Source organism: Ruminococcus sp. XPD3002, from assembly GCA_900119535.1.
In the GTDB taxonomy this organism is placed as follows: domain Bacteria; phylum Bacillota; class Clostridia; order Oscillospirales; family Ruminococcaceae; genus Ruminococcus; species Ruminococcus flavefaciens_H.
In genome coordinates, this window is record FPJT01000013.1 from 40,673 (window position 1) to 84,549 (window position 43,877).

The 43,877-nt window shown below is 45.3% G+C and carries 34 protein-coding genes and 1 pseudogene; 16 read left to right on the top strand and 19 right to left on the bottom strand.

Annotated features, from left to right (window positions below; translation table 11 throughout):
* A pseudogene (locus tag BT127_RS11930) lies at nt 1-378 on the top strand (dockerin type I domain-containing protein); the annotation flags it as partial.
* 137 nt (nt 379-515) lie between these two features.
* Here the strand turns inward: BT127_RS11930 and BT127_RS11935 are convergent.
* The 4 genes from BT127_RS11935 to BT127_RS11950 are packed head-to-tail and all read right to left on the bottom strand — an operon-like array spanning nt 516 to nt 5,011.
* Complete coding sequence (locus BT127_RS11935; RefSeq protein WP_075425221.1) at nt 516-1,379, bottom strand: alpha/beta hydrolase; 864 nt, start codon at nt 1,377-1,379, stop codon at nt 516-518.
* A complete protein-coding gene (locus tag BT127_RS11940; protein ID WP_075425222.1) occupies nt 1,354-3,087 on the bottom strand; it encodes a MutS-related protein in 1,734 nt (577 codons plus the stop codon). Before BT127_RS11940 ends, BT127_RS11935 begins: the two co-directional genes overlap by 26 nt.
* A gap of 18 nt (nt 3,088-3,105) precedes the next feature.
* Nucleotides 3,106-3,840 (bottom strand): purine nucleoside phosphorylase YfiH/LACC1 family protein, encoded by a 735-nt coding sequence (locus tag BT127_RS11945; protein ID WP_075425223.1) that lies wholly within the window; start codon nt 3,838-3,840, stop codon nt 3,106-3,108.
* A 34-nt stretch (nt 3,841-3,874) separates the two neighbouring features.
* Nucleotides 3,875-5,011: a glycerate kinase family protein gene (locus BT127_RS11950; protein WP_075425224.1), complete on the bottom strand. Its 1,137-nt coding sequence runs from the start codon at nt 5,009-5,011 to the stop codon at nt 3,875-3,877.
* Nucleotides 5,012-5,243: 232 nt separating this feature from the next.
* Here BT127_RS11950 and BT127_RS11955 point away from each other — a divergent pair, with 232 nt between their 5' ends.
* The 5 genes from BT127_RS11955 (at nt 5,244) to BT127_RS11975 (ending at nt 12,451) form a co-directional block, all read left to right on the top strand.
* Nucleotides 5,244-5,693: a YaiI/YqxD family protein gene (locus BT127_RS11955; RefSeq protein ID WP_075425225.1), complete on the top strand. Its 450-nt coding sequence runs from the start codon at nt 5,244-5,246 to the stop codon at nt 5,691-5,693.
* The gene (locus tag BT127_RS11960) at nt 5,680-6,480 is read left to right on the top strand and encodes a TetR/AcrR family transcriptional regulator (protein ID WP_318257234.1); all 801 of its coding nucleotides are present in this window, start codon (nt 5,680-5,682) and stop codon (nt 6,478-6,480) included. The genes BT127_RS11955 and BT127_RS11960 overlap by 14 nt, the downstream gene beginning before the upstream one ends.
* 55 nt (nt 6,481-6,535) lie before the next feature.
* Nucleotides 6,536-7,237 (top strand): ABC transporter ATP-binding protein, encoded by a 702-nt coding sequence (locus BT127_RS11965; RefSeq protein WP_075425226.1) that lies wholly within the window; start codon nt 6,536-6,538, stop codon nt 7,235-7,237.
* The gene (locus tag BT127_RS11970) at nt 7,237-9,948 is read left to right on the top strand and encodes an ABC transporter permease (RefSeq protein ID WP_075425227.1); all 2,712 of its coding nucleotides are present in this window, start codon (nt 7,237-7,239) and stop codon (nt 9,946-9,948) included. The genes BT127_RS11965 and BT127_RS11970 overlap by 1 nt, the downstream gene beginning before the upstream one ends.
* A gap of 223 nt (nt 9,949-10,171) precedes the next feature.
* Nucleotides 10,172-12,451 (top strand): glycoside hydrolase family 11 protein, encoded by a 2,280-nt coding sequence (locus tag BT127_RS11975; protein WP_075425228.1) that lies wholly within the window; start codon nt 10,172-10,174, stop codon nt 12,449-12,451.
* Nucleotides 12,452-12,538: 87 nt separating this feature from the next.
* Here BT127_RS11975 and BT127_RS17225 read toward each other — a convergent pair whose 3' ends face one another.
* The 5 genes from BT127_RS17225 to BT127_RS12000 form a co-directional block, all read right to left on the bottom strand.
* Complete coding sequence (locus tag BT127_RS17225) at nt 12,539-14,794, bottom strand: dockerin type I repeat-containing protein (protein ID WP_075425229.1); 2,256 nt, start codon at nt 14,792-14,794, stop codon at nt 12,539-12,541.
* Nucleotides 14,795-14,931: 137 nt separating this feature from the next.
* Complete coding sequence (locus BT127_RS11985; protein ID WP_075425230.1) at nt 14,932-15,381, bottom strand: DUF3021 family protein; 450 nt, start codon at nt 15,379-15,381, stop codon at nt 14,932-14,934.
* Nucleotides 15,381-15,830, bottom strand: a complete 450-nt coding sequence (locus BT127_RS11990) for a LytTR family DNA-binding domain-containing protein (RefSeq protein ID WP_075425231.1) — start codon at nt 15,828-15,830, stop codon at nt 15,381-15,383. The genes BT127_RS11985 and BT127_RS11990 overlap by 1 nt, the downstream gene beginning before the upstream one ends.
* 25 nt (nt 15,831-15,855) lie before the next feature.
* The gene (locus BT127_RS11995) at nt 15,856-16,632 is read right to left on the bottom strand and encodes an MBL fold metallo-hydrolase (protein WP_075425232.1); all 777 of its coding nucleotides are present in this window, start codon (nt 16,630-16,632) and stop codon (nt 15,856-15,858) included.
* Between the two features lie 69 nt (nt 16,633-16,701).
* Nucleotides 16,702-17,421, bottom strand: coding sequence for a hypothetical protein (locus tag BT127_RS12000; protein WP_075425233.1), 720 nt, complete (start codon nt 17,419-17,421; stop codon nt 16,702-16,704).
* A gap of 221 nt (nt 17,422-17,642) precedes the next feature.
* Here BT127_RS12000 and BT127_RS12005 point away from each other — a divergent pair, with 221 nt between their 5' ends.
* Entirely contained in the window at nt 17,643-18,143 is a 501-nt protein-coding gene (locus BT127_RS12005; protein ID WP_075425234.1) for a hypothetical protein, read from the top strand.
* Nucleotides 18,144-18,355: 212 nt separating this feature from the next.
* On the top strand, nt 18,356-19,204 hold the full coding sequence (locus BT127_RS12010; protein ID WP_075425235.1) for a DUF3737 family protein: 849 nt from the start codon (nt 18,356-18,358) through the stop codon (nt 19,202-19,204).
* Nucleotides 19,205-19,290: 86 nt separating this feature from the next.
* Here the strand turns inward: BT127_RS12010 and BT127_RS12015 are convergent, their stop codons facing one another.
* The 8 genes from BT127_RS12015 to BT127_RS12050 form a co-directional block, all read right to left on the bottom strand.
* The gene (locus BT127_RS12015) at nt 19,291-20,496 is read right to left on the bottom strand and encodes a hypothetical protein (RefSeq protein ID WP_075425236.1); all 1,206 of its coding nucleotides are present in this window, start codon (nt 20,494-20,496) and stop codon (nt 19,291-19,293) included.
* 13 nt (nt 20,497-20,509) lie between these two features.
* Complete coding sequence (locus tag BT127_RS12020) at nt 20,510-21,061, bottom strand: RNA polymerase sigma factor (RefSeq protein ID WP_075425237.1); 552 nt, start codon at nt 21,059-21,061, stop codon at nt 20,510-20,512.
* A gap of 455 nt (nt 21,062-21,516) precedes the next feature.
* Nucleotides 21,517-21,900 carry an aspartate 1-decarboxylase gene (gene panD, locus BT127_RS12025; protein WP_075425238.1) on the bottom strand — a complete coding sequence of 128 codons (384 nt, stop codon included), beginning with the start codon at nt 21,898-21,900 and terminating at the stop codon, nt 21,517-21,519.
* 10 nt (nt 21,901-21,910) lie between these two features.
* On the bottom strand, nt 21,911-22,759 hold the full coding sequence (gene panC / locus BT127_RS12030; RefSeq protein ID WP_075425239.1) for a pantoate--beta-alanine ligase: 849 nt from the start codon (nt 22,757-22,759) through the stop codon (nt 21,911-21,913).
* 1 nt (nt 22,760) lies between these two features.
* Nucleotides 22,761-23,600, bottom strand: a complete 840-nt coding sequence (gene panB / locus BT127_RS12035; RefSeq protein WP_075425240.1) for a 3-methyl-2-oxobutanoate hydroxymethyltransferase — start codon at nt 23,598-23,600, stop codon at nt 22,761-22,763.
* A gap of 102 nt (nt 23,601-23,702) precedes the next feature.
* Entirely contained in the window at nt 23,703-24,542 is an 840-nt protein-coding gene (locus BT127_RS12040) for a Rossmann-like and DUF2520 domain-containing protein (protein ID WP_075425241.1), read from the bottom strand.
* A 141-nt stretch (nt 24,543-24,683) separates the two neighbouring features.
* Nucleotides 24,684-26,231, bottom strand: a complete 1,548-nt coding sequence (locus BT127_RS12045; RefSeq protein ID WP_075425242.1) for a right-handed parallel beta-helix repeat-containing protein — start codon at nt 26,229-26,231, stop codon at nt 24,684-24,686.
* Between the two features lie 61 nt (nt 26,232-26,292).
* A complete protein-coding gene (locus BT127_RS12050) occupies nt 26,293-29,376 on the bottom strand; it encodes a glycoside hydrolase family 11 protein (RefSeq protein ID WP_075425243.1) in 3,084 nt (1,027 codons plus the stop codon).
* A gap of 486 nt (nt 29,377-29,862) precedes the next feature.
* On the opposite strand from BT127_RS12050, the gene BT127_RS12055 reads away from it, so the two are divergent.
* The 8 genes from BT127_RS12055 to BT127_RS12080 all read left to right on the top strand — a co-directional run bounded on the left by BT127_RS12055 (nt 29,863) and on the right by BT127_RS12080 (nt 41,565).
* On the top strand, nt 29,863-30,429 hold the full coding sequence (locus BT127_RS12055) for an RNA polymerase sigma factor (protein WP_075425244.1): 567 nt from the start codon (nt 29,863-29,865) through the stop codon (nt 30,427-30,429).
* Nucleotides 30,430-30,446: 17 nt separating this feature from the next.
* Entirely contained in the window at nt 30,447-32,018 is a 1,572-nt protein-coding gene (locus BT127_RS12060; RefSeq protein WP_075425245.1) for a hypothetical protein, read from the top strand.
* A gap of 289 nt (nt 32,019-32,307) precedes the next feature.
* Nucleotides 32,308-32,445 carry a hypothetical protein gene (locus tag BT127_RS16325; RefSeq protein ID WP_318257235.1) on the top strand — a complete coding sequence of 46 codons (138 nt, stop codon included), beginning with the start codon at nt 32,308-32,310 and terminating at the stop codon, nt 32,443-32,445.
* Nucleotides 32,446-32,570: 125 nt separating this feature from the next.
* Nucleotides 32,571-32,693: a hypothetical protein gene (locus BT127_RS17230; RefSeq protein ID WP_318257236.1), complete on the top strand. Its 123-nt coding sequence runs from the start codon at nt 32,571-32,573 to the stop codon at nt 32,691-32,693.
* Nucleotides 32,694-32,699: 6 nt separating this feature from the next.
* Nucleotides 32,700-34,811, top strand: coding sequence for an RNA polymerase sigma factor (locus BT127_RS12065; protein ID WP_075425246.1), 2,112 nt, complete (start codon nt 32,700-32,702; stop codon nt 34,809-34,811).
* 3 nt (nt 34,812-34,814) lie between these two features.
* On the top strand, nt 34,815-35,711 hold the full coding sequence (locus BT127_RS12070; RefSeq protein ID WP_075425247.1) for a hypothetical protein: 897 nt from the start codon (nt 34,815-34,817) through the stop codon (nt 35,709-35,711).
* Nucleotides 35,712-36,167: 456 nt separating this feature from the next.
* Complete coding sequence (locus BT127_RS12075) at nt 36,168-39,575, top strand: toll/interleukin-1 receptor domain-containing protein (protein ID WP_075425248.1); 3,408 nt, start codon at nt 36,168-36,170, stop codon at nt 39,573-39,575.
* Between the two features lie 13 nt (nt 39,576-39,588).
* On the top strand, nt 39,589-41,565 hold the full coding sequence (locus tag BT127_RS12080; RefSeq protein ID WP_075425249.1) for a hypothetical protein: 1,977 nt from the start codon (nt 39,589-39,591) through the stop codon (nt 41,563-41,565).
* 790 nt (nt 41,566-42,355) lie between these two features.
* On the opposite strand, the gene BT127_RS12085 is transcribed toward BT127_RS12080, so the two are convergent.
* Both BT127_RS12085 and BT127_RS12090 read right to left on the bottom strand, forming a co-directional pair.
* On the bottom strand, nt 42,356-43,435 hold the full coding sequence (locus BT127_RS12085) for an alpha/beta fold hydrolase (protein WP_075425250.1): 1,080 nt from the start codon (nt 43,433-43,435) through the stop codon (nt 42,356-42,358).
* A gap of 50 nt (nt 43,436-43,485) precedes the next feature.
* Nucleotides 43,486-43,728 carry an L-2-amino-thiazoline-4-carboxylic acid hydrolase gene (locus BT127_RS12090; protein ID WP_175541965.1) on the bottom strand — a complete coding sequence of 81 codons (243 nt, stop codon included), beginning with the start codon at nt 43,726-43,728 and terminating at the stop codon, nt 43,486-43,488.
* Nucleotides 43,729-43,877: the final 149 nt, after the last annotated feature.

The window sequence follows — 43,877 nt, forward strand, 5'->3', positions numbered from 1 at the left end:
GAAGCTGTTCAGTCCTATGAAGAAGAGGAATGGGAAACACCTGAATATCCTGTAACAACTATCCCTCCTTTAGCAGGTACCATGGTTGCATCACCGCCAACACCTGCTGATACTGAAACAGAGCCTTTTATTATACCTCAACTTTCTGATGCGGTAGATGTTCCCAACGGCGATGTTAATTCAGACGGAGAAACAACTCTTGCAGATGCTCTGGCAATACTCCAGTATATATCTAATCCAAGCAAATATGAGCTCAGTGAGGATGAACTTTTACAAGCAGACGTATTTAATCCCGGCGACGGAATAACACCTATGGACGCACTTGTAATACAGAAGCTTGATGCAGGCTTGTATGATTCACTGCCTGTAATAGAGTAATAATGTATTTTAATTAATAATAATTCAAGGACTCTTTGGGTAATGTCATTAACCTAAGATAATCCGTCAGAAATGCAATATAAAACAGGACAGGGAGACTTCTCCTTGTCCTGTTGCTGTTTATGCATAAGATACGGTTATTTCAGAACGCTGCGGAAAAAATCCAGCTGCTCCTGATTGGCTTTTACAGCGTTTTCGTCCCTGATATTACAGTGGAAAACGTGACCGAGCCTGTTATTGTCATCGCCGTAAATCTTTGAAATGTACCTGACTCCCATTGCTTTCAGGGCATCCTCCATAGGCTTCATGTCGTTCTTCATGAAGTCGTTGTTAGCGGTCAAAAGGAAGCAGGGCGGATAATCCGCTGTAACATGGGCGGTAAGGTGAAGAAGTCCAAGAACCTTTTCCCTGTTCTCTTTCGGAAGAATATCGACGTAGAAATCAGCCTTGTCCAGAGCTGTGTAGCATCCGCAGTTCAGTCCAAGCGCGCGGAGTTTCAGTCCCTTTGGAGCTTTTACGGGAAATTCCGATGCATACTTGTCATTTGTCAGTATACCTGCATATACAGCGATGCCCGAAGCACCTGCGGAGTCGCCTATGCCGAACAGCGAATCTGTATCCAGTCCGTACTTCTCAGCATTCTTCAGTACAAAGCGGAACACCTCGTTTATATCTTCAAATGCAGCAGGAAAGCGGTTTTTCGGTGCAAGACGATAGCTGGGGTTGACTACCGCAAAGCCTTTTTCAGCCAGTGACATGCAGTAATAGCGGTAGGTCTCTTTGGTGCCGTATACCCATCCGCCGCCGTGGAAGTTAACTATAGTCGGCAAAGGAACGCTTTTTCCTTTGGGACGGTAGATATCAAGAAGTCCATACTTCTTATCCCTGCCGTAAGTGATATCAAAGAAACACTCGATACCATCGGGGACGGTCAGTCCCTTATCCCTTGCATCGTCGCTTCGCTTGCACATCATTTTAAATATCATTGTTTGCAGTGACATGGCTATTCTCCTTTAAATCGAGATTTCCCATAAGCTGCTCGAAGGTTATCCCGAAACGATAGGCTATTTCGTGAGCGTAGCTTTTGCCGTCTGGTTTCTTGTAGCTTACCTTGTATGAACGTTTTCCGTTATCGCTTTCCATGACCAGACTTACCGCCTTACAGACTGCATTTTCAGTTTTACCGTAGGAATCGGCTTTTTCCGCAAGCTCGTGCATATGGGTGTTGAATACGGTACGTGCCCCGAGACAGCAGAGGTACTTTATGGCGTCCTCGGCGATGTACAGCGACTCAGTGTGGCTTGTGGTAGCAAAGGATTCGTTAAGAAGAACAAGGCTTCCGCTGTCGGCATTTTTGCTTATCTCGCAGAATCGTGAAGCTTCTTCGCCAAGGCGTCCGAGGGAGACGGTGTGTTCTTCCTCCACAGGGAAATGAGTGAATATACCCGTACACAGTCTCACTGCCGCAGAGGATGCAGGCACAAAGACACCGCTCTGATACAGAAGGAAAGCAAGTCCTATACCCTGAGTGAGTATGGTCTTTCCGCCGCGGTTGGGACCTGTAAGCAGCTGAACGGTCTTATCGTTGGTGAACTCGATATCATTGCACACTATCTCGTCGCTGACAGTACCGATAAGGCGGCATATAGCCAGTTTTACGTTATAAAATCCGCTGAATCGTGTATCGTCCTCTGAGCTTTCTCCCATACAGCAGGGAAGTCCGTCGGCAGTCAGCTTGCGTTCAAGCTCGATAAACCGCAGATAGAAAAGCACTTCATCCGCAAGTTCGCCGAGAGCCTTTCCGCTGATATCCACGTATTTGTTCAGTGTCTTTTTCAGCTTGTCCGTCATTGAAGGGAGCATACGCTCGATTATCTTGTTAAGGTTGTTCATAAGGGGACTGTCCGATGCGGTGTAGTCGGCAACAGAGGCAGCCAATCCGTCTTTTTGTGCGATAAGGAACCTGAATTTCTTCACGGACTTGTTAAGGCTGTCCCCGTGAGTTTCTATGGAGAAGGGCATCAGTTCCTTATCGTTTATCCTGTCTTTCCTCTGGTACTTTATGAAGTTTTTCAGTGCGCTCTGTTCAGTGAACCAGAAGGAGTTCAGGGAGATTATGCCTGTCTCTACGGGGTAAAAATCGTTGTTGAGATTGACACCGATAGTCAGACTTTTTACGTTGCTTATCTCATCGGAAATGATACCGATATCCTTTGTGAGCTCCTCAAATCCGCTGTTGTTATAGATACGTGTCACCATTTCCGCAAAGCGTTTCATTCCTTCCGAGCGGAATTCCACACCGTCCACAACTTCTTTCAGCATGTAGATGGAACGGATGTAGCTTTCGAGTGATTTCAGTCTTGTTAGGAGGTCATAGATAGTGGAACCCTCGTCGATGCGGTTATTGCGGTCACGAACGTAAAAACGCATGGAATCGAAGATATCATACATGCGCTCACAGACATCGTAATGCTCTCTCAGGTCGGAATAGACCTTTCTGCGGTATCCCACAACTTTCATATCGCAAGGCATATCAAGAAGTATATTTGCTATGACTTTCTGTTCGGCACCGTTAGACGATAGATTTTTGGCAATGAAATCGATATCAAGATCGTTTGCGGTACATTTGCCGAGTCGGAAGCATGCTTTTGAATCATCGGGAAAAAGAAGACTGAGATCAAGACTATAGGTATTCATACTATCTTTCATATATGTACTCCTTTAGAATTATTTCATCATGATAAATGCAAGATCTTGCCTGCCCCTGTCGCCGCGCCTGTAAGAGTAAAAATCCGTGTCGTGAAAAGTACATTCCTGAGAGGCTGATATGTTTTCCACGGGAATGTGTTCTTTCATCGCCTTTAAGCGTATAGTCCGTGAGAGGTCGAGATACAGGCTTTTCTCACGGTAAGCAAAGAGTGCTTCGAGTTCATTTTCCGTAAAGTTATCCGCAAATGACCTCCTGACTTCTTCTCCGACTTCATAGCATCCCGAACAGATATGCGGTCCGATGATGACATGTATTTTTTCGGGTGAAGCGCCGAGCCACTGCATTTTAGCCACAGCGTTATGAACGATGAAGCCTGCCGCTGAACGCCAACCGCAGTGCAGAAGTCCGATGACGCCTGCGCTTTCATCCGCCAGATATACAGGTACGCAGTCGGCGGCGATTATACTGAGGACGAGTCCCTTTTCGGCAGTTATGAGACCGTCCACCTTTTTCAGCTCGTTGTCCTTTATAACCCCCGAGCCGCCGTGTTCAGCGCATACTATCTCTGTTTTATCACCGCCTGCCTGATAGGGACGGACTATATTTGTCAGTGGGATACCGAGTCTGCCGCTAAGTGAGATGTAGTCGCATGTAGGCGGATCGAAAGGCTCGTTTCTCGTCCATATACCTTCATTTCCCGAAGTGAATCCGCCGTATGCGAAGCTGTTGTTAATAAGTGTTATTTCTTTCATGATAGCTCCATAGGTCCGACAGGTGAAATGCAGTTCACCTGAAAAGTTTTATTGTTCTGAATACCTGTTCGGCAGTATCTGCAAGGGAAGCGTATGCCGCGGAAGTGTCCATAGCCTGTTCGAGAGTGCATACGTTCCGCAGAACAGGAAAGAAAGCATCGATACACTGTTCGTTGCAAAGCTCCGCGCCTTTACGGACTGCACCGCTGAAGGCTATAACAGGCTTGCTGTACTTTTTTGCAATGGCGGCTATCCTGACGGGAGCCTTACCCATTGCGGTCTGACTGTCGAGGCATCCTTCCCCCGTTATAACTATGTCCGCAGTACTTATTTCGCTTTCGAGACTTGTTTCACGTATAATGAGGTCCGCACCCGAACGCAGTTCCGCATCAAGGCAGTACATCAGTGCAAATCCGAGACCTCCTGCCGCACCTGCACCTGCCGTATCGGGTGAAGCGGACTTGTTGAAGGTCTTCATCAGTTCGGCATAGCGGCGGAGATATCCGTCCATCCGGACAATCATTTCGGAGTCCGCGCCCTTCTGTGGAGCGAATACCGCACTGCATCCATTTTCGCCGCAAAGGGGATTGGTAACGTCGCATGCAACATTGAACCGACACTCTTTCAGCTCATCAGCGGCATCCGAATCGGTAATGCGTACAAGCTGCGAGAGACCTTCCGCACCGTGACCGACCTGCTGTCCGTTTTTATCGAGCATCCCGAAACCGAGCGCCTGTAAGCAGCCGATACCGCCGTCATTAGTGGCACTTCCGCCGATACCGATGATGAAATTACGGCATCCGCGTTTAACGGCGTCCATTATCAGTTCGCCCGTGCCGTAAGTTGTGGTGTGCATGGGATCACGTTCGGCTTCTGAGATCAGAGTAAGTCCCGAAGCCGCAGCCATTTCGATAACTGCCGTATTATCGGGAAGAATACCGTATCCTGCGGTGACGGGCTTTCCCAGCGGACCTGTGACCTCTGTACGTATCGTCTTTCCGCCGAGACCTGACACAAGTGCTTCAACAGTACCTTCACCGCCGTCCGCCACAGGTCTGATGACCGTATCGGCTTCAGGGAATACACGGCTGATACCTTCTGCTGCGGCCTTTCCTGCATCAAGGGAAGAAAGACTGCCTTTGAAAGAATCTGTTGCAATAACTATTTTCATAACATTGTCACCTCTTAACTATAAAATCATTATAACATTATTCGTTACTATTGTAAACAGTTTTTATTTATGGTATAATGAATGCAAATGCATTCATTATACTTTATCCGAATTCCCTTGCAGATACGCAAATCTATGATTTGCTCCCTGCAATCGGGAAATTATACCATATGCGCTTCGCTTATATGGCATAACGCTATTCAGTAGATCAACATTACAACAGGAGAAACTTATGAGGATATTTATTGATGCGGACGGCTGTCCCGTAGTTGACATCACGGTACGTCTGGCGAAAAAGTACGGTATAGGCTGCACCATAATATGTGATACCGCCCATTCGATACAGCGGGACGGTGCAGATACGATAATAGTGGATAAAGGTGCGGACAGCGCAGATTTTCGCCTTGTCAACCTTGTTTGTGCGGGAGATATCGCTGTAACTCAGGACTATGGACTTGCGGCGATGTGTCTCGGGAAACGTGCGATAGTCCTCAATCAGGACGGCAGACAATATACAGAGGACAATATCTCGGGACTCCTTGAATTCCGTGCGGTATCCGCAAAGATACGCCGAAGCGGCGGCCGTACAAGGGGACTTTCCAAGCGCACTCCGCAGCAGGACAGGGACTTTGAAGGTGCCCTTACTGAACTTATGACGGCAGAAAAATATGAAGGTCCTTAACGGACGTCCGTTCTTCTACAGAAACGTAGAGAACGGACGTTTTTATATATGCGGTTATGTGGAAAATGACGAAAAAACAGTCGGACGATTGACAAATCAGAGGATGCATGATAGAATAACAGTGTTACGTAACACTGTTATCAACGGAGGCGAGCCTATGGATCATGAAAATGAAAACCGTGAAAAGCTTATCTTATGCGCTAAAAAGGAATTTATGGAGAAGGGCTTCGAGAAAGCCTCGCTTCGTGCTATAAGTTCCGCAGCAGGTCTTACGACCGGTGCGGTATACTTCTTCTTCAAGGACAAAAACGGACTTTTCGGCGCTGTAGTCGATGAACCCCTTCAAAGGATAATCAATGCGATAAAACTGCATTTTTCCGAGGATCTGGAGACCGATGTTTCGGACTATGAGCATACGTCTGGCGACCATGACGAGTTTGCCGAGACAATGATATCGGTTCTTTATGCGGACAGAGAAGCAATGATGATCCTGCTTGACAAGGCAACGGGTTCACGCTATGAAGGTATAGTCGACCGCTTTGTGGAAATGATAGAACAGCATAATATCGCTCTTGCTGAGACCTATGCGGCTGCTTTTCCCGATAAGCGAATCAACGAGTATATGCTGCACTGGTTTTCACATGTGCAGATTAATGCATTTGTTCATCTGCTTATCCATGTAGATGACAAGGAACAGGCTGTAAGGAAAATAAAGCCTGTCATGGATATGCTTGTTGACACATGGCTGAAATATATTTTTGAGAATAATGATACGGTCGGGGAGTGAAAGCTCCTTGACTGATGCACATGAGTTAGCGTGTGCTTACTAAGGAGGAATATGAATGTATCTTGAAGTAAAGGATGTAAAAAAGAGTTACGGAAGCGATACCAGCTATATACAGGTTCTCAAAGGCATCAGTACGGGACTTGAAAGAGGTAAGATGTGCGTTATACAGGGCACCAGCGGTTCGGGAAAATCAACTCTCCTTAACTGCATCGGCGGTCTGGACACTATGGACTCGGGTTCGATAACTGTGGACGGCACTGAGATATTCGGCATGAAGCCTGCACAGCTTTCCGATTACCGGCGGGACAATCTGGGATTCATCTTTCAGTTCTATAACCTTGTACCCAATCTCACCGTAAGGGAAAATATACAGATATGTCAGTATATCGCTGAAAAGCCCCTTGATATAGACGAGCTTCTCGAAGTTCTCGGACTTACCGAGCATCAGAACAAGTTCCCTGCACAGCTTTCGGGCGGACAGCAGCAGAGATGTGCAATTGCAAGGGCACTGGTCAAGAATCCGAAGCTCCTTCTCTGCGACGAGCCGACAGGTGCGCTGGACTCGAAAACAAGCCGTGATATACTTGTGCTTCTGGAGCAGATAAACGAGAAATACGGGACTACTATGCTGATAGTTACACATAACAATTACATAAAGAACATGGTACATAAGGTCATCATCATAAAGGACGGACTTGTCAAAAAGGAATACGAGAACGAGAAAAGAGTCCCTGCCGCAGAACTGGAGGACTTATAATGAACAGGGTGCTCAGTAAAAGACTCCTTCGTGACCTGCGGAGCAATTTCGGCAGATATCTTGCATTGCTGCTTCTTATAGTAATGGGAATATATCTTGTTGTATCGATAGTTGGTTCAGCGGAGGTAGTCATTCAGGGAACAGAAAACAAGAAGTCAGTCAATAAGGTGGAGGACGGTCAGTTCGCTGTATTCCTGCCACTTACGGATGAGGATATGTCCCTGCTGACAGAGGACGGAACACAGATAGAGCCGATGTTCTCGCTGGACCTTAAGACCGGAGATGATGCGACACTGCGTCTGTTTAAAAACAGGGAGAATATCGACCTTATACAGCTTGACGAGGGCGAACTCGCCTCACAAATGGGTGAAGCGGTCCTTGAAAAGGGCTATGCCTCCGCACACGATATCCGCGTGGGGGACACTGTGACGGCAGGCGGAGTTACCTTCACCGTTACAGGTATTGGTTCGGTGCCCGATTACGATATGTGTATCGCACATTTCAGCGATTCAGCAGTTGAAAGAAGTGCATTCGGACTTATCTTCACTACTGCGGAGCAGTATGACGAAGTGAAGTCGGGAGGCGGCGTAAATGCAGAGGAGTGTACCTACGCTTACCGTCTTGGAAGCTGCACGAATGACGAATTCAAGGAGAAAATAAGGGATATAAAGATAACTCCCGAACAGGTTGAGGATAAGTATTTCCGCGAGACTGTTGACGAGATGCTTGAGGACCGCAATAAGCTTGAGGACGGTATAAACGAGCTGAATGACGGTTCGGCGGAGCTTTCCGACGGCCTTGCGGAACTCAGTGGATACAGTTCGGATATGCGTGATGCGGCAGATAAGCTCTTTGAGGGTTATCTTGAACAGGCAGGCTCGTCACTTGCGGCTATGGGACAGAATATCACGCTGACAAAGGAAAACTATCATGATACTCTTGAATCTCTTGTATCGGCGACGCACTCCGAACAGCTTTCGGCACTGCTGAAAAGTATCGATGAGATATCGGAATTCAGGAACGGTATATACGATTACACCGAGGGTACAGATTCCGCCGCAGAGGGTTCGGCAGAGCTTGCAGACGGCGTTAAGGAACTGAAAGAGAAAACGGATGAACTTCTTGATGATGTGTTCAGCGTTGACATAGAGAATCTCACTTCCTTCGTGACCGCAGAGGACAATATCCGTGTCGGAGGTGCCGCAGGAGATATGGTCATGGACAAGAATGCGGGACTTATTGCAGGAGTGATAGTTCTCATACTCTTTGCCTATGTCATATCCGTATTTGTAGTTCATCAGATAGAGCGCGAACAGAGCGTCATCGGCGCATTGTACGCCCTCGGAGTAAAGAAAAAGGACCTTATGCTCCACTACATCACAATGCCGACTATTATCGCACTTATTGCGGCAGTTATCGGAGCTGTGCTCGGATTTTCACCCATTGGTATCGGTACGCAGGTGAAGGATACATACAGCTATTTCTCGGTGCCTTTTTTTGATATGGTATATCCGCCCTATCTCATAGCTTACGGAGTTGTATTGCCCCCGGTGATATGTGCATTGGTCAATGCCTTCGTTATCAATAAGAAGCTCTCGAAAACTGCACTTTCACTGATGAAGAACGAACAGTCCGCAGGCAGTTACAAGCAGTTTACACTGAAAACAAAGAGCTTCCCGAAGGTGTTTGCGATACGTCAGCTCGTAAGGGAATCAAGGTCCGCAGTTACAATGGTGATAGGTATGCTTGTATCGATAATCGTCATCATGCTGGGACTGGACTGCTATGTTATGTGCTGCGGCGTAAGGGACTATACTGCCCTTGATACGAAATACGAATATCAGTATCTTTACAAATACCCCGAAAAGACTGCACCCGATGAAGGCGAACCTGCATATATCGAGACACTCACTATTGACTGTATGGGATATACTCTTGATGTATCGGTCATAGGTATAGACGGCGAAAGCAGGTTCTTTGACGCAAAACCCGAAAAGGGCAAGACAAAGGCAGTTATCAATTCCTCTCTTGTGGAGCGTTACGGCTACAAGGTGGGGGACAGAGTGATATTCAGCGATCCTGCGGCAGATGCGGACTACAGCTTTACCGTTACGGGTATCAGCGAATATTCCGTTGGCTTTACAGTATTCATGGATATCGGAAGTATGCGGGAGCTTTTCGGCAGGGATGAGGACTACTTCAACACTGTCTATTCCGATAAGGAGCTTGATATCGATGAGGGAAGGCTCTATTCGGTCAACACGAAGGAAGATGTGGAGCGCAGTGCAAGTGTATATGTGAAGCTCATGTTATCGCTGGTCAGAACTCTTATAATTGCTGGAACGATAATTTTCTGCGTAGTTATGTACCTTATGATGGGAGTAATGATAGACAGGTCCGCAATGGGTATATCCCTGATAAAGATATTCGGATACCGTCCGAAGGAGATAAGAGCGCTTTATCTCAACGGCAACCTGTTTGTGGTTGCGGTGGGAGCGCTTATAGCAGTACCCATTGCCAAGAAAATTGTTGATATGATATTCCCGATGTTCATACCGAATGTGGCGTGTTCGATGAAGCTTGCATTTCCGTGGTATCTTTACCTGATAATTTATGCGGCGGTGATCGTTATATACACGATAATAAACAGGCTTCTCATAGGCAAGATAAAGAAGATATCACCTGCTGAGGTGCTTAAGAACAGGGAATGATGCGGAAAAAAGCCTCCTTGAGATGCGTTTCTGTACGAACCCGCTCATGACCTTGCCAAAAATAATGCTCATAATTGCGATAATATATCAAAAGTGAGCAATAAATAGCTTGATTATTATGCTTAAATGATATAAAATATAATATAATAAGTACTCAATAACCGTCATCAGGCGGTTATTGCTCCAACAAATTATTTAGAGACACACTTAAGGAGGTATTGTTATGGGCAAAGTTATAAGACACGCATTATCTGCTGTTACTGCTTTGGCTGTCGGAGTATCGGCACTTGCTGTATTCCCCGTACAGGCGGCTGAGGACGGCGGCATCGTTACAGCAGTTTCTGAACAGGATGATAGTATCATTCATATTACCGAAGCATATTCCGCTGATGGTTGCACTGTACTTGATCCTGAGCAAAAAGGTGAATTTTCATTCGATGTGAATAAAAGGAATTACAATTTCGATCTTGAATGGAAGGATACCGGAAATGTTACTTACTTAGCAGGTGACGGTATGCATCTGGGATTCAACATGATGAAATACTTCTATCTGAATTACAGCGGTCAGATAGACTGCAGCGGCGGTTATGGATTCGGAGCAGCATTTTTAAGCGATGTGGAAATAAATAGATTAAGTTTTACCGGCGACAAAAGAAGTCTTGACCATGCCGATGTTCATATCTATGAATCCTATTCGGGATTAACTATATTTGAGGATGACGAGCTTTTAGGATCTGTTGAAGTTAACGGTGCTGAGTATGATATTTATCAGACAGATGAAGAAGTAAACGGTATGAAGATAGATGTACTGAATATAGTACGCAGGGAGAGCCTTGCAGCAGGATCTTCACTCAGCGGAAAGATCGATTTAAAGGCATTTATCGATGCACTGGCCGACAAAGACATCAGACTGATGAATTCGTCCTATCCGCAGATGATGCTCTTTACCGAAGGCGGAAGCGGTTCGGCTGAAATTACAAGAAACGAGCTGATATCCGTACCCTATACCGATGATATGGAGGTGCCGAATTATGACAACGAGGGCAGAACAGCTTATCGTGACGGCACGACCTATACTTTCCTTCAGGACGACAGATTCAGCAGAGGAAATATGATCGCTAAGGAGGACGGCACCGCTTTATGTACATATTTCAATGTTGATCCCGCGGCGGACTGCCTTTTCAAAAAGGGTATCGTAAAGGAAAACGGCATTGCTTATGATGATGTCAGGGTTGAGTATGTAACAAGTATATCCAATGAAAGGGAAAATAATCTGTATGCAGCAGGTATCAACTTCGATTTTGCAGATACCGAAAGTGAATTCTATATCGTTCATGCAAGAAAATCGGACGATTTTATAAAAGACGCAGAGCTTATAGGTACTTTTGAAATAGATGACCTGGAATATACGATGTACAAGAAGTCATTCGATGCACAGAATATCCAGTCGGGTGATACCTATACACAGTATTGGTGCGTATCTTCGTATGTAAGCAATCATATCGGATATACAATGCATGCAGATGCCGACCTTTCAGACTTTGTCAAGGCATGGGAGAAGCTCGGAGTCAAAGCAGGAGAAAAGCTCTGCGGAGCAAATGCCTTTGCTGAGATATTCGGAAAGGGCGACGGCAAATTCACTATTGAAGATGTAAATGTCGATATAAAGAAGCCTTCTGAAAGCAATGATGTTGTTCTGAAGGATGATCTGACAAAAAACGGCTACAGATACTATGCAACAGGTGCGGTCGATAACTGCACACTTGAAGAAAACGGAACCATATCAGCTGATATCTTCCATGAACACGACGAGATGTTCTCAGTTGGCAAGGGCTTTGATTTCGGCGAAAGAGAGCTTGAAAACACCGATGCTTCGGGACTCGTCCTGTCCTACAAGGCCAAGGTAAGCACCGACGGCAGATACTGGATAGGGGCATACGGCAGAATGAGAGGCATAGATGACGAGCTTAACGTTGCTTATCATATCATCGATCATGCAAACTATGATCCCGTACCTCCGACAGCAATATACTGCGGCAGCAAAGAGATAAACGGAGTTTTTTACAGAATGTATGTAGACCATACAAAAAACACTTTCGGCTCTGGCAGAAGAAGCGTTGACGAATACTACAGCATAAGAGATAATCTTTCATCAGATCAGACGGATTTCAGCGAGATAATATATCTTGACGATCATATAAAGGCATGGAGAGAATTTGAACTGACGGCAGGCAATATAAGCTCTGCATACATCAATGCAGATATGGGCGGTGTCGGCGGAAGTTCTATCGAAATATACGATGCAAGAATATCGGTTTTCGGTTCCGAGCCTGATGATTATATCGGCGAGTTCGATACAAATGATGCAGATCTTCTGAACGGTTTCCTTCTCGGTAAAAACGTAACTATCCCGAAGGGCAAGAATTACGATCTTAACGGCGACGGTGCGATCAATTCCTTTGATCTCATAAAGCTCAGACAGGTCCTTGCAGAGAGTATGTGATATTTCTGATTACAAAACAAAAGTCCTGACTTTCATGAAGTCAGGACTTTTTGTATAGGGAGTAATGGTAAGTGAGGAAAATCATTTTCAGCCTATCTCGCTGCCGCCCCACTCAACGACTGTAAAGCCTTTTCTCTCAAAGGTCGAAAGCTGCTGAGGTTCTGCATCGACAGGTCTTTCAAGGGGAACATATGTCATGAAGATACGGCAGATACTATCGGGAGTCGGAGTGATATACAGCTTTGCGGAATCCGTATATGCATCACCCTGGAATGATATCAGGTTGTATGGGTTATGCTCCATTCTCGGGAGCCAGTATACGATGAATTCGTTCATTTCTTCTTCTGTGAGTCCCATATAGGTGAGCTTTTCTTTAAGGAAGCTCTCGGTATCGCAGCCTGCAACGCAGAAGCCCTTTGAAAGGTCGAAATCTGTACGGCAGTTTACTGAATCCCAGAAGAGGTATCTGTGATGTGAACCGTCCGCCTTGTTGATGAGAGAACCGTCGGGGAAGGCTGTAACGTCCCAGCCGCCGTTATACTTCGGGTAGGTTGTGGAGAGTTCGGATGTTGTGAGATCAAGCTCCACATGGACGTCCGTTTCCTTTTCGGGGTAGAGGTATATAACAGGCTTATCGTAGGCAAGATCGGTAAATACTACATTCGGTTCGCCGTCAACAACAGTTCTTATCCAGCCTTTCTTTCCGTCGAAAATGGTGTATACCCAGTCTGCGTTTCCATTGTTGTAGCCCCATTCGTAGAGAAACTCGAAAGCAGGTACATTATCGAGGACCTTGTATTCTGTTCCGGGACCTGCATACAGATGCCTGTCACTTCCGGGAGTATAAAATCTATGGACAGGATCAACGGGAGTATCAGGCATTACAGTTTCTGAGAGCCTTCTGATTACCGCCTGTCTCATGATGCACAGATCGAATACATCGAGCTTGTTGTCACGGCAGAAATCAGCTGCTTTCCAGTCTGATATCTGTGCTTCACCGTCCCCGAGAAGCCATTTGTTCATCAGCAGCAGATCGGCAACTCCGAAGGACCTGTCACCGTTGAGATCGCCGCCGGGGTTCCACTTCATATAGCATGTGACTTCAACGCAGTCTGAGGTCCCGGCAGTTTTCTCGAATTCGATATCATCATACCCGCCGGCCTCCGAACGGAAGTTGAAGGAGTAGCTGCATTCCTGATCGTATGCATAGAAATCATCGACAGTGCAGGGATTGGATGTGATATCGAAGGATACACTGATATAGGGATCCTGCATAGTGGTTTTCATCAGAAGAGCATTGCTTATATCGATGACCTCATTCGTATCCTTATCGATGAAGGTGAATATAGTTTTGCCCGGTTTTCCGGAAGAAAGGTCGGTTATTTCGGTGCAGTCGTTCTTTATCTCATACTTTCCGTACCATTCGGAGATCAGTTCCCTGGATATCTTGTTGCTGATAGTCCATTTGACATCAGTCATTCCGTCGGCAGTCGGCTTGTACAGCGTGACGGAAGTATTTACCGAACCGTCCTGCGGTTCAAGGACAAATGGCTTGCATTCGGACACTAAAGCTTCTTTTATCGAACCTTCACCGCTTTGTTCCATTTCCATAACGGTACCCGTACCGCTTTCATAGTCGGAACAGTAGGCGATATAGTTTTCCTGAACGGAAGCAGGTCCGTATTGGTTGAAAAATGCATTATACTCGGGAACAGAGTCGGGAAGCCAGCTGTAGACATCGGTCTGTACTGTTTTTCCGTCATGGTTCTCGAAGGTGTATTCATCCGTTATCGTATATGAAGTTTCAAGTCCCGGATGCCACGAACTTACAGGTTCAGCAAGCATTATCTTAAGGTCGAGTCCTTCAAGCACACGAAACATTTCGACTTCAAATACATACTGCGAGCCGCTTTCCGCATATTCCTCAAAGAAGCTGTGATCGTGGGAATAGAGACCTAATCTGTCGCAGTAATCCTCATATTCTTTCACAGCTTCCGTATCGTCGGGATCTGGTATTTCGGGAATATCGAGTTCCAGCAGTCTTCTTCCTGCGCTTACGGGAGTGTTGACATTAGTCATACCGCCGCTGAAGTATAACTCGTATTCGTCAACTCTGTCCTTGGGTATAGGTCTTACGATACAGATATAGTTATCTGCTAAAAGACATTTTCCGTGCTCATTATAGAACTGCAAAGCATCAGCGAAGTCCAGCGGAGTCCACACGGGAAGCTGTCCGATAACGGAATGAATACCGTTTTTTTCCTCGGCGTTTGCAGTGGTTATGGGAGCGGCAGATACAAGCATAATACCTGCGGTAAGCAGTGCTGTAAGTCTGTTTTTCATAGCGATTCCTCCGTTCTGTATAAAATAAGGGAATAATATATTAACCATTATATATGCGGATAACGTATGAGTCAATGCATTTCGGGTAAGCTGTATTTTTCAGAGGGTAAGATGCTTGTTTTATAGGGTAAGATACATTAAGCGCCCTTGTGTTCCTCCGGCTTTTCCCCGTTGGAATAGCGCTTTTTGAGCTGTTGGTTCATCAGTGTGGTATGCTTTTTGTCCACGAGATAGTGTACGAAGCAGGTGAAAAGATAGATGAAAACAACTGCAAAAAAGGTGAGAATTACAGACTTGGGAGTTATACTGCACCAGCCGAAAAGGTTCAGCATAAGCAGGGTTATGGAGAAGATAACAAGAAAATGCACTATCCACAGTACCCATGAAAGCTTTGCACTTTTGGAATCGAAACAGAGCAGCGCAGCAGTTGGAAGTGCGGTTATAAGACCGCTCAGCAGTATCTCCCAGAGAATGATGCTTTCCATCTGCTGTCCCGAGACTGTAAGAAAAATAGCCGCAGCGATAAGAACGGCTGTTGTAATGTCCACAAAATAATGTAAAAATGATATCAGAAATTCCTTTACCATTATTCTACCTCCTCAATACCGAGCTTTACTTTAAGACTGCGGACGTATTGCCGCGAGATGATGACTTTTTCGCCGTTTTTCAGATGAGCCTCAAGCTTTCCGCTGAAAAGGGGAGAGAGATATTCTATTTTTTCCATGTTCACTATCATGGATTTTGAACAGCGCACGAAATCAAGCGGTCCGAAAAGTTCTTCAAGCTCATAAAGCTTATACTTGACTTCATAGACATCCGAGTGGTAATAGGCAAAGACCTTGTTTTCGTTTGCCTCAAAATAGAAAACGTCCTGATAGTTAAGACGAACTATACGGTCATCAAGATAGCCTGTTAGTTCGGTTTTTGCAGTCTGATATGCCAGCAGCATGGATATGAGCCGCTGGTCGGGGGATGCGCACCTGACGATAACGACGTCCTCGTCGTCAGGCTGAGGGGATTCGATTATAATTCTCATTATCGGCCTCCGCAAATTAAAAATATCATAGTTCAACTGAGCCGCCGTGACTAAGCTTATAGACGGCTGCATTTTTTTTCAGGTGTTCTTCAATGTCTGATGTATCTGTCTTGGTGCTGAAAGGGGGAAAGGTGTCATCAAAATGGGTGAGAAGTACGGCTTGGGGTTTCAGTCTTTCAAAGACAGATAATGCAAGGTTAAAAATGTCCTCAGAGTCCTGATAGGGGAAAAAAACAATGTCGGCACCTGTAGGGTAGTTCTCGTTATCTGCAAGGGCAAGGCTTCCGAGTATAAGTATACGTTTTCCGCAAGCCTCGATGAGATAGCAAAGAGTCTCTTTCTTTTCAAGGCATGAGGTTATCTTTTTAAGCTTTCCCCAGATGCCTTTTCTGTTCTGCAAAACACGCTTGCTGAATGCTTTTTTTATGCAGTCCCACCCACTTAGTTTGATGTGCTTTCCGTTGTATGCAGTTATCCTGAATTCACCTATGCTGAAAACGTCCCCGACGCTGATAAGGTGAAGATTACTCCTGCTTACGCCTTTTCTGCAAAGAGTCTGATATGGTGCATTCGTGCAGTATACGGCAGTATCGTCACGGACAAGGTCTTTAATGCTGCCGATGTGGTCGAAGTGTCCGTGCGAGACGAGGATATTACTGCATCCCTCATAGGCGTCCGCAGGGACTTTAACACTGCTGTCCGCAAAGGGAAAGAAAGGATCTATCAGAAGCTGTGAACTGCCTGCGGTCAGACGAACGGAAGCAGTTCCGTACCAGGTTATCTTTACTCTTTTTTCTTGCATAAGGGATCAGCTCTTTCAATGGGGATTTGCTTTAGTATACCATACTTTTCCGTTTAAGGCAAGGACAGATCATTTTTTACGTGTCAGAATACTTTCTTCGCCCTGAGATGACGTTATAGTCATTGTATCGCCCTCTACCCTGTAATGGGATTCAACAATCGTGCCGGTTTTGTCCGCTCTGTGTATAATGGTATCCTCTTTCAGTTCAAAATTCTCTATTGGAGTGGTTGCATAGAGAGTTGTATCGTTTTCGGCAACTATGATATTGATAGAATCCGTTAAAAAAACAGTTCTGCCGTCTTCTTCATTGGATTCAATGTATAGATCGAGGTAGTCTCCGCCTGTAAGGAGATATTCGCCGAAAAGTTCGTCATTACCGTCGACCTTTTTCATTTCGAGAACACATTTGCCGTTATAGCTGAAGGAAAAAACACCGTCCTTGAAAGTGTATTCGTCTTTAGATGCCTTTCTGCCGTTGCTGACGAAATTGAGGTCTTTATCAAAGTAAAAATCATGGTTTATGTTCAGAGAATTCCTTATGTATTCCTCGGTAGGACTTGCGAAGGTCACTTCTGCATAGAGACCGTCATGATCGAGTATCCATGTACCGAGAGCAGCGGATCTCTGATCCTCTGCGGGTTTATCCTCCTGACTGCTTATCTCCTGAACGGTAGTGACGGGGACAGTTTCGCTCTCTGAGGAAACCTTTTCAGATGAAGGTGCTTCCGAAGCACATGCCGCAAGTGATACGGTCATTATGATCGCAGTTAATACTGATAGCTTTTTCATATCCTTTTACCTCAAATCGATCAGCGGCAGAGCATTTCTGCCGAAAATGTTCTTTATATATATGATAACACCAAAAGAAAACCGCTGTCAATGCAACTTACCATTTGAAAAATGCAACTTACTTCACGGGGAGTACAACTTACACGTACAGGATTGACACAGAGCGGCGGGTATGGTATTATCATGATATAGATCATGTTAAAGCAGAAGGGGGAGTATTTATGAGGTTTGAGATCAAGCACGAAACAAAAGCTATTCTGATAATCACATTTGTGTGTGTTATGTTGTTTTACCTTACGCTGTTTATGACGGTGATAACTATATATATTGCTTTGGTATCGGTATTCTTCTTTGCAGTCGGCATTGTATTCGGCGCACTGTATTTCATTGAGCAGATATTGTGTACCGTAATAATCGTTGAAGAGGAAAGAATAACGATAAAGCGTATCTATGGAAAGCAGAGGATAGCGCTTGATGATATCAGCAGTGTTGATATCGAGCCCTATACGAGGAGACGCAAACCCGGAAGAGGAGCCTCATACCTCGAACACCGCATGCGTATGACCATAAGACTGAATAACGAAAAGGAGATCATCCTTACCGATAAAGCCACTGTCGTTGAGGGGGTGAAGGGTTTCGTCTTAGGGGAACACAAAAAAGCCGATGATGAGGATGTACCGCTTTACAATGCCTATCAGGCAATACAGGCAAAGCTTTACTGATAAAACGATGAAAAAGCCTCCCTCTGGAGGTTTTTTATTTTGCAAAACCGCTCTCTGAGTCTCGGATAGTTCGTTTAATTATGCGTAATTAATTGTACATTTCCGACTTTCACTGCTCCGAAGTGTGATTGACACGCAAAGGGAAATATGATAAAATAATAACAGGACAAACAAGAGTTAACCGGTGAAACAACAGCTTAGGAGCAGATCACATGAAAATAATTGAGAACAAAACCTTTGATGCCGAAAGAGCGTTATATAATATCAGCGATACGATAGTCAGAGGATGTACTTTTGCAGGACCTGCTGACGGTGAATCAGTCCTTAAGGAAACACGTAACATCAGTGTCGATGGCTGTAACTTTTCGCTGAGATACCCGATTTGGCATGCAAAAAAGTATGAGCTGAAAAATTCGGCACTGGACGAAAAAACAAGAGCCGCACTGTGGTATTCCGATAACGGTATCATTGAAAATACCGACATAAACGGAGTCAAAGCGCTTCGTGAGTGTCATGACACCACTATACGCAATTGCAGGATAGATTCGGCGGAATTCGGCTGGAAAACGTGCAATACCGTCATTTTGGACAGCGAGATTACCTCGGAATACATTTTTCTTGATGCGGAAAATATCGGGATAGAAAGACTCCGCTTCAAGGGAAAATACTCCTTTCAGTACGTCAGGAATCTTACGATAAAGGACTCTTACCTTGATACAAAGGACGCCTTCTGGCACTCGAAAAATGTTACAGTTACCGATTCCGTCGTAAAGGGCGAGTACCTTGCGTGGTTTTCCGAGGGACTTACTCTCATCCGATGCAGGATAATCGGTACACAGCCCCTTTGCTACTGCAGGGACCTTAGTCTCATCGACTGCGAGATGACGGACTGTGACCTTTCTTTCGAGTATTCGGACGTCGAGGCGGACATAAAAGGTCATATCGATTCCGTCAAGAATCCCGCATCAGGCAGGATAACTGCGGACAGTATCGGTGCGGTGATCTGCGAGGACTCTATTATGGAGAGCAATGCGGTTATAGCAGAGCGCTCCCCGAAATAACCCGACTTCTGGACGTATAACCGGATAGCTAAAAAACAGCCCCCTCTGTGTCAGAGGAGGCTGTTATACGTTTTATGGCTTGAAGTTCAGTTCTCATCAAGTACGCTGAGATCATAAGCGGCAGTTATTTCGTTGTTCGGAACACAGCCTTCGAGCTTTTCTCTTATCTCTGCGCCGCTTTCAACATTTTCGGCATCATCGTTGAAAAGTATCTCTTCGACCTTATACTCATCGATCTCCTCTCCGCAAGTAGTAACGAATTTAAGGATGAATCCTGTCTCGTTATCAACAGTTATAACTGTCTCTTCAAGAATATCACCATGACTGGAGTCAGTAGTACCGCTGATTTCAGGTACTTCTATTGCATCAGGAAGACCGTATTTTTCCTTGAGACGTTCCTGCTTTTCCTTTGATCCAACGGAAAGACGAACTTCCGTACATGGTCTGCCGAGGAATTCAGTGCTTACGGTATCATCATCTATATCATATAAGTCCAGATCAACGGCAATGTCCTCTGAACATAATCCGCGGAATACAGTTGGCTCATCGAGCGGCCAGTTTGAACGATCCGTAACTTCATACTGTGAAGGTTTGCCTGTATCATTGCTGAATATGGTTATTAACAGATCGTTGTAGAAAAACATATCGTTTCCTACGCTTTCTTCCTTCATAAGCTCATCAAGTCCATATTCGTCAATAAGGGACTGATGGAAATAATCCGCAGTATGTGTCCATTGCTGTGAAAACGATTCATTTCCTGTGATGCCGTCTCGCTTGGCTATGCCTGACTCTGTTGAAGCACCTCCGCAGCGTGTGTAAACATACCTGATAGAGAGCTTATCGTAGGTTTCATATGATCTGTTGTTTATCTTTTCGATTATTTCATCCTTTGTGAGGGCTGTAGGTACACTTTCCTCAACAGGTATCGGTTCGGCTGCGGTCACGGGTTCCGTGGCCGCTGTATTCTCGCTGACATCGGAAGAAGGTACGGAAGGTTCGGACGTAATGTTCTTTCTGCTGCTTATCAGGTAGCTTCCTCCGCCTACAGCGCCTGCTGCGATAATAAGTGTAGCTGCTGCCGAAACGAACCTGAGATAAGGTCTGGAACGGTATTTTTCAACTCCCTTGACCTCGTCCCCTGAGACTGTGATGTCCTTTCCGACACGCCGCTCGACCTCTTTGTATATACGGTCACGCTGTTTCTTATCGCCTGTGGGGTAGTCTTCGGCTATTTTTTCTATAGCTTCGTCACTTATGCTGCTGAATAATTTTTCAATATCGTTATTTTTCATACTGATCTCTCCTTTAACAGAAGTCTTTCATAAGGCCGCGGAGTTTCTTTACAGCTCTTGAACAGCGCATCCTTACTGCTGAATGGTTCATGCCTATCATACTGCCGATCTCTTTGGCGTTACGTTCGTAGAAATACCTTTGGATGATAATAGTGGAATCGGGTTCGCCAAGTTCTTTTATTTTTTCGAGCAGTATCTTTGATAATTCCGCATTTTCTGCGTTCCTGTCTATCCTTTCTTCCGAAGAGAGTCTGCTGAACTCCGCCTCGTCCAGAGAAATGCTTTTACCTGCTTTTGCGGCAAGGGACCGTCTGAGACTTATTGCGGTATTTTTTGCGACAGTTCCGATGAACGGCTTTATTGATTCATAATTGATCTCATCGAGCTTGTTAAGGACAGCTGCAAATATGTCGATGACACATTCCTCCACATCCTCGGCAGTACCGAAGTTTCTGAGGATATTGACAGATATTGCATAGACATAGCTGTAGTATCTGTCAAACAGAACTCTGTGCCCTTCATGCGGTGAGCTGTGTATTAGTTTGATGATTTCCTGGTCTGTCATGGACTTCCTCCTTTTTTCGGCAGATCTGCTTTCATTATACACATACGCAGCATAACCTGCAAGTGCAACAAATGATATTGAAATAATTTTCCTGCGGTGAAGAACTATCGGTAAAGAAAAAGCATCACGGAAATGTGATGCTTTCAGCTTGTCAAAAAGTATGTATTTATCAGGGAACGCCCTCTCTTGCAGGGCGTTCCCTCTTTCAAAACAGTCCACCGGACTGTTTTGAAATTCACCCTTTGCGGGGCGCTTATAAGGCTATATGTGGGGCTTTGCCCCACACCCCACCAAAGGCTCTGCCTTTGGAATCCGCTAAAGGGATGGTATCCCTTTAGAATCCCCAAATTAATGATTTCAGGCTTTTTGACACTATAATGCATCCCGGAAATGTGATGCTTTAACTTTGTTTTTGTATGTGCTGACCTGCGGAAAACAGAGAGCAGCTAACACTGTTACTTCAGTTCGCCGTGTTTTTCGTAATCAGCGACTCTTATTATTTCATTATTGTCGCCCACAAAAACTACCTTTGGACGGTGGCTTTTTATTTCCTCGGGGGACATATTAGCATACGCCATGATTATTACACGGTCGCCTTTCTGTCCCGAACGTGCAGCGGCACCGTTAAGGCAGATAACACCGCTTCCGCGTTCGCCGGCGATAACGTATGTCTCGATGCGGCTTCCGCTGTTGACGTTTGATATATGAACTCGCTCATACTCGTAGAGACCTGCGGCTTCCATAAGCGCTTCATCGATAGTGATGCTGCCCACGTAGTTCAGCTCTGCCTGAGTTATAACGGCACGGTGTATCTTGCTTTTGAGCATTGATATTTCCATAGCGACCTCCTTATACGTCTTCTGTGAAGAAGTTGTCGATAAGGCGAGTCTTGCCGATAAATACAGCCATAGCGCACAGTGCAGGACGGTCGAGAGAAGTTATCTGCTGCATGGTAGCGCAGTCCACTATCTTTACGTAATCGATTTTTGCGAGGGGTTCGGCTTCGATGAGTTTTTTCATTTCGGCTATAATGACGGAGCAGTTCTTTTCGCCCTTTCTCACCATATCCGTTCCGAGGGATACAGCCTTTGATAGAACGAGAGCAGCCTTTCTTTCATCTGCGCTGAGGTAGGTGTTGCGTGAACTCTTTGCAAGTCCGTCTGACTCACGGATAATGGGACAGCCGATTATCTCGATATCCATGTTGAGGTCGTCGACCATATGACGGATAACAGCAAGCTGCTGAGCGTCCTTTTTGCCGAAGTATGCACGGTCCGGCTTTACGATATTGAAAAGCTTTGATACAACGGTACAAACACCGCGGAAATGTACGGGACGGCTGAGACCGCAAAGCTCCTGAGTGAGAACGGTCATGTCAACGAAGGACGAGAAACCCTCATGGTACATCTCGGAAGGTTCGGGATTGAAAATAAGGTCGCCGCCGTGTTCTTCAACGAGCTTTGCATCGCGTTCGATATCACGGGGATAGCTTTCAAGGTCCTCTGTGGGACCGAACTGCATCGGATTCACGAAATCGGAAACAACGGTCCTGTCGTTATCCCTGTGAGAGGCGTCGATAAGGCTTGCGTGTCCCTCGTGGAGGTAGCCCATAGTGGGTACAAGTCCGACTGTAAGTCCCTGAGCTCTCCATTCTTTTACCTGTCTGCGTACTTCATCAATAGTCTTTACAACTTTCATTTCACTTTTCCTCCCTCATAAGCTGTTCGATAACATCATCATCCATAGCGTAGGTATGCTCCTCAGCAGGGAATGAACCCTCTTTGGTCTCGGTTATATAGTCGGCGATGCCCTGACGCATAACTGCGCCCGCATCTGCAAACCGCTTCACGAATTTAGCGGTATGACCTATGGTAAGACCGAGCATATCCTGGTATACAAGTACCTGACCGTCACAGCCGTTACCTGCGCCGATACCGATAGTCGGGATAAAGAGTTTCTTAGTAATGATGTCCGCAAGCTTAGCGGGGATACCCTCCAGAACTACAGCACAAGCGCCTGCATCCTGTATCTTCAGAGCGTCCTCAATGAGTTTCCTTGCATTGTCAAGGCTCTTGCCCTGAACCTTGAATCCGCCGAAGGCGTTGACCGACTGAGGAGTGAGTCCGAGATGTGCAACAACGGGTATGGAAGCGTTTACGATAGCTTTTATCTGTTCGCAGACTTCAGCGCCGCCTTCGAGCTTTACAGCATTTGCGCCGCCCTCTTTTACGAGTCTGCCTGCATTGATAACAGCATCCTGTATGCTTGTCTGATAGGACATAAAAGGCATATCAGCAACTACGAAAGCGTTTTCTGCACCTCTTGAAACTGCGGCGGTATGATGTATCATATCCTCCATAGTAACGGGAAGCGTGTTTTCGTAGCCAAGCATTACCATTCCCAGTGAATCACCGATAAGTATGGCATTTATGCCGCACTCGTCCATGATCTTCGCTGTTGTGTAGTCATAAGCGGTAAGCATCGTGATCTTGTCACCTGATTGCTTCTGCTTAAGAAGGGTTGAAACAGTGTTTTTCATATTAAATTTTCTCCTTGATAGATGTTACCTTTCCGAATAATCGGATAAGATACAGGATATAGTATAACACAGGAATGTGAATAAACCGTGAACAAACGGAGATTATTTCAGCAGTTTTTTCATTTCGGTATGATCTGATCCGGGATGACGGTTCTGTGCCATTTCCACCAGTTTTTTAGTTACCGATATGTAGATCTCCCTGTCTGTATCGTTTTCGATGCAGGAAATGTGTTTTCTGACAGTTGAAACGTCATTACGCTCTACGGGACCTGTCAGGGCATCAGTAGGACCAACAGTGAAGATACGCTGTATATTGCTCATTACAAGGGGTTCAAGTGCAGCGACAGCCTCATCTCCGCTGAATCCGCACTGCATAAGGAGAGTTCTGCTCTCCTCGATGAGACCGCACACAAGGTTGCTTGCGATACAGCATGCGGCGTGGTAACGCATCTTTATACTGCTGTCTATCATACGGGTAGGGTTGCCGAGTTCTGAAAAAATACTGCACCACTCCTCTGCGCAGTCGCCCTCTATGCAGAAGAAAGAGTTCTTAAGCTCCTTGTAGGAATCACTCTTGCTGTTTACGGGGAAGAGCGGGTGTATGGATGTACCCTTTGCGCCGTGAGCTGCGATATCGGGGAAAGCCTCCGCAGCCGACATCGAACCGCTGCAGTGGCATAGCTGTTTGCCCGAAAGGAGCTCCTTCGGCAGCGAGAGATAAACGTCCTTTATAGCGCCGTCCGTAACTGTGATAAATACAGCGTCACTGCTTCTGAGCAGTTCTTCGGGGGAGAGAAACACTTCCGAGCCTGTGAATCCTGCGGCTTCCCGTGCGGAGCTCTCCGAACGGCTGAAATAACCCGACAGCTCCAGACCGTTCTCCGCGAAATACTTTCCCAGAGAAAACCCGACTTTTCCTGCACCTATAAATCCTATCTTCATATATTTTACACCTCTTTGGTTATTCGCATTTAAGCGCAAAACAAAGTGCAAGAAAAATCACCTCATCATGATTTTTTCCTGCACTTTGACAGTTTTTGTTTACCCGACCTTGCAGTTGAAAACCGTAAGGTACGAATTCGCTCAGAACCAGGCTTCTGTCACTTCAACGGCACTCTTATCGAGCTTTTCGCTGCCGTTAAGATAGTTCCAGACCTCAACATCCATTCTTGTAACAGCTTCGGGAAGCTCCAATATCAGTTCTGCTTCACCGTTTTCATCAAGTGTTATCGTATCAAGTGATAACTGTATCCACTTGCCTTTTTTTCCTGTGTCTGCATTTTCATGATCAGGATCCCAGTAGCCCCATGCAGGGACCACAGAATGTCCCGGAGCGGCTTTCAGCTTCACATGAATGGTACGTCCGCCGAGACCGTCCGTAAACCGCCATTTTCCGACATCCTCGGTAATGTAGTTCACATAGGTCCTGCCTGTTGGCTGTTCGCCTGATGCTATCTGACTTCTCAGGCAGCACATATCAAATGCGTTGAGCTTTCCGTCCTCTGAGATATCGGCATTTCTGCCCGATATATAACCTGTATCAGACCTTGCAAGGAGATATTTCTGCAAAGCCGCAGCGTCTGCGATACTAACTTCACCGTCCGTATTTACATCGCCCTTCAGCTCTATATCCAGCACATCGATGACCTTGTTGCCTGTTACAGCAGGACACTTCGGTTCGCTTTCGTTCCTGAAGACATATCCGACGCAGTTCCAGCCTTTAACAAGGGTGATGTCCTCCGAGTCCATATAGAACTTGTTGTCATAGATGCGGCAGTTCTGTCCCCAGCCGTCAACTGCCATATACAGATCAACCGCATAGAGGACTTTATCGTTTCCGCTGCGGTACCCCGTATTATTGCGGACTACAGCGTTATTTCCCTTGACCTCGACAAAACTGTCACCGCCGTTTTTGCCCTGTATGCCCGAGCCGTCGAATTCGCAGCCCTCTACAAGAGCGCCGAGTGTGTATTCCTTGATGTCTACGCAGTCCGCACCGACATTTGCTATTTTGCAATTTCTTACGGTATTGTAGTGGCAGTCGAAACCGTATTCGGTGGTACCCTTTGCGCTTCCGATGTAAACGCCTTCACCGTATTGGGGACTTACCGTTCCGCAGTCGTGGATATAGCAGTTTTCAACAAGGCAATAGCTTGAATCGTCGCGTATATGTATGCCTTCCGAGCCGATATTATATACCTCGCAGCCTGTGATAGTTGAATAGCTGCCCTTATCGATGACGATGCCTTTTCCTGCTTCACAGGTGACGAGGTTCTCGATGTTCCAGTGTTCGCCCATGATATGGAGGGCTATCTTGTTTTCCTGTGAAACACCGCATAATACAGCAGGCTCATCGGGATCCTTACTGCAAATGGTTATAGGCTGTTCAGCAGTTCCGCTGGCCTCAGAGAAAAACGCAGCCCAGTTGCCTTTCCAGACGTCGTTTTCATATTTTCCCGGAGCAATTATTATCTTGTCTCCGGGTTTTGCGTCGGAGAGAGCGGCGTGTAATTCGTCCACATTTGTGACGTTGACCTCTCGTACAGCAGCTTCCGCAGAGAAGGGGAGATTGCTGCACAGAAGGCAGGCAGCGGATATTATTGCTGAAAGTCTGATAATACTCTTTTTCATCATATCCCCCCGGATGTCTTTGCATTAAACCGATTCTGACTTGAAATGGAGCGATCAGATATTAAAACCATGGGTGATCTTTGCGTATCGTGTTTGATAAGAGAGTGAATTCTCCCTTGCTGTTGAATGCAGTAAATTCAGTGCCGACAGCAGAAAGTTCGCCGGGATTTTGTCCAAGATCATACAAAGCCTTCAGTGCATCTGTAACATTGATCCTTCTTTTGTAAATACCTGTATCACTGTCAGGTGGGGAAGAGATATCGGGTACGCATATATACCTTGTATGTATTGAACCGCCCATACCGAGATCGCCGCTCTGTATGATCTTGTATATATCGTAACGAACGCCGAGGGAAGTGTAGGTGCCTATTTTTGCGTCATTGCCGGAAGGCCGCCATACGCCCCAGCTGTTGATTATCTCAAGCTCGTAATCATAGTTATTGAACAAAGCGTAAGCTCCGAGGCTGAAAATATTGCTGCAATCTACCTTAGCGCTGTACTCAACTTCATAGTTTCTCACTTTGTTAAGAGGTTCGGTCTTGGGAAGATCTCTCATTGAAGAGTATACAACATCATACTCAGCATTCCATCTGCCCTTTAGCTGTCCGCCGGATTCACCGAAAGCGTAATAAGCTTCATTATGTGATGCGGAAGAACCTGATGAAACGAAAGCTTCCACACGATAGCCATCTATTTCTTTTTTTACATGACCGTCAACTTTCTGCATCTGATCGTCTGAGACATCAAACTTAGGAGGAGCATCCTTGATACTGAACATGACGTTATTCTCTGTAAGATCGAATTCACCTGTACCGCCGTTTTCAACATCGATTATAGTGCCTACAAACAGAGCTTCTTCGCCGAGACCGAGTTCAAGCTCCTTTGAGGCATTTCTCAGGAATTCAGATACCTTAAGCTTGCCTTTAAACTTCTGTTTTAAAGCTTCCTCGCCGACAGAACCGGTTGAAGATACAAATGAGTAGACTTCCTGTGTATCATTCAGTTCTCTGTAGACAGTGTAATCATTGCCGTCGAAACTGAAACGTCCGATGATATTTCCTGCGTCGTGCATTCCCTTACCGTTGTTATTATGCCAGTAATCGATTATCCTTACCTTAACATTGGGTTCGTCGAGAGTAACACCGACACCCAGTTCAAAGTTGCCTGTAAACTTGGCATAGGCGATATATGATACACTGTAATCATTCATGAAGTTGTCGCTCAGCGGATATTCACGCTGTGCATTAAGACCTGAGGAATAATGAGCACCCTTTGAAGTTGTCCAGCGTCCCCTCATCAGTCCGTCTGTTTCGCCGAATCCGTAGTATACACTGTCCTTTTCGGAAGAGTCGGCGGACTTTCTTGCGTACATTGTATAGCCTTCGTTTTCTTCCGTGGCGAAGCTTTTTACTTCCTTAAGCTCAATATCAGGGTAAAGTCTGCTTGTCTCGCTGAAGTAATACTCATCAAAAGGTACACCGCTTACGGATATATCGTTCCTGTTTATCTTGGCTTTTCCTGATGAACCGTCGAGGCCTTCAATCATGAAGTTTACATTGAAAAGTTTCATACTGTCAAAATAAGCTGCACCGTCTTCATAGCCTTTGAGCAGTTTAATGAAATCTGTGACGTTTACAGAGCCTGATAACTTATGCTCCTTGCCTTCTGTCAGAGAACCGTCTTTCTTTACGAAATAGTATGTCTGTGAAGAAGCATTTGTTTTTTTGTAAACATCATAGGCAATGCCGTTTATGTCAGCCGTATCGAGGAGTTCGGATCCGTCTTTCAGCGGGAAATCCTTTCCTGTCCAGCCTTCGACTATATACCATTCTATTTCAGGCTTAGTGAACCAGCCGTATACAGCGGCAATATTTTCGCCATTTGCGTTGAGCACTGCATCGTAATCCACAACGAGATTCTCAAGCTGGTTGAAAGCTATTTCCATATTGTGATTCTTTGCGGTCATGCCCGATCTCATAACTGCATCACGGACATCAGACCATTCAAATGAACACCTGCCTGCATCCGAAATATCCTTTGCTTCGGCAGAACCCTGTGACTCCTGATTCCAGACCTCGAAAGTATAGCCGTCTTTGAAGGACACATCATTGAAATCAGGCAGAACAGGAGCCTTGGTAGTGGGTTCCACGTCAGGGAGAGCTTCAAAATTCTGTGCCTTGCAAGTAACAAATCTCGACATACGCACAAGGTCAGCGACATTGACCTTACCGTCCTTGTTGATATCAGCAGATGCCATGAACTCAGCATCAGCAGTGCCGTTGATAATAGCCTTTCTGCAAAGCACGATATCAAAAACGTTGACCTTGCCGTCACCGTTAAGGTCGCCCGATACGGAGGATATACTGCTTCCTTCGGTATTGATCTTTATATCGTTCTTCTTTAGCTCGAATGAACCTGAAGAAGAACGGAATGCAGTGATCTCAAAGCCGACATGTTCAATTTTCAGATTTTTATCCAATCCGAGCTTTTTCCATGCCTCTATATGGTCGTTAAGGCATATCTTTCCCGATGCGGAGACTTCTCCGTCCTTCATGGGTGATTCTCTTTTTACGCTCCAGAACTGGTTTCCGCCGTAACCGGGAGTATTGCTCTTGGTTTTATAGAGATCGTATGTACAGCCGTTGGATATTACTTCTCCGAGCTTTTCGGCAGAGCTGATATCATTTTTAGGCGGTTTCCAGTTATACCAGCCATCGATAACATGGAACTCTGTTGGAGTAGTTTCAAATCCACTGTCATTAAAGTATCCGCAGGCGCCGTAATAGCAGATATTCGAGATCCTGTTATCCATGTCCTTATAACTGTCCATTGCGATATCAAGCTCGTAATCGAAATCGATACCGTTATAGTTACTGATATTTTTCAGACTCTTTCCCGAAACAACAGAACCGTCATTAACACTTTCCCATGAACCCTTCCAGGTACCGTTATCGCCTTCCTGATGAGTGAAACGTCCCGAATCGTCATTGTTCCATACAGTGAATATATAACCGTCGCTGCTTTCGATCTTCTCGCTTTGTCCCTCAGCCTGAGCGCATATCATGCTGTTTACAGGCATATAGGGTGCAGCACCGCCAAGCAGGCAGAGTGCGGCAGCTGCAACACTTATAAGTTGCTTTTTCATAATTCAGTCCTCCTTTATATCGTTTATATCACGTTGCAGAATATATATTTAAATTATATTCTGACCTTATATTCTAAGTATATAAAAACTGATTGAAATAAACAAGACATTTCTTGCTTAATGGATAAAACATTCGGCAATTATTGCGATTTTTCACTGTCCTGACCATTTTTAGCTTAAAAGATGGTGCGTTAATCCTCAGCTGTCAATAGCAGGGGAATACGGAGCGCAGTATTTACGGTCAACAATATATGTTGAATTTCACGGATAAATATTGTATAATATAAAATATTATTATGTTTTCGATAAGACGGGAATGACAATACGCATTTTGTGGCATCTGTACAAAATATGACGTGAAACGCTTCCTGCCTTTGACATTTATTGAAAATTCTCTCTTTTGTGTGACGATCTGCAACTTTGATTTGAGTGTACTATACGAAAGCGCAATTCCATGGAAACTTTCATGAAACAGGAGGAAACGGTATGACAGGTAACGAATATTGCAGGCTGTATGCGGAATCGCCTGATAAAGCTTACGAAGCTCTGTTCAGTGAATACTGTGATTACGTATACGCCGTTGTTTACAATAAACTTATCAGGACGGCTCAGCGTGAGGACATTGATGAATGCGTCAGTGACATTTTCGCAGAATTCTTTTTCAGCTATAAAAGAAACGGCAGCGACTCGGGCGAGCTCAAAGGCTACATAGGTACGATCGCAAAACGACGTGCTATCAACGCCTATCGCAGTCTGACACTGCATTCGGAACGCTTTTCGGGCGAGAACGATGACGAATTCGCATCCGCAGCATCCGATATGGACGTTGAAAACGATTCGGACAAGCGCGAGACAAGAGAAATACTGATAAACAAGATAAACGAACTCGGCGAACCCGATTCGACCATTATCCTCCAGAAGTACTATTACGACCGCTCGTCAGGCGAGATAGCCGAGATGATGTCGATGAAAGCATCAGCGGTTCGTATGAGAGCCGCAAGAGCACTCGAAAAACTTAAGAAATCACTGGCCGCTGCCGGTATAATGTTATAAGAAAGGAGACACTGACTATGAGAAAGGATCGGGTATTGGATATGCTTGATAACGCCGAAGACAAGATCGTAGACCGTCTCTCCGTTCCGGCGCTGACTGAAAAAGAAAAAGAGAGGCTGTTGAAAATGAGTAAGGATAAACTTGATAAAATGAATGATAATAATACTGATGATATGACAGAGGAAGTTCGCGGAGTTGAAAAATACAGAAGGCCAAGATGGAGCACTTTTGCAGCTATTGCTGCGGCTGTAGTTCTCGTAGGCGGTCTGGCAGGCGGAGGTGTGCTTCTCAGCCGCCATTCCTCAAATTCCAAGGGCAATGATGAGTCCGTTATCGATCCCGTAATTGCAACTCAGCCCGCTACCGAAACTGCTACCGAAGCCGCTTCCATAGCTTCTACTGAAGCTTCGACTGCGAAAACCGAGAATACTACTGTTGCCGCAGCAGCTTCTCCTGTTGAGAGCACTGCTGCTGCAGTCGGCAGCAATGAGGAGGATAACAGGGATCACTCCGTTGTAGCCGTTGACCTTATGAAGGCTATGAACGCAATAGAGCTTGCAAGCAGCGGCGGACTGACCATTGACGGAAATTCGCCTCTTGCTTCCGAAAGCGGTTACTATAAGGTCATCGACGGTAACATCAATGGCTTCGATTTCTCCACTATGGCGAACGTCAGAAGTTTTCTTACGGATAATTTCTCAGGCTCATTCTACGACGAGCACAGCTATCTTACAGAAGGCTCAGAGCCATTCTTCAAGGAAGGTCCCGACGGTCTTTATGCAAGATTCGCAGGCAGAGGCAACATTTACAGCTGGGATAAATACGAGCCCGAGATAATCTCTGATTCCGAAGACAGATTCACTGCAAGAGCTTATTATGAGCTTGCAGGCAGTGTTACTCAGGTCGATATGACTATCGTCAAGAACGGCGGAAAATGGCGTGTAGACTCCGCTGTCAGAGAAGATGTTACAGGCAGCGATCAGAACGAGACCGAAAATAACAACAGCGTCTCCTACGTACAGCTTTGCAAGGATCTGGTAAATAACAAATGGAACGAGCTTAACTCTACCGAAGGAAATGCGTATGCAGACGTTGCATTCAACGACCTTGACGGCGACGGTTCCCCCGAGTTCCTGTTCAAGTACGGAACAGGCGAAGTTAACTACAAGGTTGACGTTTATACCTTCAAGGACGGCTCACTTAAGTATGTAGCCGATATACACGGAGGTCATGCGTCCTTCGGAATTGATGCCACCACTAAAAAGCTCGTTATGATCAACGGTCATATGGGCTCGGGCGAGTACGATTGGTATACTATGGAAAACGGCGAATTAAAGATGTTGAAGTACGAGTCATTCTCGTATGAATACTGGGGCTCCAACGAGCAGACAACAAGAAAGGATATACTGTACATGAGCAGCGGAACGATGTTTACTGTCGGTGACGGAAATGCTAAGTCTTACCTCTATACACAGAGCCCGATCGACCAGCAGCCTGCCTCCACAGAATACGACTACTACAATACCGAGATCATTGATCTTACCTACGCAGAAGCATTGAAATCAGGCAGAATTCCGGAAGGCGACTAATAGCGCTTCACCGGACTGCTTGCGGAAAAGTAATAGCTATCCCCTCGGAGGTCCATACCTCTGAGGGGAGACTTTTTGTGAATATAAATGCAAACATTAAATAAACAATAAATGCCTTGCTTTCACAGGAAAAATATGTATAATAAAAGCATAGCTGTAACATTTCGGTTGAAATGATTTTTAAGAGTGAGTGATATGAATACACATATCTGCGAATTCGGCGGCATTTCAGACTGGACAGGTGAGACAGCCGCAAATGAATGATTTATAACGGAGGGACCACAAACAAATGAATATTGATAACACACTTTACAGCGGACGTCCGGGTATCAATACATCGACAGTCCGTCTGCTCAGTGATGACATGATGAGATATGTCCGTGAGACTAAGCACGAACCAACATTTATAGATTTGCCAATAGAATGACATAAGTAAAAAAATTGCAGAAAAAATTTTTTTTAAAATCTGCTAACCTTTTCGGAAGATGCACACTCTAACAGACAGAAAGGCAAAAATAAATGCTTTTCATAAGCTGAAAAGGAGGTGCTGATTTGAATGAAAACATAGATTTTGCAGAAGTACCGCTGGACGAACTGATAAAGCTGATACTTGAGTGGATGGAAACTTATGGTATGTTGGATGAACTGCTCGAGAAATATAGTGATAAGGAGTAAAAAAAGATGAGTGATATCAATACGGAAAAACTGGTGGAAAGTTTAAAGAGCGGAGATAAGTCTGCGGCAGACGAGATATACAGACAGTACAGCGAGCCGCTGACGAAATTCGTTATAAAACAGGGACTTTCAGAATTTGATGCTCAGGATGTGGTATCAGATACGTTTGTGGAGATGATGAAGCACATTGACCAGCTGAAAGAACCTTCCGCCTTCAGTTCCTGGATACATACTATAGCAAAGCGCAAGGCATGGGAAGCAAAGAAAAAATTGTCACGCCGTCAGGAACTATCCACAGATATGGATGAGACGGATGACATTACAGATCAGGATCAGGCTATCGAGCTTACATATGCCCGTGCCCGTGAGGATACGGTCATGCTTCCACAGGATTACGCAGAAAATGAGGAACTGAAACAGATAATCGCCGAACAGATTGATGCACTCAGCGAAGATCACAAGGAAGCACTTGTATTGTTCTATTACAAGGATAAAAGCATTGCAGAGATCGCAGAGCTTACGGGAACTAATATAAACAACGTAAAACAGCGCCTTTATGCGGCACGAAAGAAGCTGAAAGCAAATCTTGAAAAGCTTCAGAAAAGCGGAGTTGTGCTGTGTGCTGTTCCGTTCACAAAGTTCATATCTTTCTGTGCAGAGAACCTCGGTATTGCTATGGGCACCGGTTCTTTGGGAAGCGCAGCAACAGCTTCATCAGTCAAAAGTGCGGCAGCGAAGGGTGCTGAAGAAACATCGAAAAATATCGCAGCGAAAACTGTATCTACTGCTGCAAAAACTGCATCTGCTGCGGCAAAAACGGGAACAGGTGCAAAGGTCGCTGCTGCCCTTATAGCAGCTGTAACTGTCGGAGGCGGAGCGATTCTGCTGAACAAGTCCGATAAACCCGAAGTTCGTAAATTTGAAATACAGTCCACCACCCGAATAGCCGACATACCGGAAACGTATTCCGAAAGCGGCTGGAAAGATAGGTATATAGCTGATCTGACGGAAAGATATGGAAGTGCAGAAGGTTTGATGGGGGTAATGTTCGATGCGGACGGCGATAAGATACCGGAGCTGTTCATTTACGATAAGAATATGATCAACCCCTCTGTTGATACTGATAATAATGACAGATACAGCGTATCTGTGTACTCAAACGGCGGGGGATTAAGTAAAATCGGTACCATTCACTCTGTGCCTGAGATATGGTGTTCAGGTGAGCCTTCTGATGATAATATACTGTGTATCACAGTTGATGAAAAGCCTATGTGGAAACTAAAGGCAAAAAGTGATTCCGGCATGGGCTTAGGTGAAACTATGGACGAGGAGACTGCGAGAAATACATACGATTTTGATACTCAGCCTCATATGCTTATCGCAGACGAGACCTATGGCTACCGTGAAATAGGCGATTTCACCTCATGGATAAACAGCTGGAACGGTGATTCTGCACCTGTTAACCAAAATGCTCCCGGATTATCGTACAATACTCTGAACGTATGGCAGAAGTCGTATTTTGACTATATTGAAATGTTCTCTGATGACTATGACAATATCCGCTGCGGACTGTTCGACGTTAACGGTGACGGCGTAGCGGAAATGCTGCTTGAATACTGTGATGAAGTTACAGACTCGGGTATCCGTATAAACAACGGTACTCAGCTCATCACCTGCGACAGCAGCGGTGCACGTGATATCTTAGATGCAGGAGTTTATCCCGAAGGCTCCAGAAGTGAACTGTCTGGCGGATTTACATTTACAGGTACAACCAATGGTGTATTTTCGGTGTTCCCTGAGAGCAGTGAAGAATACAAAGTTGTCTATCATGAACTTTACTACACGATAGAAAACGGACATTTTGAGTATGACGGCAGAGGCGATAATTTCGGATATGATCATAACGGCAATATCGTTTACCTTAATAATCAGGAACCGATAGATGAAGAAAGATTCATGAAAACGCACTACGGTTTTCTGAATGGTGAAACCGCATTGACCACATGTCCCGGATCATTCGACAGAAAAGCAGATATAACGTGGTTCGATGCATGGCACAAAATTGATCTTTTTGTGGATTACGCATCAAAAACAAATAATACCAAAACGGAGGAATAAAAAATGAATATCAGAAATATAACATCAATGGCAGCAGCACTTTGTATATGTGCTGCAATGGCAGGCTGCGGCAATACAAATGGCAGCAGCGATCAGGCAGCTGAGAAAACAGCTGAAACGACTATAGCAGCAGAGACAGATTCCTTTGCAGGAGCAGAGTACGAAGAGGATGCTCCGATTGCGGAAGCAGATAACGCCGAGAGCACCGAAGCTCCTGCCGGCCTGGAATTTTCTCCGACTGACGAGATAATAAATGCAGACCTTGCATCGGGCTACATACAGATCGGTGATGATATTTTCCGTGAAGGAGGATATATGACCGTAGGCGAATTTATCGCACAGTACGGCGAAAAGTACGACTGCTCCGGGATAGACACTTCCACAGAAGCAGGAGAGGAATTTACACGTTTTATCGAAGTGACACGGTTCGGTACCGACTTTACCATTGAGCTTGTCTGCAAGGCTCCTGCTGCAGGCAGCGGCACATTAGCCGATGCGGTGATAGTCAGCTTCGAGCATGAGGGCGGGATCGCTTTTGAAAATACATGGCTTCCCGGCGGCATTGGCAACCACTGCGCCGACCGCAATTATGACGGCATGATATCATATATGCAGGAAAAGGGATTTACCGAGACCGAAGATCCTTTCCCGAACGGCAGTGGTCTCAGCGCTTCAAAAATGAAGGAGCACGTCGGAACTTACTACGGCTATCAGGACCTTGAAAACATCACGCCATATGGCTTGATCCAATGCTTTGTACAGATAGATGAGGAAAATCTTTACGGCGTAAAGCCCGTTCTGACCTATGCGTTCTCCGACTATATGGACGGAGATACAGTATATTTCCACCCCAACAATTATTACTACGGCAACGACAGCGATATATACTCATGGGGTTGATGTTCTGATACTAATGCAGAAATGGCTGTCTGCTGTTCCGGATACTACACTTATTGAACGGAAAGCGGGCAGTCTCTGCTATTGCTCCACCAATTAACTCTTGAAGAAATATTGCGACGGACTGGCAGAGAAAGGCAAGGAAGAAAGCCGCAGGAATGCTGTCGCATTTCAAGACTTTCTGACGCAGTATTTCGCTGTCAGGACAAGCAAGAAAATTCAGGAGTTAATTGGGGGAGCAATAACAAGCTCTATGTGTTTGATCCTTGCCTTTTTGGCGAAAGTTATAGCAGGAGTATGTCCGCTTATCACAAACATACTCCTGCTTTTTTTATCGTATTTGGTCAGCTTAATGACATTCGCCTAAAGGCGGTTATTGAGTTCACATTTATTATTGCTATTTCTGGTATTTTGTGCTACAATATCATTATATGAATTGCATATAAAAAGGAGAAAGAGATGGAATACAAATACAAAGCTTTTATCAGCTACCGCCATATCGAGCCCGATATGCAGGCAGCAGAGAGATTACAGAAGCTGCTTGAATCCTATAAGCCGCCGAAGTCTCTTGGCGTAAAAAAGGAAAACTGGCGTATTTTCCGTGATGTTTCGGAGCTTCAGTCCAGCAGCGACCTTAGTGAAATAATCAAGAATGCTATTGAGTCGTCGGAGTACCTCATCGTTATCTGCTCGCCGCAGTACACCGAATCCAAGTGGTGCTTGCAGGAGCTCACCCGTTTCCGTGAGCTTCACGGCAACAAGAACACTAATATCGTCACCCTGCTGGTAAACGGCGATCCGAAGGAGTCGTTTCCTGAGGAGCTCACTTACGCCGAGTTGACCACAACCAACGAAAAGGGAGAAGAGGTCACGGTAAAGGTGGATGTTGAGCCGCTTGCCGCAAATATAGTAGCTGACGATCTGAAGGACTCCATGAAAAAACTCAATACCGAGTATCTGCGTATCGCTGCTCCACTGCTTGGATGCGACTTTAACGATCTTTTTCAGCGTGAAAAGCGTCGAGAGGCGGCAAGAAAACGCCGTATCTTCGGTGGTGTGTCAGGCATACTCTCACTCATATCCATTATCAGCGTAGCTTCTGCAGTCACCATAAACGGTAAGAACAAGCAGATACAGAAGCAGAATGACCAGATAATGGAACAGAATGCAGAGATCGAGAATAAGAACAGTGAACTTCTTGTGGAGAATGCAGGTCACCTTGCAGTTGAATCCGAAAATCTTTACAAGGAGAGCAGTCTGATCCCTGCCATAAAAAAAGCTGTAGCAGCTCTGCCATCGGCAGACGAAGAAAAGCCCGTGCTCCCGGAAGCAGAGTATGCTCTTTCCCGTGAGCTGGGAATGTTCAGCCACACTCAGCTTGTGCCTCAGATCTCTCTGAAGCATGAATGTGCTGTAGAGCAGCTTTCCTTTATGGGCGGAGGAAAGACAGTAGTTTCAAAGGACGCGACGGGAGTATACTTCTGGGATGCTGAAACAGGCAAGCTCATAAAGAAAATATCTGCTTCCGACAGTGAGTTTGCATCAGAGTCGGGAAGCTCCAATGAACTGACTGCTTACTTCGATGTAAGTACCGATAAGACAGGCACATACTTCACGAATACAGGCTCTCCCAGCAGCGTCACCTACGAGAACAGCTCCGTATTCAATAAGGTATACACCTACTTTGTACACTCTGTTGACGAAGAAGAACCTGGCACAGGCAGCGATGTGTACATATTCAACTCCGACAAATCAGTATGGCGTGTTGACGGTGCAACGGGCGAGATAAAGTGGAACTGTCCGAAATCGGAAAATGTTTATAAATACCTCGACGCAGTTATGGACGAAAAACACATTCTCAGGCTGTATAATGAAAAACGTGAGTTGACAAACGGTTCAGCTATCATGGGAGATGATTACTTCCTTGAGATAATTGACCGTGAAACAGGCAAGGTAGTTGACACAGCAAAGGTAGATAAGTCAGAAAGCTCTATCGGATTCCTCATGGATCTGGAGATAAAAGCCTACCGCAATGGTCTTGTATATATTTACAGCGATTCCGATAAAAAGCTGAAAGCCTATGAGATAAAGGATCATGCTCTCAAACTCAGGAACGAGACAGAGATCAGATATCCTTTTGACACAGGCATCAACAAAGAATATCTGCAGTTCTTCAATGACGAACCTGTTACGGCTGCCTGCAGCATAATGGCGTTCAACCTCAATACTGAGTTCACACGCTATGACAAAGATATGAAGGCGAAAAAGTGGAGCACTGATATTCCCGTAAACTATCAGAATAAAGGAAAAATGTTCCTGATGCCTGCATCGAACACAAAATACGAGCACGATGTCCTTGCTGTCACCACAAATCGCTCAGTATCCTTTTTAGACTATGAAAACGGTAAGCTGATAAAGAACCTGTCAATTGAAGGCGAGATTATAGACGTTTCGTTCAGTCAGAACGGTTTGGTGATGTTCACACTTGACAGCGGTGAGGAATATGCAGTAAGCCTGAACAATTACATATCAGGTGATGATGCGGATAATGCGGCTTACAGAGTACAGACCATGAATACAAAAGTCTCGCTTTGCAGCTACAGTCTCGGAAAGTATGCAACTTCCGAGAATTACTCCAACACTGCCTATATACAGTATCCTAAGCAGACTTCCGCCTACACCGATATAGACACGGGAGAATTCATGTACAACCGTGATGTTGCTGCCGTATCGGACGACGGTTCAAAGGCAGCTGTTGTTTCAACATTCTATCCTGATGGTGAGTACAACAGCAGCAGTATCCTGACCTGTCACCTGTTTATATATGATACAGATTCAGGCTTGTGTACCGAAGTATCAGCGCTTAAAGACTTCAAAGTTAACAGTGCTGCCTTTGTGGATAACAGCAAGCTGATAGTAAATGTCAGCGAAAAGACTTCGGGCGGCACATATTCTATTGAGGACAAGACCATGCTCATAGACGTTGCAGATGGAAAAGCTGAGGTCATTAAGGATGCGCCTTCGGCTAAGCGCTCAACAGTTGAGCTTATACCTGTCCCGGGCGGTGCTTACTATTCAGCTGATTCAGAAAAGAATCTTGTATTTGTTTCTTCCGACGGAAGCTGCAAGACATGGGCGGTCAGGGATGAAGGCTCATTCACTGCTGACAGGGAAATAATAAACAATATGTATGCTGTTTCGGGCAGCAAGGCTGCCATGTATGCTAAGTTCAGCGGGGAGGACAGCAAGAACGCTCTTATCGTTTACGACTTTTCAGTCGGTCAGCATCTTGAGCTTGAATACAACGTAAGCGATGAATCCGAGGTACAGCGCATATTCTGGCAGAACGCTGACACAGTGGGAGTACTTTTCAATAACCGCACTGTCGTTCTCTTCGACGCTGCTAACGGCAAATTGAAAAACGAAGTCTCGATCAACGGGACAAGTCAGGAGCCTGTCTCCGTTTCCGCAGTCAGTGATGATATCTTTGCCGTGCTTTGCCGTGATTCATGCCTTTACGAAATGAACTCCGACGGCTTCACAGGAAGAAGCTGCCGGCTCGATTTCAGCAGCGACAATGAGATATATGAGTCAGACAGCTCTTCTGCGGCTCTTCTGGAGACCAGACCAACAGCGGACAAGAGCCATATATACGCTGTATGGAACAAGTCTCAGGCATGGCTCATTGATACTGACAGATTCACTGTACGCTACAGGATAGATGATTTCGCAGCAGCTCCTGCCGCAGCCGATAAGGTATTCATCAGCGACGAAGGCAGGAACAAAACAGGTATGTTCCCTATATACACTACACAGCAGCTCCTTGATGCCGCAAAGGATTATCTTTCGGCACTTGGTGAAGCATGAAAGGACATGACAGATGAGTAATAACAAAAGTCGTAAAAATATGACACGGCTGATATTCCTTCTGGCAGTGTTGTCGTTTCTGATAGCAACTGCTCAGGGTATCATATACTATAAGAATTACGATTCTTTCTTCAAATTGCTGCTGGTGCTGCAAAACAGTATCAATGCATTCGGCTTCAAGGCTTCCGTGACCATAAAGGATACAGTTGCCTTTATGAAGGATAATCCCTCGGCTCTGAACAAGAGCATTGGCTATGCCTACTGTATCGCTGTGTTCACTGCGCCATACTGCACTCTCTCATTCTTATACAAATTTCTTGAGCGGCTGCTGCGCTTCATAATATTCTTCCGCAGGGATAAGAACTGCCGCCATATTGTAGTTTTTGGCTATAACAACGACGTAAAATCAATGCTGAAAAACAACAGATCCGATCCGAAGAAAAACTGTATCCACATAGTGACTAACGAATCGATAGACAGCGAGGAGATATATCGCCTGAACAAGTCAGGTTATGTGGTTCACTACGCCGATGTACTCAAGGCAGCAGAGTCAGAGCTCCAGTTCCTTCTTGCAAAGACTCATATAGAGACGGCAACTAATATCATTCTTTTTGAGAGTTCATCCATAAGGAACTTCTCTCTGTTGCAGCTGTTCCGTCTGAATGATAATGACTCATCCGAAAGGATAAAGCTGGCACAGGGAACAAAAATTTCATGCAGGTGCGAGGAAGAGGGCATCGGAAGACTTATCGCGGAGTATTACAACAGCGTTGCAGGCACGGACGCTTTCTTCGACCTTGAACTTGTCGGACTTCCCGAAATGCAGATACACAAAATGTACTCCGACCATCCGATCCATACCATTTACAAGGGAACGGACATCCCGCTGAAGGACTGGACTGCACATCTGTTGGTAGCAGGATTTGGTCAGTTGGGACAGCAGGCAGTATTGCAGGCAATGAACCTCGGTATCGTCCACGAGAGCAACCGTATCATTATCGACGTTTTCGACAGCAATATCAAAATAAAAAAGGCTGTGTTCCTCAATCAGCTCAGCCGTGATACTTTCGATATAAGCGACAACAGAGTCACACTGAAAAGCGATGCCGCAGACGGACTTCTTGAAATAAACTTTCACGAGCTGAATATCTCACACCTCAGTTTCTATGACCTGATACGCAGCAAGCTTGACACCGAGCCATACACCTACGTTGTCATAGCTCTTGAAAATATTGATCTTTCCGTAAACTGTGCAATACAGCTTGAGGAACTGTTTGATGAGCGCGGTCTTAAGGTGCCTATTCTGATGCGAATGGATGCCGACAGACGACTTGCAGGCTATATTTCCGCTGAGAACAGCTCCCTTGCAAATGTGAGCCTTATCGACGACAGAAGCATCGTCATTACTATCGACATGATTATCAACCGCGAGATAGACCGCCGCGCCAAGGACTACAACCATTTCTACAACAATATAAAACTTATAACCGCCGATGAAACAGGAACCGTGGATAACTCGGACGAGGATCCTGAGCAGGAATGGAACAGGCTTCGTCTTTTCCGACGCTCGTCCAGCAAGGCTGCCGCATATCATGACGAAGTGAAGAACGATATTATCCCCAGGCTTGCAGCCGAAAACGGTGTTGATCTGTTGAAAAAGCTTGAAGAACTCTTAGGCAGCAACGGCTCTCTGATGCGGTATACAGGTTCGGCATGGCAGATGAACGGTACTGAGGAAGAAGTAATGGAAAAGCTGAAAAAGGACAGCTTTGCGTACGGACTGGTTTCTCTGGAGCACCGCCGTTGGTGCTGCTATATGGCTTCCATAGGCTGGCGTTCGGGTGAACGCAGTGACAAGTTCCGCAGGAATCCCTGCCTTGTGACTCAGCAAAAGCTCATGGAGACTAAGCCCGAGATGTGTAAGTATGACCTTATGTCGCTTATGGCAAGATACAAAACGGACATTTTAAATCATTCAGCAATCGGATAAGATCAGCTTGTATCAATATCTCTGATTCGGTCACATGCCTTGGAATTGTTGAGACCGATCTACAGAAATTAGCCAAACAACAGGCTGTTAAATCAATTACAGGGACGCTTTTGGCGTCCCTGTAGTATTTATATATTGAACGAACAATAGAACGTCAGCTGGCAGACGTGAATTCTGATTCAGAAGTTTCTGTTGCAGACTTAGTATGTATGTCTGAATATCTGCTGGGTGATCATATGTCATTCAGATGATTTCCCCCCAAAAAATACATAATATAGATGATCTATGATTTTGACCACTCAACAGTCAAAAAAGCAAAATTGTTCGAGCTTGGCAATGTAAGGTTTATGAACTATTTCTTCAAGAATAATAAGGATAAGTTTGAATTAAATTAAGCAGACCGCTCGGTTTTGGGATTTTCTTCTGGAACTATTTTGACATTTTTCTTATCTCAGCGTAAAGGCTGGATTGGGGTGCGCTTATAATAACTACTTGTAATAGCAAAACCTGCTATGGTAGAATCAAAGAAACTACCATAGCAGGCATTTTTTATATTCCTGTTTTAATGAAACTGTGCGTTTTACTTTTTAAGAAAATCCGCAAAGGAGTCCTTACCGCCGGTTGAGAGGTAGGAGTAGTATTGCAGTATCATTGTTGCATCTCCGATTTTTTCAATAGGGTGTTGTTTTTATTTGCAATATTGCAAAAGCCAAAAAACAACTTATATGACATACTTTTTTTGTATGCCAATAGACCATGGGCTATTGGCATTGCCTGAACTTGCATGATATTAACCGTCCAGTCCGTTCAAGAAATCCTTCAGGATTTTTCCGCACTCTTCTGGCTTATCAAACATGATCTCATGCTGTCCCTGCATTTCGATCTTCTGACAATTTCCCATCTTTTCAATATATGCGTCCAGTATACTGCGCTTTTCTGCCTCGGTCTCAAGATAATTTGCGTATACCTCATCATCGCTGTCTCCTGTGACACCATATACATTTCTGAGAACATCTGCGGTAAATCCCTCATTTATGAGCTGTTCCTTCGTGTGAAAAGCGTAGAGTATGCTCAGGTACATCTTCGGGATATCATTTGTTTCCAATGTATCCCAAACATAATTGCAGTTTTCCTGCCAGCGCAGCATTTCATCTGTTGAAGCATGACTGCTCATGGTTTTTTCAAGAAGTGCTGAGGATACAGGTTTTTCTTCATCAGAAAGCATTTTCAAATCTCTTTCGTAGTCGGAGTTTATCACCGGCGGGAGCAGTCCGAGGTTTCCGGCACGGCGCATCCACTTTACGATGTCAAGATCCAACGCGTCTTTTTCGAGATCGAAATGCTGTGCTTCGGAGCCGTCTATGATCATGACCGCCTCGAGCTCATCGGGGTATTGGCTTGCCCAGTATGTAGCGTACACACCGCCCATAGAATGTGGCATCAGCACATAGGGTGCCTGAATGCCTGCGTTTTGCAGTGCAGTCCTGTAATGCTCCACAACGTGTTCTGCGGTCATTTCTCCCCGGTAGTCATCGCTCACACCATATCCTGCACGGTCGAGAAATACGAGCCTGTTATCTTCTTCGAGGGGAGCAGTCATCTTTCGCCAGCCTATGCACATTTCTCCGTCAAGATAGCCTGCTAAAGCAACAATAGTATGCTTACCGTTTTGATTTCCGCAGGTAAAAACATTCACATTATAATCGCCCGCCGACACAAGGTTGTAGTAACCGTTGCTTTTTAGATAGTTCTTTGCCTTGTTCACTCTCAGGTGGAACAGGACAGAGGTGATAATGAGGACTACAATGACAAGTACAAGTATCACCAGTATAATTTTCCCTGTTACCTTTAATACTCTCTTGGCTTTCATAACAAAAATTCCTTTCCATGTATCAATTCAGACTTTTTCAGATACACCGATCAATCATTATACCAATACCCTTTGTCATCTATCTTTTTAGGGTGTTCTTTTGCGGCTTCCGACCCATCGCCTACGATCCGGTAGTCGCATATGTCAGAATTTGCACAGGTGTGCTTGCGTATCAAATGACCGTGTATCATTTCCATTGCAGGATAATCACTGTTGCAGAAGGCTGGCATGATGTCAAGATACCCGTGAGCTTTTGCAAATTCCGCAATAGGGCAGCGTTCAAAGATATTCATTATGCTCATCCTCTACAAAATGTTGAAATCATAGGCCTTTTCAAAATCAGATTTTATCGTAACAGCTGCCGTACATTTGCTCAGATCATATACCACCGACCACTGCGTTATACTGTCATAGTACATATGCCCCGGCTCATAGTATTTAT

Bases quoted from the DNA above. Each gene is read 5' to 3' on its own strand.
- BT127_RS11935 (WP_075425221.1), bottom strand. From the start codon at position 1,379: ATGTCACTGCAAACAATGATATTTAAAATGATGTGCAAGCGAAGCGAC.
- BT127_RS11940 (WP_075425222.1), bottom strand. From the start codon at position 3,087: ATGAAAGATAGTATGAATACCTATAGTCTTGATCTCAGTCTTCTTTTT.
- BT127_RS11945 (WP_075425223.1), bottom strand. From the start codon at position 3,840: ATGAAAGAAATAACACTTATTAACAACAGCTTCGCATACGGCGGATTC.
- BT127_RS11950 (WP_075425224.1), bottom strand. From the start codon at position 5,011: ATGAAAATAGTTATTGCAACAGATTCTTTCAAAGGCAGTCTTTCTTCC.
- BT127_RS11955 (WP_075425225.1), top strand. From the start codon at position 5,244: ATGAGGATATTTATTGATGCGGACGGCTGTCCCGTAGTTGACATCACG.
- BT127_RS11960 (WP_318257234.1), top strand. From the start codon at position 5,680: ATGAAGGTCCTTAACGGACGTCCGTTCTTCTACAGAAACGTAGAGAAC.
- BT127_RS11965 (WP_075425226.1), top strand. From the start codon at position 6,536: ATGTATCTTGAAGTAAAGGATGTAAAAAAGAGTTACGGAAGCGATACC.
- BT127_RS11970 (WP_075425227.1), top strand. From the start codon at position 7,237: ATGAACAGGGTGCTCAGTAAAAGACTCCTTCGTGACCTGCGGAGCAAT.
- BT127_RS11975 (WP_075425228.1), top strand. From the start codon at position 10,172: ATGGGCAAAGTTATAAGACACGCATTATCTGCTGTTACTGCTTTGGCT.
- BT127_RS17225 (WP_075425229.1), bottom strand. From the start codon at position 14,794: ATGAAAAACAGACTTACAGCACTGCTTACCGCAGGTATTATGCTTGTA.
- BT127_RS11985 (WP_075425230.1), bottom strand. From the start codon at position 15,381: ATGGTAAAGGAATTTCTGATATCATTTTTACATTATTTTGTGGACATT.
- BT127_RS11990 (WP_075425231.1), bottom strand. From the start codon at position 15,830: ATGAGAATTATAATCGAATCCCCTCAGCCTGACGACGAGGACGTCGTT.
- BT127_RS11995 (WP_075425232.1), bottom strand. From the start codon at position 16,632: ATGCAAGAAAAAAGAGTAAAGATAACCTGGTACGGAACTGCTTCCGTT.
- BT127_RS12000 (WP_075425233.1), bottom strand. From the start codon at position 17,421: ATGAAAAAGCTATCAGTATTAACTGCGATCATAATGACCGTATCACTT.
- BT127_RS12005 (WP_075425234.1), top strand. From the start codon at position 17,643: ATGAGGTTTGAGATCAAGCACGAAACAAAAGCTATTCTGATAATCACA.
- BT127_RS12010 (WP_075425235.1), top strand. From the start codon at position 18,356: ATGAAAATAATTGAGAACAAAACCTTTGATGCCGAAAGAGCGTTATAT.
- BT127_RS12015 (WP_075425236.1), bottom strand. From the start codon at position 20,496: ATGAAAAATAACGATATTGAAAAATTATTCAGCAGCATAAGTGACGAA.
- BT127_RS12020 (WP_075425237.1), bottom strand. From the start codon at position 21,061: ATGACAGACCAGGAAATCATCAAACTAATACACAGCTCACCGCATGAA.
- panD (WP_075425238.1), bottom strand. From the start codon at position 21,900: ATGGAAATATCAATGCTCAAAAGCAAGATACACCGTGCCGTTATAACT.
- panC (WP_075425239.1), bottom strand. From the start codon at position 22,759: ATGAAAGTTGTAAAGACTATTGATGAAGTACGCAGACAGGTAAAAGAA.
- panB (WP_075425240.1), bottom strand. From the start codon at position 23,600: ATGAAAAACACTGTTTCAACCCTTCTTAAGCAGAAGCAATCAGGTGAC.
- BT127_RS12040 (WP_075425241.1), bottom strand. From the start codon at position 24,542: ATGAAGATAGGATTTATAGGTGCAGGAAAAGTCGGGTTTTCTCTGGGA.
- BT127_RS12045 (WP_075425242.1), bottom strand. From the start codon at position 26,231: ATGAAAAAGAGTATTATCAGACTTTCAGCAATAATATCCGCTGCCTGC.
- BT127_RS12050 (WP_075425243.1), bottom strand. From the start codon at position 29,376: ATGAAAAAGCAACTTATAAGTGTTGCAGCTGCCGCACTCTGCCTGCTT.
- BT127_RS12055 (WP_075425244.1), top strand. From the start codon at position 29,863: ATGACAGGTAACGAATATTGCAGGCTGTATGCGGAATCGCCTGATAAA.
- BT127_RS12060 (WP_075425245.1), top strand. From the start codon at position 30,447: ATGAGAAAGGATCGGGTATTGGATATGCTTGATAACGCCGAAGACAAG.
- BT127_RS16325 (WP_318257235.1), top strand. From the start codon at position 32,308: ATGAATATTGATAACACACTTTACAGCGGACGTCCGGGTATCAATACA.
- BT127_RS12065 (WP_075425246.1), top strand. From the start codon at position 32,700: ATGAGTGATATCAATACGGAAAAACTGGTGGAAAGTTTAAAGAGCGGA.
- BT127_RS12070 (WP_075425247.1), top strand. From the start codon at position 34,815: ATGAATATCAGAAATATAACATCAATGGCAGCAGCACTTTGTATATGT.
- BT127_RS12075 (WP_075425248.1), top strand. From the start codon at position 36,168: ATGGAATACAAATACAAAGCTTTTATCAGCTACCGCCATATCGAGCCC.
- BT127_RS12080 (WP_075425249.1), top strand. From the start codon at position 39,589: ATGAGTAATAACAAAAGTCGTAAAAATATGACACGGCTGATATTCCTT.
- BT127_RS12085 (WP_075425250.1), bottom strand. From the start codon at position 43,435: ATGAAAGCCAAGAGAGTATTAAAGGTAACAGGGAAAATTATACTGGTG.
- BT127_RS12090 (WP_175541965.1), bottom strand. From the start codon at position 43,728: ATGAATATCTTTGAACGCTGCCCTATTGCGGAATTTGCAAAAGCTCAC.